Here is a 56,206-nt window from a genome sequence, read left to right as displayed (position 1 = left end):
ACCAATATTGACCTGGACACGCAGCGCTATGTGGCCCATGTCACCCTGGCGGTCGACAAGCGTTACCAGTTCAGCCGCGATACCAGTGCCGAAATCCTGACCTCGGGCCTGCTGGGCGAACAGTACATCGGCCTGACCGAAGGCGGCGATCCGGACAACCTCAAGCCGGGCGAGCGCATCACCATTACCTCGTCGGCCCTGGTGCTGGAACAGCTGATCAGCAAGTTCATGCTCAATTTTGCCGAAAAGGGCGATGCGCACAGTGGCAAGAACGCCAGCGCGGCCCAGTAACAACCACTTTAACTGCCGGAATGAAATAGCACCATGAAAAAACTGCTCTTTACCCTGCTGTCCCTGTTCACGCTGGCTTTGCCGGCCCTGGCCCACGCGGACGTGTCGCCGGTCGACTTCGTGCGCGACAACTCCAAGCAAGTGCTGGATGTCCTGAAGAAGGAAGATGGCCGCAACACGCGCAAGGTTCGTGACCAGATCGAAAGCATGGTCATCCCCAAGTTCGACTTCAAGCGCATGACCGCCTACGCCGTCGGCAAGAACTGGCGTATCGCCACACCGGCCCAGCAGGATGAACTGACCACCCAGTTCCAGACCCTGCTGATCCGCGTTTATGCCTCGACCATGACGCGTTACAAGAACGCCCAGATCGACGTCAAGCCGAATGCCGTGATGAACAACAATGGTGCCGAAGCCGTCGTGCGCACCGAAGTCACCCTGCCTAACAGCAGCGGCAACCAGAAGCCGGTATCGGTCGATTACACCCTGTACAAGACCAGCCAGGGCTGGCGTGTCTACAACGTCACCGTCGAAGGGGCCAGCCTGGTTACCGCCTATCGCAGCCAGTTTGATACCGAGGTACAGAAGTCTGGCGTCGACGGCCTGATCAAGTCGCTCAAAGACAAGAACGCCAAGCTGGCGCAAAACGCAGGTGCCTGATCGATGCAGATCCAGCTTGAAGGCAAGCTCGACATGGACCGCTGTGGCGAGCTGGCAAAAAAACTGGCCGGCCAGCTCAAGGTGGGCGACCACCTGACGCTGGACTTGGCCAACGTACAGACGGCCGACTCGGCTGCGCTGGCACTGATTCTGGAGCTGCAGCGCGCCTGCCGCACGCAAAGCGCCAGCCTGCACCTGCAGGGTCTGCCTGCCGGCCTGCAGGCGCTGGCAGCACTCTATGGCATCGAAAGCCTGATTCAACCGTCAACGGAAAACTCCTGATGAAAGCCGTACAGATCGCCACCCTGTGCGCCACCTTGCTGGCAGCCGGCTGTGCCAGCCACCCGGCCAATCCACAGGACCCCTACGAGCCACTGAACCGCTCGATCTACAGCTTCAATGACAAGCTGGATCGTGCAGTAGCCAAACCGGTTGCCCAAGCCTATCGCAAGGTGACACCGCAACCGGTACGTACCGGTGTCGGCAACTTCTTCGACAACGTGATGGACGCCTACAGCTTCGTCAACGATGTGCTCAGCGCCCAGCCGGTCAAGGCCATGAATGATCTGATGCGGGTGGCGGTCAATACCACCCTCGGGGTCTTCGGCCTGGTCGACTTTGCCACCCCGATGGGCCTGCAAAGCAACAAGACCACCCTGGGCGACACGCTGGCCCGCTGGGGCTGGAAAGACAGCAACTACCTGGTACTGCCATTGCTGGGCCCGTCCACCGTGCGGGACGGCATCGGCACCATGACCACGGTCTATGTCTCGCCGGATCGCCGCATCCTGTACAAGGAACCGGCCACCGCCAACGTCGCCTGGGGCCTGCAACTGGTCGACAAGCGCCAGCGCCTGCTGGAGGCCGGCGAAGCGATCGACGAGGCCGCGCTGGATCCCTACAGCTACACCCGGGATGCCTACCTGCAATACCGTGCCGCGCAGATCAACGGCAATCGGGTGGACGCTTCCGCCCCGGCTGCCGGCAAGCCAAACGACGATATCGATATCGACCAGCTGGTGGCCCCGGACAGCGCGCCCAGCGCGACACCAAGCAGTGCCCCACTGGCCCGCAAGCCGGACGCCTCCGCCGCGCACTGAACGCACGCCCCCCGAATGGGTTGTCGGTATATCATGACCGACAACCCATTCTTTTTTATGCAATTTCCTGTCCACAACTACTGACAGTTATCCATCTTGCGCATATAATTCGCCTCTCTTTGCCGATGATGGACCCCCATGCCTAGTGCAATCACCATTCAGTCGGTCAGCAAGCACTTCGGCGCGCTGACCGCGCTCGATCAAGTCAGCTTTACCGTTGAACCCGGCGAGTTCTTCGCCCTGCTCGGCCCGAACGGCGCCGGCAAGACCACCCTGATCAGCGCCTTGGCCGGCCTGACCCGTCCGGACAGCGGCAGCATCCATGTCATGGGGCACGACGTGCAGCGCGACTTCCGCCAGGCACGCCAGAGTCTGGGCGTCGTCCCGCAGGAACTGGTGTTCGATCCCTTCCTGTCTGTGCGCGAAACCCTGCAGTTCCAGTCCGGCTATTTTGGCCTGACACGCAACGATGCCTGGATCGATGAGCTGTTGTTCAAGCTGGGGCTGGCCGACAAGGCAAACGCCAATATGCGGGCCTTGTCGGGCGGCATGAAGCGTCGCGTCATGGTGGCGCAGGCGCTGGTGCACCGTCCGCCAGTCATCGTGCTGGACGAGCCGACAGCCGGCGTCGACGTCGAGTTGCGGCAAAGCCTGTGGGTATTCGTCCGCGAACTCAACCAGGCCGGACACACCATCGTGCTCACCACCCACTATCTGGAAGAAGCCCAGGAGCTGTGCAGCCGCATCGCCATGCTCAAGAAGGGCAAACTGATCGCGCTGGAAGACAAGAGCCGGCTGCTGGCGCACAGTGCGCGCCGCGAAGTGGCGCTCAAGCTGTCCGCCCCGCTGCCGGCAGCCCTTCAGCCGCTGCAGCGCCCCAGTGATGACGATCGCATCGTTCTGCAGCTGAGCGATATCGCCAAACTCGAATCCGTGATGGCCTGCCTGCGCGAAGCCGGCGTGGAAATCCGCGAACTGTCGGTCATCGAAACCGATCTGGAAGATGTGTTTGTCAAAATGATGCAAGGAGGCAACTGATGCAGGGCTTCCTGACACTGTTGAAGAAAGAACTGGTGCGCTTCTGGAAGGTATCGTTCCAGACCGTGGCCGCGCCGGTCATGACGGCCCTGCTGTATCAGCTGATTTTCTCTCATGCCATGGCAAGGCATATCGAAGCCTACCCGGGAGTCAGCTATACGACCTTCCTGATCCCGGGCCTGGCCATGATGTCGATGGCGCAAAATGCCTTCGCCAACGGCTCGTCCAGCCTGATCCAGTCAAAGATCACCGGCAATATTGTCTTCCTCCTGCTGCCGCCGCTGTCGGCACTGGACTTCTTTGCCGCCTACCTGCTGGCTGCCGTGGTACGCGGTCTGGTGGTCGGTCTGGGAGTCCTGGTCGTGACGGCCTGGTTCGGACTGCCCTGGCCGGCGCATCCGCTCTGGGTGCTGGTCTTTGCCGTACTCGGCTGTGGGGCGCTCGGCGCGCTTGGCGTCGTTGCGGGCATCTGGGCGGAAAAATTCGACCAGCTGGCTGCCTTTCAGAACTTTTTGATCATGCCGCTGACTTTCCTGTCAGGGGTGTTTTACTCGATACACACCTTGCCCCCCTTCTGGAAGGCCGTGTCGCACTTCAACCCGGTCTTCTACATGATCGACGGCTTCCGCTACGGCTTCTTCGCCCAGTCGGATACCAGCCCATGGCTGGCATTCAGCGTCGTCGGGGCAAGCTTCGTCTTCATATCGGCAATGGCCTTGTGGCTGATCCATTCCGGCTACAAGCTGCGCCGCTAGCATTCTTTTTCAGGAACACTCATGGTTACCGCCGAACAGGTCAAGCAATACATTGCCGCCGGACTGGACTGCACCCACCTCGAAGTCGAGGGTGATGGCCATCACTTTTACGCGACCGTTGTCGCCGAGGCCTTTGCCGGAAAGCGGCTGGTCGATCGCCACCGCATGGTGAAGGAAGTCATCAAATCGCGCCTGGACAGTAATGAAATCCATGCCCTGTCCATCGTCAAGGCCAAGACCCCGGACGAATGGCAGCAACAGCAGGGCTGACCGCAGATCATGGAAAAATTGCATATTTGCGGCAACGGCCCGCTCAAGGGCGAAATCCGGGTTTCCGGTGCCAAGAACGCCGCCCTGCCCATCCTGTGCGCCGGTCTGCTGACCGCCGACACCCTCAAGCTGACCAACGTCCCCATGCTGCGCGATATCGCCACCACGCAGAAACTGCTGCAGGAGATGGGCGCGCGGGTCATGACCGACAACGTGCATGAAATCGAGATCACGGCCTCGGCCATCGACAATCTGGTCGCGCCCTACGATCTGGTCAAGACCATGCGCGCTTCCATCCTGGTGCTCGGCCCGACCCTGGCGCGTTTCGGCGAAGCCACCGTCTCCCTGCCCGGCGGCTGCGCCATCGGCAGCCGCCCGGTCGACCTGCACATCAAGGGGCTGGTCGCCATGGGGGCAGAGGTCATCATTGAGCACGGTTACGTCAAGGCGCGCGCCAAACGCCTGCGCGGCACCAATATCGTCATGGATATGGTCAGTGTCGGCGCCACGGAAAACCTGCTGATGGCCGCCGTGCTGGCCGAAGGCACCACCGTGCTGGAAAATGCCGCGCGCGAGCCGGAAATCACCGATCTGGCACTGTGCCTCAACAAGATGGGCGCCGACATCAGCGGCATCGGCACGGATCGACTGGAGATCCATGGGGTCGAACGCCTGCATGGTGCTGAACATGCCATCATGCCGGACCGCATCGAAGCCGGTACCTTCCTGGTTGCCGCCGCCATGACCCGCGGTCATCTGGTGCTGCGCAATGCCGACCCGTCCTCCATGGATGCGGTTCTGGACAAGCTGGCCGAAACCGGCGCGGTCATCGAAGCCGGCAGCGACTGGATCTCGCTCGACATGAAGCACCGTCCCAAGGCGGTCAATGCCCGCACCCTGCCTTATCCGGCCTTCCCGACCGACATGCAGGCGCAGCTGATGACGCTCAACTGCGTGGCCGAAGGGACGGCCGTCGTCACCGAAACCATCTTCGAAAACCGCTTCATGCACGTGCCAGAGCTCAATCGCATGGGGGCGCAGATCGAGGTGGAGGGCAATACTGCCATCATCAAGGGCGTCGAGAAGCTCTCCGGCGCCACGGTGATGGCCACCGACCTGCGCGCCTCCGCCAGCCTGGTGATTGCCGGCCTGGTGGCCGATGGTGATACCTATGTAGATCGCATCTACCATCTGGACCGCGGCTACGAGCACATCGAAAAGAAACTCAGCGCCGTCGGTGCCCAGATCGAGCGCATCGACAGCTGATCCCGACTTCCGGGAAGACCACGCCCCGCCGATCTTTCCGCGGGGCGTGATCTTGATAGCCGACGACCTGGTTCAGTCCGCCTGCAAGCGGCGCAATACCTCATCGGTCGAGAGCGTCCCGGCCAGCGTCAGATCCGAGGCAACAAAGCGTATTTCGTGGTGACACTCGGGTCCGTTCAGCGACAGTCGGCTACCCGCCGGAGAGGACTGCAAGCCGATCGAGGCCACGCAGGCAGGCCATCGCAGGGAATCCACCCCCAGCTCGAAATCCACGATGGTGTCCTGCCCGTCCATCTCTTCCGCCAGCCAGATAAACCGGTCATGTCCATCTCCGCCACTGATCCAGTCATGGCCCGGTCCACCGCGCAGCCGGTCATCACCCTCCCCGCCAAACAGCTGGTCATTGCCGGGCCCGCCTGACAACGTATCCGCCCCCTCTTGTCCGTACAGTTCGTCATCTCCCGCGCCGCCATCCAGTTCATCATCCCCACTCGCGCCCTCGATATAGTCATCGCCCGGTCCACCATACAAATGGTCATTGCCGGCCTCGCCCCCCAGATCATCCATGCCATAGCCGCCCAGCAAGCGATCATTGCCCGGGCCACCATGCATCACATCATCACCGCTCTGCCCCCACAGCAGATCATCCCCCTCCCCACCCTCCAGATAATCATTGCCGGCGCCACCGATCAGGACATCATTGCCCGCTGCGCCATACAGATAATCATCCAGTCCCCGTCCAACCAATATATCGTTGTCGTGTCCCCCTTCGATACGCCCACCTTGCGGCGGAGCCATCTTCACCAAACGACCACCTGACGTCACACGCTCGCTGCCGCTTGCCGCTGTCTGCTGTTGCAACATGATCTCTATTCCTCTGTAGATTCGCACCAGACATCACGCTGGATGCACCTCCGCAGCGTACGACGAAGCCAGTGCGATGTTTGTGGGGGGATTCTGACCGTCGCGGTAAAACACACAGCATCATCCCCAAAACACAGTCAGAACATGAGCCGTCCCTGTCTGAGGTGCAGTTGCCTGAGCTAAGGTAGGTGCCTCGTGCGACAACACTTTCCAACAGGAGACAGACCATGCAGCTGCTTGCAACGCAGTACCAGGCATCACCTTTCGCGTCGGACCACCTCCCATGGATAATCGGCAGCGCCGAATCGGACCGGCTGCAGGGCAGCCCGGGGCCAGACTGGCTGGAAGGCGGCCAACGGGAGGATTTTCTCCACGGACAGGACGGTGATGACCTGATGTTTGGCGGTGAAGACAATGATTATCTCTATGGGGAGACGGGTAATGACTGGCTGTGGGGCGAAGAGGGTGACGATACCTTGCGCGGCGGGCCGGGGCATGACTGTCTGAGCGGGGGCGACGGGGTGGATGATCTCGCAGGTGATGACGGTGACGATCTGCTCTCTGGCGGCGAAGGAGACGATTTTCTGGAGGGATTTGCCGGTCATGATTCACTTTGGGGCAACCACGGCGATGATGAGCTGCATGGACACCAGGGCAAGGACCACCTGTCGGGTGGAGCAGGCAATGATTTGCTGCGAGGCGGCGAGGAGGACGACCTATTGCATGGCGGCCCGGGCCACGACTGGATGTACGGCGGTGCCGGGCGCGACCAGTTTGTCTGGCAGGCAGAAGACCTGGACGGGCAGGACACTGTCGCCGACTTCGAGTTGGGGGTAGATACACTGCACTGGCCTTCCAGCATCGAATCAGCCACCGTGCGACTGGCAGACGGCAATAGCCAACTACTGCTGAGCGCTCGCGGGGTCTGCCATGAGATCACGTTCATCGCGACCGATCTGACACTGGGAGGCAACTTGTCGGCAGACGAGGTTTTGCGTCGATTACAAGCGATCTGACTTGCTGAACCTGTCGCATGCACAAAGCAAAAAGCCCAGACCTGAAGGTCTGGGCTTTGCATGGGGAGTCTGGCAGTGTCCTACTTTCACACGGCGAATGCCGCACTATCATCGGCGCTAAGGCGTTTCACGGTCCTGTTCGGGATGGGAAGGCGTGGGACCACCTCGCTATGGCCGCCAGACATAAACTGTCTACAAACTGCAGAAGCCGTTTGGTTTGAATTCGTATGTATCGGGCACAAAGCCCATCAAATGATAGGATCAAGCCTCACGAGCCATTAGTATCGGTTAGCTTCACGCCTCACAGCGCTTCCACACCCGACCTATCAACGTCCTGGTCTCGAACGACTCTTCAGGAGGGTCTAGCCCTCAGGGAAGTCTCATCTTCAGGCGAGTTTCCCGCTTAGATGCTTTCAGCGGTTATCTCTTCCGAACTTAGCTACCCGGCGATGCCACTGGCGTGACAACCGGTACACCAGAGGTTCGTCCACTCCGGTCCTCTCGTACTAGGAGCAGCCCCCGTCAAACTTCCAACGCCCACTGCAGATAGGGACCAAACTGTCTCACGACGTTTTGAACCCAGCTCGCGTACCACTTTAAATGGCGAACAGCCATACCCTTGGGACCGGCTACAGCCCCAGGATGTGATGAGCCGACATCGAGGTGCCAAACTCCGCCGTCGATGTGAACTCTTGGGCGGAATCAGCCTGTTATCCCCGGAGTACCTTTTATCCGTTGAGCGATGGCCCTTCCATTCAGAACCACCGGATCACTATGTCCTGCTTTCGCACCTGCTCGACTTGTCGGTCTCGCAGTTAAGCCACCTTTTGCCATTGCACTATCAGCACGATTTCCGACCGTACCTAGGTGACCTTCGAACTCCTCCGTTACACTTTGGGAGGAGACCGCCCCAGTCAAACTGCCTACCATGCACTGTCCCCGATCCGGATCACGGACCTAGGTTAGAACCTCAAACACACCAGGGTGGTATTTCAAGGACGGCTCCACGCAAACTAGCGTTCACGCTTCATAGCCTCCCACCTATCCTACACAAGTCTGTTCAAAGTCCCATGCAAAGCTACAGTAAAGGTTCACGGGGTCTTTCCGTCTAGCAGCGGGTAGATTGCATCTTCACAAACATTTCAACTTCGCTGAGTCTCAGGAGGAGACAGTGTGGCCATCGTTACGCCATTCGTGCGGGTCGGAACTTACCCGACAAGGAATTTCGCTACCTTAGGACCGTTATAGTTACGGCCGCCGTTTACCGGGGCTTCGATCAAGAGCTTGCACCCCATCACTTAACCTTCCGGCACCGGGCAGGCGTCACACCGTATACGTCCACTTTCGTGTTGGCACAGTGCTGTGTTTTTGATAAACAGTCGCAGCCACCGATTCTCTGCGACCTCTCAAAGCTTCGGACGCGAAGTCCTACACCCTAAGAGGCATACCTTCTCCCGAAGTTACGGTATCAATTTGCCGAGTTCCTTCTCCTGAGTTCTCTCAAGCACCTTAGAATTTTCTTCCTGCCCACCTGTGTCGGTTTGCGGTACGGTTCTCATACAGCTGAAGCTTAGAGGCTTTTCCTGGAAGCAGGGTATCAGTCACTTCAGGTCCGTAGACCCTCGTTATCACTTCTCGGCGTTAACGAACACGTGGATTTGCCTGCGTGTCCCGCCTACCAGCTTGAACCAACTATTCCAACAGTTGGCTGACCTAACCTTCTCCGTCCCCCCATCGCACTGTATGAAAGTACTGGAATGTTAACCAGTTTCCCATCGACTACGCATTTCTGCCTCGCCTTAGGGGCCGACTCACCCTACGCCGATGAACGTTGCGTAGGAAACCTTGGGCTTTCGGTGAGCGGGCTTTTCACCCGCTTTATCGCTACTCATGTCAGCATTCGCACTTCTGATATCTCCAGCATGCCTTTCGACACACCTTCACAGACCTACAGAACGCTCCCCTACCACTTGCACTCGCGTGCAAATCCGCAGCTTCGGTTATCAGTTTGAGCCCCGTTACATCTTCCGCGCAGGACGACTCGACCAGTGAGCTATTACGCTTTCTTTAAATGATGGCTGCTTCTAAGCCAACATCCTGGCTGTCTGGGCCTTCCCACTTCGTTTACCACTTAACTGATCATTTGGGACCTTAGCTGGCGGTCTGGGTTGTTTCCCTCTTGACGATGGACGTTAGCACCCACCGTCTGTCTCCCATGCTCGCACTTTCCGGTATTCAGAGTTTGCCATGGGTTGGTAAGTCGCAATGACCCCCTAGCCATAACAGTGCTTTACCCCCGGAAGTGATACATGAGGCACTACCTAAATAGTTTTCGGGGAGAACCAGCTATCTCCGAGTTTGTTTAGCCTTTCACCCCTATCCACAGCTCATCCCCTAATTTTGCAACATTAGTGGGTTCGGACCTCCAGTGCGTGTTACCGCACCTTCATCCTGGCCATGGATAGATCACTCGGTTTCGGGTCTACGCCCAGCAACTGAAGCGCCCTATTCGGACTCGCTTTCGCTACGCCTCCCCTATTCGGTTAAGCTCGCTACTGAACGTAAGTCGCTGACCCATTATACAAAAGGTACGCAGTCACCCCTTGCGAGGCTCCCACTGTTTGTATGCATCCGGTTTCAGGTTCTATTTCACTCCCCTCCCGGGGTTCTTTTCGCCTTTCCCTCACGGTACTGGTTCACTATCGGTCGATCATGAGTATTTAGCCTTGGAGGATGGTCCCCCCATCTTCAGACAGGATTTCTCGTGTCCCGCCCTACTTGTCGTACGCTCAGTGCCACCATTCAGTTTTCGTGTACGGGGCTATCACCCACTACGGCGAGCCTTTCCAGACTCTTCCACTAACTCAACGGCTAAAACGTACAGGCTCTTCCATTTTCGCTCACCACTACTCACGGAATCTCGGTTGATTTCTTTTCCTGCGGGTACTTAGATGTTTCAGTTCTCCGCGTTCGCTCTACCCACCCTATGTGTTCAGGTGGGAGTGACCCCTAAGGGCCGGGTTTCCCCATTCGGACATCGCGGGATCAAAGCTCTATTGCCAGCTCCCCCGCGCTTTTCGCAGGCTTACACGTCCTTCATCGCCTATGATCGCCAAGGCATCCACCAGATGCACTTACTCGCTTGACCCTATCATTTCAAGGGCCTTGCGCACTCGCCTTGCCGGTACCTCTACCGGCAAAACGTCGATACATACAATTACCCAAAGTTGAATCCAAACGAGGATGAAACCATCCTGGCTCAGAATCAATTTTGTATTCGGCTTCTTCAGTTTGTTAAAGATCAATGCGCTTGAAACGCTAATCACAAGACCCCTCAGGCCCTCTGATTACCATTCCACTCGCTGAACAACCGATAGGCTGTGAGTACCAGGATCGACTTTCTCTAGAAAGGAGGTGATCCAGCCGCAGGTTCCCCTACGGCTACCTTGTTACGACTTCACCCCAGTCATGAAGCATACCGTGGTAAGCGGCCTCCTTGCGGTTAGCCTACCCACTTCTGGTATCCCCCACTCCCATGGTGTGACGGGCGGTGTGTACAAGACCCGGGAACGTATTCACCGCAGCATGCTGATCTGCGATTACTAGCGATTCCGACTTCACGCACTCGAGTTGCAGAGTGCGATCCGGACTACGATCGGTTTTTTGAGATTGGCTCCACCTCGCGGCTTCGCGACCCTCTGTACCGACCATTGTATGACGTGTGAAGCCCTGCTCATAAGGGCCATGAGGACTTGACGTCATCCCCACCTTCCTCCGGTTTGTCACCGGCAGTCTCATTAGAGTGCCCAACTTAATGATGGCAACTAATGACAAGGGTTGCGCTCGTTGCGGGACTTAACCCAACATCTCACGACACGAGCTGACGACAGCCATGCAGCACCTGTGTTACCGCTCCCTTTCGGGCACACCCAAATCTCTTCGGGCTTCGGTACATGTCAAGAGCAGGTAAGGTTTTTCGCGTTGCATCGAATTAATCCACATCATCCACCGCTTGTGCGGGTCCCCGTCAATTCCTTTGAGTTTTAACCTTGCGGCCGTACTCCCCAGGCGGTCAACTTCTCGCGTTAGCTACGCTACCAAGGATTCAAACCCCCAACAGCTAGTTGACATCGTTTAGGGCGTGGACTACCAGGGTATCTAATCCTGTTTGCTCCCCACGCTTTCGTGCATGAGCGTCAGTGTCATCCCAGGGGGCTGCCTTCGCCATCGGTATTCCTCCACATCTCTACGCATTTCACTGCTACACGTGGAATTCTACCCCCCTCTGACGCACTCTAGCCTTGCAGTCTCCAATGCCGTTCCCAGGTTGAGCCCGGGGCTTTCACATCAGACTTGCAAAACCGCCTGCGCACGCTTTACGCCCAGTAATTCCGATTAACGCTTGCACCCTACGTATTACCGCGGCTGCTGGCACGTAGTTAGCCGGTGCTTATTCTTCAGGTACTCTCATCCCCGCTCATTATTCACAAGCAGGATTTGCTCCCTGACAAAAGTCCTTTACAACCCGAAGGCCTTCTTCAGACACGCGGCATGGCTGGATCAGGGTTGCCCCCATTGTCCAAAATTCCCCACTGCTGCCTCCCGTAGGAGTCTGGGCCGTGTCTCAGTCCCAGTGTGGCGGATCATCCTCTCAGACCCGCTACTGATCGTCGCCTTGGTGGGCCTTTACCCCACCAACTAGCTAATCAGACGTCGGCCGCTCGAATAACGCGAGGCCCAAAGGTCCCCCGCTTTCCTCCTCAGAGCGTATGCGGTATTAGCACAACTTTCGCTGCGTTATCCCCCATTACTCGGCACGTTCCGACGCATTACTCACCCGTTCGCCACTCGCCACCAGGAGCAAGCTCCCGTGCTGCCGTTCGACTTGCATGTGTAAAGCATGCCGCCAGCGTTCAATCTGAGCCAGGATCAAACTCTTCAGTTCAATCTCTATGCTTTTCGTACTATCTGGCACGCAAGGACTTCAAAAGAACCCCGTAAGGTTTTTTTTCTGTCTCTTGCAGTGCAAGTGTCGGTCTTTCCCGGCACTCACACCTATCGGTTGTTCGTTTTGTTAAAGAGCGGTGCTGCGTGTGTTGCTGCAGCTGAGGAGGTGAACTATACGCGGAAGGACCACCCTCGTCAACACTTAATTTCAAAAAAGCAGGCAATTCGGCTAGTTATTTACCCAACATCATGATTTTAAAAAGATTGATCCGATAATGTCATCTATTTACCATTTGAGACCACTGGCCGGATGGCCGTCGATTCTGCCTGCCATCCATTGAAACTCGCCGTCCGGCATGAAAAAAACCGCCACATGGGCGGTTTTTTTAACAAATTGCCCTCCGAAGGCAATTTATAGAACGTAGCGCGCCAGATCTTCCCGTTGTGCCAGTACATCAAGCTTACTGTCCACATACGCGGCATCGATCTCGAAGCGCCCCGCACGGGCATCAAAGGAGATTTCCTCCAGCAGCTTTTCGATCACCGTATATAGACGACGCGCACCAATATTCTCGGTCTTCTCGTTCACCGACCAGGCAATCTCGGCCATGCGTTCGATCCCGGACTCACTGAAGACCAGCTCGACGCCTTCGGTGGCCAGCAGCGCTTCATACTGACGCGTCAGGCAGGCATCGGTATTGGTCAGAATCTGGCGGAAGTCGCCAACCGACAGGGAGGTCAACTCGACGCGGATCGGGAAACGCCCCTGCAGCTCCGGAATCAGATCCGACGGTTTTGCCAGATGGAAAGCACCGGAGGCAATGAACAGGATATGGTCGGTCTTGACCATGCCGTATTTGGTGGTGACGGTGGTGCCTTCGACCAGTGGTAGCAGGTCGCGCTGAACGCCGGCACGCGAGACATCGGCCCCCTGCCCTTCAGAGCGGCTGGCGACCTTGTCGATCTCATCAATAAAGACGATACCGTTCTGCTCGACATTACGCAGCGCTTCCAGCTTCAGATCTTCCTCATTCACCAGCTTGGCTGCTTCCTCGTCGGTCACCAGCTTCAGCGCCTCGGCCACCTTCATCTTGCGCGGCTTGGTACGACCACTGGCCAGACCCTGGAACATGCTTTGCAGCTGACTGGAAAAATCTTCCATGCCGGGTGGCGTCATGATTTCCATCCGCGGCGCTGCGTCGGCCACTTCGATCTCGATTTCCTTGTCGTTCAGACTGCCCTCGCGCAGCATCTTGCGGAACTTCTGCCGGGTGGCGTTTTCTTCCGGCTTTTCACTGGCGGCGGGCTCATCGGCAAAAAAGCCGGTGCTTTGCCGCGGTCGCGGCAGCAGCACATCCAGAATCCGTTCTTCGGCAGCGTCTTCTGCACGGTAGCGGTTGCGCTTGATGGCGCCGTCACGTGCATCCTTGATGGCGATCTCCACCAGGTCGCGGATGATGGTGTCGACATCGCGGCCGACATAGCCGACCTCCGTGAACTTAGTGGCCTCGACCTTGATGAAGGGGGCATTGGCCAGACGCGCCAGTCGGCGGGCGATCTCGGTCTTGCCGACCCCGGTCGGGCCGATCATCAGGATATTCTTCGGGGTGATTTCATTGCGCAGCGCCTCGTCAACCTGCTGGCGACGCCAGCGATTGCGCAGGGCGATGGCGACAGCACGCTTGGCAGCATCCTGTCCGATAATGTGTTTGTTCAATTCATGAACGATTTCTTGCGGGGTCATGTGCGTCATGGACCTCTCCCACGCTGACGACCGGGCAGGCCGGTCAATCGGCGCCCAGCGTTTCGATTAGGTGATTCTGGTTGGTATAGATACAGATGTCGCCGGCAATCTCCAGCGATTTCTTGACGATCACCTGCGGGTCCAGCTCGGTATTCTCGAACAGGGCACGGGCGGCCGACTGGGCAAACGCGCCTCCGGAACCGATGGCGGCAATGCCCTGCTCGGGCTCCAGCACATCGCCATTGCCGGTGATGATCAGTGTATTTTCGGTATCCGCCACAATCAGCATGGCCTCAAGGCGACGCAGCATGCGATCCGTGCGCCAGTCCTTGGCCAGTTCGACCGCCGAACGCACCAGGTGGCCCTGATGCTTTTCCAGCTTGGCCTCAAAGCGCTCGAACAGCGTGAAAGCATCGGCGGTGCCCCCGGCGAAACCTGCCAGCACCTTGTCATGATACAGACGTCGAATTTTGCGAGCGCTCGCCTTGATCACGATGTTGCCCAGGGTCACCTGGCCATCGCCGCCCAGCGCTACATGGCGCCCGCGGCGCACAGACACAATGGTCGTTCCGTCAAACTGCTGCATATCCATTTCCAGTCATGAAAAACCATGGCAAGAAGTCCATGGCCGTGGCTCAGTAAATGTAGGCATGCCAGCGGATTACAAGTCAGAAGCCGAAGCCCTGCCGTTCCGACGCCGTCAGATAACGCCAGCTACCTTCCGCCAGCTCACCCAGGGTCAGCGCCCCCATGGCTTCGCGGTGCAGCGCCGTGACCCGATTGCCGGCGGCGGCCACCATGCGCTTGACCTGGTGGTAACGTCCTTCAGAAATCGTCAGCAGCAAGGTATGGGCATCCAGCGGTTCCACTGCATCGGCTCTGGTCGGCTCAATATCGTCTTTCAATATGACGCCAGCTTTAAGTCGGTCCAGCATTTCATCTGTCAGAGGGTGCTTGAGCGTAACGCGATAGCGTTTGGCCACATGGCGGCGCGGCGAGGTCAGTGCGTGCACGAACTGACCGTCTGTTGTCAGCAACAACAGCCCGGTGGTATCCGCATCCAGCCGCCCCACCGCCGCCAGACCGGCCTGCTGCAGCGACGGTGGCAACAGGGAAAACACGCTCGGATAGTGTTGCGGCTGGTGAGACACCTCGACATCGCCCGGTTTGTTCAACAACACGTACAGGGGAAAGTGCAGGATCTCGCGCACCTCATCATCGATGCACAGCTGGCCGATGGCGTCCGGATCCAGGGCCAGATCCGGATCGGTCACACAGCGGCCATCCAGGCTGACCCGCCCGTCCCGTACCAACTGGCGGCATACCTTGCGGGAACCCAGTCCCTGCTGCTGTAAGAATTTGATCAGTTCCATAGACAAAATGGTAGCTCAGGGCAGTCGGCACCCGCCAGAATGTTGTCGGCAGCATGGTTGTCCTTATTAAGCTATCTGATTGAAATCAAAACTCTTTATTTATATGATGGGGATCATACAAACAAGGAATTTTTGACAACCATCATGCGCTATCACCCTGAAGATAAAAAGAAAACCCGCCAGCGGATCCTGTCGGTTTCCGCCAGAAGATATCGATCGGAAGGACTCAACAGTGTCGGGATTGCCAACCTGATGGCAGATCTTGGCATGACACATGGTGGATTCTACGCCCACTTTGCCGACAAGGAGGCACTGGTCGCCGCCACCTGCGAGCATGCCTTCGCCAGCCAGCTGAAACATTGGCAAGCGTTGCAGCAGTCGCATCCGCAGCAGCCATTCCGTGCTCTGGTAGAGGACTATCTGTCACGCCAGCATGTCGAACATCCGGAAACCGGCTGCCTGGCGGCAGCCCTGGCCGGCGAGATGGCCAGACGCGATACCCGCTCGCGGCAGGCTTTCACGCTGGGTATTGAACAGTTATTGCAACATCTGCAGCACTTGCCGGATTGCCGGCTGGCGCCGCAGGCCGCACTCAGCCTGATGCTGGGTGCGGTGATGCTGGCACGCGCCGTCAGTGACCGCTCGCTGTCCGAGAATATCCTGCAGCAGGCGCGCGAGACACTGACCGGCGTGCACGACAATCAGCCCTGACGCGGCGCCGGCTTGCGCGGCGGCTTGCTGGGGCCGGGCTTGCGCTGCCCCGGATTGGTCCCCGGATTGCCCTTGGCCTGACGCGGCTGGGCATGGCCCTGACCACGTCCCTGCGCCCCGCCCTGACCGCGCGGAGCACGCCCCTGGCGATTCGCGCCTCCCATCAGGATCGGTTCCGGCTTGACCGTGAGATCCGCCTCGAAACCCGGAATGGTGAACTGCTCGATCGGCTGACGAATCAGCTTCTCGATATCCTTGAGGAACTTGAATTCATCCACGCACACCAGCGAGACGGCTTCGCCGGTATTGCCGGCGCGACCGGTACGACCGATGCGGTGTACATAATCCTCCGGGACATTCGGCAGCTCGAAATTCACCACATGCGGCAGCTGATCGATATCCAGACCACGCGCGGCGATATCGGTCGCCACCAGCACCTGCAGGGTATTGCTCTTGAAATCGGCAAGCGCACGGGTGCGCGCACCCTGGCTCTTGTTGCCGTGAATGGCGGCGGCCGGAATGCCGCTCTTCTCCAGCTTTTCTGCCAGACGATTGGCGCCATGCTTGGTGCGGGTAAACACCAGCACCTGGAACCAGTTGCCGTCCTTGATCAGACGGGTCAGCAGCTCGGTCTTCTTGTCGCGGTCGACCAGATGCACCCGCTGTGCCACCTGCTCGCTGGTGGTATTGCGGCGCGCGACCTCCACCAGCCCCGGGTTGTCCAGCAGGCGGTCAGCCAGTGCCTTGATGTCGTCGGAGAAGGTCGCCGAGAACAGCAGGTTCTGCCGCTTGGCCGGCAACAGCGCCAGTACCTTGCGGATATCGTGGATGAAGCCCATGTCCAGCATGCGGTCGGCTTCGTCCAGCACCAGGATTTCAATGTCCGACAGGCTCAGGGTCTTTTGCGACACATGGTCCAGCAGACGGCCCGGGGTGGCCACCAGCACGTCGACCGGCTTGCGCAGCTGGGCGGCCTGGGGATTGAAGCCGACACCGCCGAACATCACCATGGAGCGCAACGGCAGATATTTGCCATAGATGCGTACGGCCTCTTCGACCTGGGCGGCCAGCTCGCGGGTCGGCGTCAGCACCAGTGCGCGCGGATGGCCGGCGCGCTTGCAGGGCTTGTCGGCCAGACGCTGCAGCAGGGGCAGCGTAAAGCCGGCAGTTTTGCCGGTACCGGTCTGGGCCGCTGCCAGCAGGTCGCCGCCCTGCAACACCAGCGGAATGGCTTTCAGCTGGATCGGGGTCGGGCTGGTATAGCCCGTATCGGCAACAGCGCGCAGCAAAGGTTCGGCCAGACCGAGGTCGGCAAATTGATTGTCGGACATAAGTGATGAAACTCCAGCGACGGCCCTTCGCAACCAGTGCGAAACCAATTCAGGCAGACGGGGTGAAATGAGGCAAAAGAGACCACGCACAAAGAATTGGCTCTTTGTGGGGTGCGCAAGTGTAACGGGATTTGTCGGACAAGAAAACCTCCGGCTATCCGAATCCGTACATGCAGATACAGAGATCGGCCGGCAAAACAGCTAAACTGCTCGCTTCTCGACCCACCGAAAGAGCCTCATGGCGTTGAAGTCCACTATCTATAAAGCCGAAATCAGCATCGCTGACATGGATCGCGGCTACTACGCCAGCCATGGCCTGACCCTGGCCCAGCATCCGTCGGAAACCATCGAGCGCATGATGCTGCGCCTGGCGGTCTTTGCCCTGCATGCCAGCGAAACGCTGGGATTCACCAAAGGCATCAGCACCGACGAAGAACCGGATCTGTGGCAGAAGAATTATTCCGACGAAATCGAACTGTGGATCGAGCTGGGCGAACCGGATGAAAAGCGTCTGCGCAAGGCCTGTGGCCGGGCCGATCAGGTACTGGTCTACAGCTATGGTGGCCGTGCTGCCGACATCTGGTGGCAGCAGAACGAAAACAAGTACGGCCGCTTCGACAATCTGCAGGTCCTGAGCGTCTCACCGGCCACCCTGCAGGAACTGGCCACGCTCTGCGAGCGCAGCATGCAGCTGACGGCCACCATCCAGGATGGCGTGCTGTGGCTGTCCGGCCCAGCAGCCAATGTGCAGGTCCCGGTCACCCGGCTGAAATAAGCACAACGCCCGCCGCACGCAAGCGACGGGCCCCCGGCCTCAGGCCTCGTAGCCCAGATTGGATGCCAGGTCACGCTCAACCTGCCCCAGCGGCTGCCCCTTGCGCTCGGCCACACTGGCCACCTGATCGCGATCTACCTTACCGATGCCAAAGTAGCGACTGTCCGGATGACTGAAATAGAAACCGCTCACCGCCGCCGTCGGCAGCATGGCGTGGTTTTCGGTCAGCGACATGCCGATGGCCGGCGCATCCAGCAGGGCAAACAGCGCCGGCTTGACCGAATGATCCGGGCAGGCCGGATAGCCGGGCGCCGGGCGGATGCCACGGTAGGACTCCCGGATCAGTGCCTCGTTGTCCAGTTGCTCATCGGCGGCATAGCCCCAGAACTCGGTACGCACACGCTGGTGCAGACGTTCGGCAAAGGCTTCCGCCAGCCGGTCTGCCAGCGCCTTGAGCATGATCGCCGAGTAGTCATCACCGGCCGCCTCGAAGCGGGCGACATGTTGATCGATCCCGATGCCGGCCGTCACGGCAAAGGCGCCGATATAGTCCTGTACCCCGCTGTCGGCCGGGGCAATGAAATCGGCCAGCGCCCAGTTGGCCCGGGCATCCTCGCTGCGCGCCTTGGGCAACTGCTGGCGCAGACCGACCCAGGTCATGCGTTCATGGCCATCCTGCGGATCGAGAATGCGGATGTCTTCCTGATTCACCGACTGCGCCGGGAACAGACCGATCACCCCGTTGGCCCGCAGCCAGTGCTCGTCGACAATCTGCTGCAGCATGCGCTGCGCGTCATGCCACAGCGAACGCGCCGATTCGCCCACCACCTCGTCATCGAGGATGGCCGGATAACGTCCGGCCAGCTCCCAGCTCTGGAAGAAAGGTGTCCAGTCGATGTACTGCGCCAGCTCGGCCAGTGAATAATCGCGGAACTGCTTCACCCCCAGCCATTGCGGTTTCGGTGGCTGGTAGGCGGACCAGTCGATGCGATGGCGATTGGCACGCGCCTCCTCGAGCGAGGCCAGCTTCACGGCGCCGCGACCGGCGTGAATCTCGCGCGCCAGGCGGTAATCATCCGCCACCTTCAGCTTGAAATCGGCCGCCAGGTCCTCGGACAGCAGATTGGAGCAGACGCCGACGGCACGGCTGGCATCCGGCACATACACCACCGGGCCCTGGTAATGCGGGGCGATCTTCACCGCGGTATGCACACGCGAGGTGGTGGCGCCGCCGATCAGCAGCGGCACGGTAAAGCCCTGGCGCTGCATTTCCTTGGCCACATGGCTCATTTCTTCCAGCGAGGGCGTGATCAGACCGGACAGGCCGATGATGTCGGCCTTGTGTTCGCGGGCCGCATCCAGAATCTTCTGTGCCGGCACCATGACCCCCAGGTCGATCACCTCGTAGTTATTGCAGCGCAGGACCACGCCGACAATATTCTTGCCGATGTCGTGCACATCGCCCTTGACCGTCGCCATGATGATGGTGCCCTTGACGCCGGCATCGGCGGCACCGCTCAGGCGCTTTTCCTCCTCGATGAACGGCTCGAGATAGGCCACGGCCTGCTTCATTACCCGCGCCGATTTGACCACCTGCGGCAGGAACATCTTGCCGGCGCCAAACAGGTCGCCCACCACGTTCATGCCATCCATCAGCGGACCTTCGATCACATTGATCGGCCGCGGGTAGTGCTGGCGCAGCAGCTCCGTGTCTTCCACGATATGGGTGGTAATGCCCTTGATCAGCGCATGTTCGATGCGTTTTTCCACCGGCAGGCTGCGCCAGGCGAGTTCTTCGGTCTTGCCGGCAGCGGCCTCGCCGCGGAAGCTTTCGGCCAGGGCGATCAGGTGCTCTGTTGCATCGCCACCGTCCTGCGGCGGGCGGCACAGAATCACGTCTTCGATACGCTGACGCAGTTGCGGATCGATTTCTTCATACACCTCCAGCGCACCGGCATTGACGATGCCCATGGTCATGCCGCGCTGAATGGCGTGATACAGGAATACGGCGTGGATGGCTTCCCGCACCTTGTTGTTGCCGCGGAAGGAAAACGACACGTTCGACACCCCGCCGGACACCTTGGCATGGGGCAGATGGGCACGGATCCAGGCGGTGGCCTCGATGAAATCCAGACCATAGCGGGCGTGTTCCTCAATCCCGGTCGCCACAGCGAAGATATTTGGATCGAAAATGATGTCCTGCGGCGGGAAGCCGACCTCGTCCACCAGTACGCGATAGCTGCGCTGACAGATATCGATCTTGCGCTGCAGGGTATCGGCCTGGCCCGCCTCATCGAAGGCCATCACCACCACGGCGGCGCCGTAGCGACGCAGCAGGCGGGCGTGGTGCACGAAAGCTTCCTTGCCCTCCTTGAGCGAGATGGAATTGACGATGCCCTTGCCCTGGAAGCACTTCAGACCGGCCTCGATCACGCTCCATTTGGAAGAGTCGATCATCACCGGCACCCGGGCGATATCCGGCTCGGCGGCAATCAGATTGAGAAAGCGCACCATGGCCGCCTCGGCGTCCAGCATGCCCTCGTCCATATTGATGTCGATGATCTGGGCGCCGTTCTCCACCTGCTGGCGGGCCACTTCCAGTGCGGTGTTGTAATCGTCGTTGAGAATCAGCTTGGCGAAGGCGCGCGATCCGGTGACATTGGTCCGTTCTCCGACATTCACAAACAGGTCGCGCTCGCCGATATTCAGCGGCTCCAGACCGGCCAGCCGGCACTTGGGCTCAATCGCCGGCAAGGCGCGCGGCGGCAGGTCGCGCACTGCCGCGGCCATGGCGGCAATATGCTCCGGGGTGGTGCCACAGCAGCCGCCGACAATATTCATCAGCCCTTCTTCGGCCCAGCTGCGGATCGATTCGGCCATCATGGCCGGCGTCAGGTCATACTCGCCGAAGGCATTGGGCAAGCCGGCATTAGGGTGCACCGAGACATAGGAAGTACACAGCCCGGACAACTCTTCCAGGTACTGGCGCAGCATGTCCGGACCGAGCGCACAGTTGAGGCCGAACGACACCGCCCCGGCGTGTTCCAGACTGTTGTAGAAAGCTTCGACCGTCTGGCCGGTCAGGGTACGGCCCGACTGATCGGTGATGGTGCCGGAGATCATTACCGGCAGCGTGATGCCGTGCCGGTCAAAATAGCTTTGCACGGCAAACACTGCCGCCTTGGCGTTCAGGGTATCGAAAATGGTTTCGATCAACAGCAGATCGGCGCCGCCCTTCACCAGACCATCGATCGACTCCAGATACGCCTCGACCAGCTCGTCGAAGTGCACGTTGCGGAAACCCGGATCACTGACCTTGGGGCTGATCGAGCACGTCCGGTTGGTTGGTCCGAGCACGCCGGCCACAAAACGCGGCTTGTCCGGGCTGGCCGCCGTCTGCGCATCGCACAGCTGGCGACACAGGCTGGCGGCAGCATGGTTGATTTCCCACACCAGCGATTCCATCCCGTAGTCAGCCATGGCAATGCGGGTGGCATTGAACGTATTGGTTTCCAGAATGTCGGCGCCGGCATCCAGATAGGCCTGATGCACCCCGGCGATCACATCCGGCCGGGTCAGCACCAACAGGTCGTTATTACCTTTGACATCCAGCGGCCAGTCCGCAAATCGTTCCCCGCGAAAATCCGCTTCGCCCAGGGCATGGCGCTGGATCATGGTGCCCATGCCACCATCCAGAATCAGGATACGGCGGGCCAGCTGGGCATAGATAGGATGCGAGTTTTCATTTGTCATGGAATTCAGCCGCGATTAGTCTACAACGATAAAATACTTAACGAGTCGTCCATCATAGCATGCACATTTGCACGCTCCAGAGACGACCTTAGACGAATGTTTTCCGCCCTTATGAACAAGATGTCTATTGCCTTTGGCCTGCTGGTCGGGCTCCTGCTCTCGCTGCCGCTGAACGCACAGGGAATGCTGCGCATCGGGGTCGCCGACTCTGATGGTCCGCCGGTGGCAGTCATTCAGCAAAACAACCTCAAGTCTGGCCTGGCCATGGAGATCGGCCAGGCACTGGCGCAGTCTCTCGATCGCAAGGCCCACTTTATTGTCATCTCACGCAAGCGGGTGGAGTGGGCGCTGGAAAACGGCAGCGTCGACATCATTTGCAACGCCAATCCGGCCTGGTTTGGCAACGCCGGCCAACTGGGCTGGACACGCGAAATCTACCCTCAGGTCGAGCGCATTATCTCGCCCGTGAACGAAGCACCGATCCGTTCGTTCGAGGACCTCAACGGCAAGCGCATCAGCACCATTCGCGGCTACAGCTACCCGGCACTGGAATCTGCCTGGGCCACCGGCAAGGCCAGCCGCGATGCCGAAGACCGCCTGGAGCTGATGATCAAGGCCGTATTGAGCCATGTCGCCGATGCCGGCATCGTCACCGAGCTGGAATACAGTATCTGGGCGCGCGAACACCGCGACAGCGCCCGCCTGTTGCGCCTGTCTGACTTCCAGTTTTCCTCCACCCCGACCATGTGTGCCGTTTCCCCCAAATCAATCATCGATTTGGCGATACTGAATCGCGCCATCGACCGGTTGCACCAGCAGGGAAAATTCAAGAGTATCTTGCATACCTATCAGTAATAAGCAGCATAGAATGAGAAATCCTCTCTTTCGCTGACCGATGCATCATGACCGACTATCTCTACCTGCACGGCTTCAACTCCGGTCCGCAGTCACTCAAGGCGCGCGAAACCGCCGACTGGCTGGCCCGGCACGAGCCGGCGAGCCGCTTTCACTGCCCGAGCCTGTCGGTTCACCCGGCCCTGGCCCTGCCGCAAGCGGCCAGGGTTGTGGCCAGCCTGCCGGACGACACGCTGCTGATCGGTAGTTCGCTTGGCGGTTTTTACGCCGCCTGGCTGGCACAAACCATGAGCCGGCGGGCGGTGTTGATCAATCCGGCCATCGAACCCCATCTCGATCTGGCCCACCTGCCGCGTGACCAGATCCACCCGGGCACCGGAGAGCACTACTATCTGGATGATGCCGATCAGGCAGCGCTGCGCAACCACCAGATTACCCATCCGGACCGCGATCGTTTCTGGCTGGTGCTGGGCACGGCTGACGAAGTGCTGGACTGGCGACACGCGGCACGGCGCTTTCAGGGCTGTCGTCAAACATTGTTCAATGGCGATGACCATCGCTTGCAGCGCTGGCCGGCGTGCCTGCCGCAACTGGCACAGTTCGCCCACCATGGAGAATCCGAGCAATGACCCAAGCCATTCGCTTTGCACAGACGGGAGGACCCGAGGTCCTGCAACTGGTCAATATCGAGATCGGCGACCCCGCTCCCGGCCAGGTTCGCCTGCGACACACCGCCATCGGCGTCAATTTCATCGATACCTATCAACGGGCCGGACTTTATCCCCAGCCCCTGCCTTCGGCCATGGGGCAAGAAGCAGCCGGCATTGTCGAAGCCGTTGGCCAGGGCATCAGCCATCTGCAGGTCGGCGATCGCGTCGCCTATGCCGGGGGCCCACTGGGCGCCTACAGCGAGCAGCGGCTGATCGATGCCCAGCATCTGGTGCGTCTGCCTGACGGGATCAGCGATGAAGTGGCCGCTTGCATCATGTTGCAGGGCATGACAGTCGAATACCTGATTCGCCGCACCTTTGCCGTGGAAGCCGGCCAGACCGTGCTGTGGCATGCGGCGGCGGGCGGGGTCGGCCAGATTGCCGTGCAATGGCTGAACTCGCTGGGCGTCAATGTGATCGGAACCGTCGGCTCGGCGGAAAAGGCTGAACGGGCTCGTGCGCTGGGCTGCCGGCACGTGATTCAATACCGTGAAGAAGACGTGGTGGCACGCGTCATGGCGCTGACCGACGGCAAGGGTGTGCCGGTCGTGTATGACTCGGTCGGCAAGGATACCTTCGAAGCATCGCTCGCTTGTCTGGCCCGGCGCGGCATGCTGGTCAGCTTCGGCAATGCCTCGGGGCCGGTTGCACCGTTCTCGCCGCTGCTGCTGTCGCAGAAAGGCTCCCTGTTCCTCACCCGCCCCCGTCTGGGAGACTACATCAGTACCCGGGCGGAACTGGAAACCTCGGCCAATGCCTTGTTCGAGCGGATCCTGTCCGGCGCCATCAAGGTCAGCCCGTCACACCGCTACCCACTGGCAGAGGCGGCACGGGCACACCGCGAGCTGGAGAGCCGCCAGACCAGCGGCTCGCTCATCCTGCTGCCCTGAGCAGCTTAAAAGACGCGAAGGATTGTCAGTTCTGTTCGGCGGGGGCAATGCGGCGGCGCTCGTCGCGCCAGAAACGGTCATGATGCTGCGCTGCGGCGTTTCTCGCGCCCGGCGCGCTGCTGCCAGGACCGTGCGGCGGCCTGGGGGGGAAAGGCTTGCCCTGCAGGATTTTCTGCGCTTCCTGCGGTGAGAGATCGCCGTTGTTGACTGCCTCCTGCAAGCGCAAGGCGCGCAAGGCCAGCTCATCGGAGGGAGGCTTGGGCAAGACGCACACCGGCTGGGGATCCTGGGTGGCACATTGACTGCCAGGAGCAGGCGCGCTCGACGCAGCCTGCGCCTGGGTCATCAGCCCCAGCAGCAGTACAGCGCACCAACGTGTCGATTCCTTTGTCATCATGCCGATATTGTACCCTTGTCTTTCGATCTGAAGCAGCTGGCCAGATCCACCCTCTCAATTTAACCGCCGCTCATGTTTCATCCGTTAGCATCCATGGCTATTCCATTAACATTTATGTACCCTTGCCTTACGTTAACACTTGAACATACCGGTTCGTCCCGGTCCGATTAATTCCAGCTATTCTGACCATCATGGAAAAAAGCAAAATTCTGGTCGTCGATGACGACGCCAAACTCAGGGACTTGCTGACGCGCTATCTGGATCAGCAAGGTTACGCCGTGGATACGCTGGCAGATGCCCGGGACATCGACCGCAAACTGGCACGAAACCGGCCAGACCTGCTGGTGCTCGACGTCATGATGCCTGGCGAAGATGGTCTGGCACTGGTGCGCCGCCTGCGCGCCCAGGGCGAGATGATTCCGGTCATCATGCTGACAGCGCGTGGCGAGGACATCGATCGCATTCTCGGCCTGGAAATGGGGGCCGATGACTATCTGCCCAAGCCATTCAACCCGCGTGAACTGACCGCGCGGATTCAGTCGGTACTGCGTCGCCATCTGGCCACGCCGGCGCTGACCGCCAGCCACGACGAGAATGCCCAGATCACCTTCGGTGAGTTTTCCCTCAACCTGGGACAACGGGAACTGCGGCAAAACGATCGTCCGGTCTCGCTCACCAGCGCCGAATTTGCCGTCCTGTCCGTCCTGGCCACCCATCCGCGCCGCCCGCTGACCCGCGAGCAACTGATGGAGATGGCGCTGGGCAAAGGCAATGGCGAGTCGCTGGATCGCAGCATTGATGTGCACATCTCGCGCCTGCGCAAGGCACTCGACAGCGAGACTGCCGGCCCGCGCTATATCCAGACGGTCTGGGGCTACGGCTACGTCTTTGTTCCGGACGGTCAGTCGAGAGAATGATGCTGCGCAGAATCGGCGGCTCCCTGTTCCTGCGTCTGGCCCTGCTGGTCATTCTGACCGTCGTGGCAACCCAGCTGATCACCTGGTGGATCGTGGTCACTGAGCGGCGAGAATTGATCGCCAAGCAATTCTACAGTCAGGTCGTCGATACCCTGGCCGATCTGGAAGGTCGGCTGGATACCGTGCCACCAGCCAAACGCGCAGCCTATCTGGCGGAATACAATCGCCCCTGGCTGACACAGCTGCAACCTCCCGATGCCGACAAGGGACTGGTCTTCACCACCCGCCTCAATGATTTCGAAATCATCCTGGCGGAACGTTTGGGCAAGGAGGTCGGCTATCCGCTGACGGTAAAACTGCGCAAGCTGCAGGATCGCCGGCAACTGTGGATCTCGGTGCATGTGCTTGGTCAGCCCTATTGGCTGGTGGTGCCGATGGGTCGCTTCCGCGACAACGTCATTGGCTCCATGTCCCTGGCAGCCCTGCTGGCCTCGCTGTGTGCCATTCTGGTGGCCTCAGCCATTGCCTGGCGAACCACCATGCCAATCAGTCAGGCGGTCAAAGCCTCGCGTGAACTGGCGCGTGGGCGCATTCCCGAGCCCCTGAACGAAAACATCGGCTCCAGCGAGATCCAGGCGCTGAGTCAGGGCTTCAATGGCATGGCGCGTTCCCTGGAAGCGGCCGCTTCTGAGCGCCGCCTGATGCTGGCCGGCCTGTCCCATGATCTGCGCACGCCACTCACCCGGCTCAAGCTGATGGTCGAATTGCAGGGGGACTCGGCTGACGCCAGCGGCATGCTGAGCGATATCGATGAAATGTCCGGCATCGTGCGCCAGTTCATCGACTTTGCCCGAAGCGAAGAAAATCTGCGCAGCGAACCGGTCGCGCTGGCCGAACTGGCCAGCAGTGTTGTCGCACGATTCCGTCGCGAGCAACTGGCCCTTCACCTGTCCGTCTCCGCCGAGCCGGAGATCATTGCTGACCCGCTGGCGCTGGAACGCCTGCTCAGTAATCTGATCGACAATGCCCGCCGTTACGGTAAAACACCCATCGAGGTGCGGGTCGAACGTGACCTCAGTCATGCCATGCTGAGCGTGATTGATCAGGGAGAAGGCATTCCGGTCGAACTGCAGCAGGCGGCACTGGCTCCCTTCGAGCGTCTGGCCGCCCATCGCGGCACCGATGGCGGCAGCGGACTGGGCCTGGCCATTGTGTCGCGGATCGTCAAACAACATCACGGCGAACTGCTGTTCTCCCATTTGCCGCAAGGGGGGTTCCGCGTGACCGTCAAACTGCCGTTACCGGTTTCCCGGTGACGTTCCACGTGAAACCATCACGGCCATAAAAAAAGCGTCCATCTTCGCAGATGGACGCTTTTTCTGCGTCAGGCCGGTCAGCCCTGCATCACGGCTTCCACTTCCGCCACCGTCTTCGGAATCGGCTCACCCAGCACACGGCTGCCGGTCTCGGTCACCAGCACGTTGTCTTCAATGCGGATACCGCCGAAATCGCGGAACTCATTGAATTTATCGTAGTTGATCAGATCGGCAAACTTGCCTTCGCGCTGCCAGGCATCGATCAGCGCCGGGATGAAATAGATACCCGGCTCCACGGTAATCACCATGCCGGCACGCAGCGCCTTGCCCATGCGCAGATAGCCCAGACCAAACAACTCGCTGCGTTGCTGGCCTGCATCGTAGCCGACCAGGGTCTCACCCAGATTTTCCATATCATGCACGTCCATGCCGATCTGGTGGCCCAGACCGTGCGGGAAAGCGATGGCATAGGCACCGGAATCCACCACCTTCTCGGCCGGCCCGTTGAAGAAGCCCATCTGCTTCATGCGCTCGACCATGGTCCGCGCGGCCAGCTTGTGTACGTCGAAGTATTTGACGCCCGGACGCATGGCCGCAATCGCATCCAGTTGCATGGCCAGCACGGTTTCATACAGCGCGCGCTGACGCTCACTGAATTTGCCGCCCACCGGAATGGTACGGGTGATGTCGCTGGCGTAGCCGGAATCGGCACTGGCGCCGGTGTCATTGACCACCAGGTCACCGGCTTCCAGTACCTGATCATGACGATGGTTGTGCAGCACTTCGCCACGACGCGAGAAAATCACCGGATAAGCCAGCTGCCAGTCACGGCTGCGCATAATGCCCTCCATGGCGCCGACCACCTGATATTCCACCACCCCCGGACGCGCGGCCTTCATGGCGGTAATGTGCATTTCACGGGTCACCGTCAGTGCACGCTCGATTTCGGCGATTTCTTCCGGGCCCTTCACCTCGCGCAGCGCGACGATGCTCAGAGCCAGCTCCGCCGAGGCGCCACGCTTGACGGCATCGGCGGTGCGACCGAGCAGACGGGCCAGCTCCAGAATGGTCTCGCCACGATAGGGGGTCAGGTAATGCACGGTCACACCGTTAAGGAGGGCATCACGCAGCACCTGCTCCAGCTCGGCATACGGACGCGAGGCACTGATGCCGACCGTGGCGGCACGCTGCGCCAGGGTCGGCAATTCACCCGTCCAGACAATGTCATCCACATCGACATCATTGCCGAACAGCGTACAGCTGCCGTCACGGCTGTCGATGACCCCGGCCAGGCCGGCATCGTTCAGGCCGAACAGGTAACGGAAAGTGCTGTCCTGCACAAAGGGATAAGGATTGTGCAGATAATTCATCGGCGCATCCACGTTACCGATAAACAGCATCAGACCCGGTTTGGCATCGGCAAGCAGGCGACTGCGGCGTTGTTGGTAGACCTCGGCGGCAAACATTGTTTCGAACCTTTTTATCGTGGTTTCACGGAATGGGGACGATGCACAATGTACACCCCGGGGGGCCGGTACGCCAGCCGCATTCCGGTCGGCAGCTCAAGTCCCGGGACGCAGCGACAGCCACAGCTGGCGCCAGTGCAGATGCTTCACCACATGGGCCAGCACGCCGGCCACAATCCCCCAGAATGCCGCCCCCATGCCAAGGAAATGCATGCCGGAGGCAGTCAGCAGAAAGGTCATCAGCGCAGCCTCGCGCTGAGACTCGTCGCGCATGGCCGTGGTCAGCCCGTTGCCGATGGCACCCAGCAAGGCCATGCCCGACAAGGCTGCGACCCAGGTTTTGGGCACGGCGGCAAACAGCAGGATCAGCGAGCCGGCCGCGAGACCGGCCAGCAGATACAACAACCCGCAGACCACCCCGGCAATATAGCGCCGCTGCGGCTGCGGATGCGCCTCCGGCCCGGTGCAGATGGCGGCGGTGATGGCCGCCGGATTGATGCCATGTGCGCCGAACGGCGCAATCAGCAAGGACACCAGGGCATTGGCGGCGACCATCGGACGGCTTGGCAGGGCATAGCCATCGGCGCGCAGTACCGCCATCCCGGGCAGATACTGACCACTGAGTGCCACCAGCGCCAGGGGCAAGCCGAGGTTGAGTACCGCCTGCCACGACCATGTTGGCGTCACCCAGACCGGCTGGGTCCACCCGCCGCTCAGATCCGGCCAGTGCATCCGTCCCTGGGCCAACAACAGCAACAGTCCGCCCAGCAACACCGCCAGTACGGCATAACGCGGACGCCAGCGGCGCATCAGCAGGTAGATAGCCAGCATGCTCAGTACCAGCAGCGGATCCAGTGCAATCGAGGTAAACAACTCGGCGCCAAAGCGAAACAGAATGCCGGCCAGCATGGCCGAAGCGATAGAGGCCGGCAAACGCCGCATCAGCACATCGAACACCCCGCTCCAGCCGATCAGGCCGATCAGTAGTGCGGCCGCCAGATAGGCGGCAACCGCCTCGCCCGGGGTATGGCCGGGCAACATGGTCACCAGCAAGGCCGCGCCCGGGGTAGACCAGGCAATGACAACCGGCATGCGATAACGCAGACTGAGTACCAGTCCGACCAGTCCGCTGCCGATCGAGGCGGCCCCCAGCCAGGACGAAGTCAGGGCCGCACTGAAATGCGCGGCATGTGCGGCCTGATACATTAAGACAGACGGGCCGGCAAACGACACGATCACCGCAATCACTCCAGCCTGAATGGCCGACAGGGAACTGTCGGCTGCCCACTGCTTTAACCACCCCATAGCTTGTTCTCCCCTGTTCGGCCATCAAACACACTGCACAGATTAACCGGCATCCCGGGGAGTGACCTGATACAGCCTTGGCAGTCGGGCTGTAACAGTTTAGGCTAAAACAATCTGTTCTATATAACAGGACTGATCATGACGCTACCGCGCTACCGCGCCATCGCCGAACAGTTGCTGCAGGACATGTCGCGTGGCGACTACCCTCCCGGCAGTCGCCTGCCCTCGGTCCGCGCGCTAGCACAACGCTTTGCCGTCAACAATCTGACGGCGTTGCAGGCCTATCGCTGGCTGGAACAGCAGCAACGCGTTGAAGCACGCGAACGCAGCGGCTTCTACGCCGTCCAGCCTGGCCAGCACCTCTCCATGTCTGTCCCGGCCCCCGCCACCCCGATGCCGGGCACCTGGGTCAACGTCGACAATCATGTGGCGAATCTTCTCTCGCTGTCCGGTTCTGCCGTGCAACATCAACTGCACATGGCCGAAGCCCACGAGAGCCTGTATCCGGCCGAGGAGCTGGCACGGCGCCTGCAACACAAATTGTCGCGCCAACCAGCGCTGCTGGGAGCGCATCTGCCGGCCAGTGACCGTCATGCCCTGTTGACCGGCCTGCAGCGGCTGGCTGACCAATGGCAGATGAGCCTGCCGGCTGACGCATTGCTGATGACCAACGGCTGTACCGAAGCCATTCAGCTGGCCTTGCGCGGGCTGACCCGTCCGGGAGATGTGGTGGCGGTGGAAACGCCCGTTTATTTTGGCCTGCTGCAAACCATCGAAAGTCTTGGCCTGCGCGTACTGGAGATTCCCTGCACGCCCGGTCAGGGGCTGTCGCTGGAGGCGCTGGAATTTGCCCTGCGCCAGGGTTCGCCGATCCGCTGTCTGGTGGTGGTTGCCAACTTCCAGAATCCGACGGGGGCGCTGATGCCTGACGACCATAAGCGGCGGCTGGTGGAGATGATGCATCGGCGTGACATCCCCATCATCGAAGACGACGTCTTCGGCGACCTGTATTACGGCAGCGAACGCCCCAGACCGCTGAAAGCCTGGGATCGGCACGGCGGTGTGATCTACTGCAGCTCGTTTACCAAAACCTTCGCCCCGGCGCTGCGACTGGGCTGGCTGTCAGGCGGCCGCTACCATGCCAGGCTGGAGCGCCTGAAGGTCAGTAACAGCTACGTGACCTCTTCGTTGCTGCAGGCAACCATGGCCGACTGTCTCAACAGTGGCCTGTATGCCAGACAGGCGGCGCGCTTGCGGCAACAATTGAAAGAGCAGTCGCGCCAGATGCAGGCCGCCGTTTTACAGGCCTTCCCGCTGGGCACCCAGATCCTGTCGCCTTCTGGCGGCATGCTGCTGTGGGTGGCCTGCCCCGAACCGGTGGATACCCTGCCCTTGTTGCAGCAGGCGCTGGCCCATTCGGTCAGCTTTGCGCCGGGGCTGGTTTTCTCCGCCGAGCCCCGCTTCCGCCAGCACCTGCGCCTGAGTATCGGCCACCCCTGGGATGCAAAGCTGGCCGAGGCAATTCAAACACTGGGCACCCTGGCAAAAGGCTTGCAGCGCCATTAATTGTTCCAGGCAACAAAAAACCGCCCGAAGGCGGTTTTTTGTTGGCGACCGTCCGACTTACAGCGCCTTGATCTTTTCCAGCTCGGCCGGGGTGTACTTCTTCTCGGTCGACTTGGTCATATCGGTCATCAGCGACTGGAACACATCATGGGCAGACTGCACGGCCCACAGCACGTTGCCATTGCTCCACTGGTTGGCAAAACGCAGCGCAGCTTCCGGGCTTTGGTCATACAGGCGCTTGAGCATGTGATCAACCGCAGCCTGCTGTCCCTGGAAGGTGCCTTCGATATTGCTCTGCCACTTGGCCAGCACCGGAGCGTACTTGGACGGATTGGTCTGCGCCAGCGTGGCATTGGCACGGAAGGCCCAGTAGGCCGACTGACCCTCATACACCTCGGTACCGCTGCGCAACGCTGCAGGCACTTCCTTCATGGCGTTCTCGTACATCGGCATGAAGACCGCGGCGCTCGGGCTGCCAAAGGCCTGCCAGGTCAGCACCTGCAACTCCTTCGGCATGTCGCTGCGCAGTTCGTAGACGTGCGTCTCGATGGTGCGATCCACGCCCATCGGACGTTCGGCATCCTTGATCTTCTCCAGCTCGGTACCCTTGAAGTTCGCACGCAGCACCTTGCCAATGTCAGCCACCGTGATCTTGTGGTCCGGCTTGAGGAACATCGGATACTGTTCCTGACGGACTTTCTGGCTCAGCGACGGCGTCAGCAAGTGCTGCCCCATCCATTCGCGGTCGATGTTGTAACGATCGCCAACCGAACCAAAGGCCTTGGCAAAGTTGAAATGCCGCACATCCACCTTGTCCAGCAGCTTGTTCTTGCTGACAAACTCAGCCAGGTCGTCACTGCCCATGACGTTTTCGCGATCATTCAGATCGACATCATGAATACGCATGCCATTAGCAACGATCATGTACTTGTCTTGCGGCACCTTGACGGCAATCCAGTGGTGACCACTGCCAATTTCCATGTACCAGACTTCCTTGGGGTCTGCCAGCAGGATGCCATTGGCTTCGCCAGCGCCCTGCTCCTTGACGGTCTTGCCCAACAGCGCCACGGCCTCGCGCGCCGTCTTGGCGATCGGCAGCACGAAGGACGGGATGTCCGCCTCGATCACACCGGTATCGACCAGCGGATCGGCCTTCTTGGCCGCGTCGTTGGCATCCATGCTATTGGTGGCGGAAACCGCCAGATTGAACTCATTGACCCCGCGCTCTTCATACGGACCATCGGCCGCCGTGGTGTCGCCATTCCAGTCGGTCAGGCCGGTGTAGCGCAGCATGGTTTGTGGCGCCGGCACTTTCAGACCGTTCTTGAAGCTGATCATTTCCCCCTTGTCGCTGTCGCGGCGCGGATGGATCACCAGCTTCTTGTTCCAGTTGTTGATGTAATAGTCTTCGTTGCGCGAAATGATGATGGCGCCATCGGCCGAGGCGCCTTTACCAACGATGACACTGGAGCAGGCCTGCGAGTAATCGGTCGCAAATGCCGCCAGAAGCGCAGCGCCCAGCACGGAAAGAGTACGTTTGCCTTGCATGTTTCAGTCTCCACAACCCGGAATGGGTAACAGGGAAATGCTAATCCGATATGGCGCACTCCCTGCTGGCAACCTCATGCTGGCTTGATGAATATCAACATTTGATTATGTAGTATATCATTGCTGCAACATCAGCCATAACGACCGTATATGCCCTATTACCAGCGTATATTGAATCGATGTGTCAAGCCCGCCACGGTCCAGGCCGGGCCGATCAACAAAAACCGCAGATCGTCCAGAAAGGAGGGTTTGCGTCCTTCGATACGATGCCCGATGAACTGCCCGATCCAGGCCAGCACAAAGATCACCCCGCTGAGGCGCAGCAGATCCACGCCCGCCCGCTGCAAACCATACAGCAGCAACATCATCGTACCGCACAGCAACAACATGGCCAGCGCCATGCGCCAGGAGAGCCGTAGGTAGAACAACAAACCGCCAGCGATCAGCAGCCAGGCCGGACTGACCGATGAAGGCAAAGCCGTCAAAACGCCGAAAATTGAGAAGATAATCAGCGGGATACAAAGCTTGTGTATAGCAACATTCTGTCGGTGCTGATGGCTGGCACCATAGGCTTGCAGCCACTGTTGCAGGGTCATGGCGTGTCCTCTTCCGGTCGACGTTGGCGCGCAGGTATGGCAGCGCAGAAAATACCAGATAAATATCTGATTTGCATATCATTTATTTGTATAGATGGCAGCTTGATCTAACACAAATCAATGCTTGTCTGAAGTGTTGGCCATGATGGCAAATCGCTAAGATGCTCGGATGGAAGATTCGATCACAATGGCGAGCCGCCAGACCCGACAGCCGCGCTACCAGCGTATCAAGGACTATATCCTCGAAGGCATTGCCCAGAGGACCTTTCAGCCGGGTTGTAAAATTCCGCCGGAAATCGAACTGGCACAGCATTTCGGCGTGTCACGCATGACCGTCAACAAGGCCATCCGTGATCTGGCCGAGGCCGGCATCCTGCTGCGTTTTGCCGGCGATGGCACCTATGTCGCCGAGCGCAAGGCCGAGTCTCCCCTGCTGGACGTCAACAATATCGCCCAGGAGATTGAGGCACGCAGCCATATGCACAGCACCAGCCTGATCACCCTGCGCGCCGAACCGGCCAGTGAGCTGGTGGCCCTGCAACTGGGCGTCCATGTCGGTGCGACCATCTTCCATTCGCTGCTGGTGCATCGTGAAGACGATATTCCGGTACAACTGGAAGATCGCTACGTCAACCCAGGCTGGGCACCGGAATATCTGGCACAGGACTTTTCCCGCATCACCCCGAACCATTATCTGATGCAACATGCGCCGCTGACCGACATCGAGCACACGGTCGAGGCCATCATGCCGCAGCGGGAGGAACAAGCACTGCTGGAGATCTCCGCCAGCGAGCCCTGTCTGCTGGTCTTCCGCCGCACCTGGTCGCATCGAAACCTGGTCAGTTTTGCCCGTCTGGTCCACCCCGGCACCCGCTACAAGCTGCGTTCGCAAACCCAGCTGGACTAGCCGGCCGGCAAGGCCGCCAACCGATGCATCATGTCCCTGTCCGCAAACGCGGATAAACTAAGGGATCTGACAGAAAGAGGCGCCATCATGCACACCCCATCCCCCGTTCCGGGCGCGACCCTGCGCACCCATGCCCAGGGCAGCACGCAGCTGCTGCTCAGCCATGACGGATTTCAGGCCGAGATTTCGCTGGATGGCGGTCAACTGACGGCCTGGCATGCTGCCGGTCAACCGCCGCTGATATATTGCTCGCCACAGGCCATGCACCAACCGGGCAAGGCCATCCGTGGAGGTGTACCGGTTTGCTGGCCCTGGTTCGGCCCGCATCCACAGGATGCGACCCAGCCGCAGCACGGTGTTGCACGCACGGCACGCTGGACCCTCTCGGACATCAGCCGCAGCGCGGAGGGCTTCAGTATCGAACTCAGCGGCCCGGAGCATGACGGCCTGAAAGTGGAGAGCTGCCTGACCCTGAGCGCCGATCGAGTCGACATCACGCTCACCACCCTGAACCAGAGTTCGAGCGCCCGGCGCTATTCGGCGGCCCTGCACACCTATCTGGCGATTGCCGATGCCGAACACGCCTGGGTCGAGGGATTGGCGCACAGCCGCTATGTCGACAAGGTTTGCCAGCAAGACGGGATTCACCATCAGGATAGTCTGGCATGTCGTGGCGAACTGGATCGTATCGTGTATGGCCTGTGTGGCCTCACGCTGCGCGATGACGTCTGGCGACGTCGCATCGTGGTGGAGAATGCCGGCTCCGACAGTCTCGTGCTGTGGAACCCCGGGGCAGACAAATCGATCGCGCTCAAGGATCTGCCGGATGATGGCTGGCGCAGCTTTTTTTGCATCGAAGCGGCCAATGCCGGTGACGATGCCCGCGTCATCGAACCGGGTGAAAGTCATACATTGGGCACACGCCTGATGACGATGCCGCTATAATCGCAGAGAGCCTGTTCTGGCAGCTTGCCCGACAGGCCAACTTCCGATTTACCCGCAGTGGATCCGTCGTACATGGCCAGACCAGACAAAATTTCCCGTTTCCTGCCAATCAGCTTTGCCAACGGCACCAAGGTGCGCCGTTTTGCCAAGCATTGCCCGCGCTGCAACACCATGGTGACTGCCGACACCATGCAGGGCATCGCCGCCCTGCTGGAAAACCGGATTTTCGTCGCCGCCAAGGCGCATTGCCCGGTATGCCAAAAACGCTTTTCCGTGGCCTGCGTCATCACCGACAACCGCCATGTCCACCGCGTGCTGGCTCCCGACTGGCTGTTTTCCCTCTGGCTGCGCATGGCCGTGCGCAACCTGCCGCAGCCGGTCAATCATCATGAGTGGGCACTGCCGGAAGAAGAGGCCCCGGCCCAGCATGGCCTGGTACTCAAGGACAGCGAAGACATCGTGCACTCCGAGGAAATCCTCGGCAAATTCGACGGCATCACCATCTCGAGCTGGATCGAATACCAGGGGCAGCGCTACCACTTCGAGCGGGCCGCCCCTCCGGGCGGGATCAAGCTGGGGGTGGATGAAATCCTGTTCGACGGCAAGCTGATCTATCAGCTCAAGGCGTAATCCCCCCAGACCGTCTGCATCGCCGAAACGGCCGCGAGAGCGGCCGTTTCCGTTCGCAGGATGCGCGGCCCGAGTCGAAGCGGCGTCCAGCCAGCGGCAAGCGCGGCTCCCTCTTCCTCCGGGGTATAACCGCCCTCCGGCCCGGCCATCAGCCAGGCAGAAGCCGGCCGTTGGGCAATGTCCTGCAGGCTGCGTGTACCCAGCGGGGACAGCAGCAACTGCACCGAAGCCGCCTGACGAATAGCCAGCCATTCGCTGACCGTGAGGATCGGCAACACCCGGGGAATCACCGTGCGGCCGCTTTGCTCGCAGGCGGCAATCACGATCTCCTGCCAACGCTGCAGACGCTTGTCGGCACGCTCACCGGCCAGTTTGACCACCGAACGCTGTGCGGCCAGCGGCTGAAACACGCTGACCCCCATTTCCACCCCCTTCTGCAGGGTAAAATCCATGCGATCACCGCTGGAAATGGCCTGCGCCAGGCCGAGCCAGATCGGTGATTCACGTGAAACAGGATCATGCCGGCTCACCGTGCATTCAGCGTGACGCTTGTCGAGCTGTGTCAAGGTGGCGACATATTCGCCCCCCTGTCCGTTGAACAGCGTCAATGCCTCGCCCTCTCGCAGCCGCAACACCTGGACGTGGCGCACCACGGTTTCGGGCAGTACCACGACACTGTCTTCCGACAGTGGCATATCGACAAAAAACCTTGCCATAACAGCAACAATCCTGTGTTTTGGTTACAATCAGATCATCTTGTGCATTGCGGCAATCCAACACGCCGGGTCGGCCAATTATAAAGGAATCCAGCATGCAGGTTATTGAACAGCTAGGCGATTTGCTGCGCGACATTGCCGCGCAGGAAATCCTGCCGCGTTTCCTCTGCGTCGGCCACACGCGCAAGGATGACGGCAGCCTGCTGACCGATGCGGATCTGGCCTGTCAGGCAGCACTGGAAGCCAGCCTGCCCAGGTTGCTGCCTTACCCGGTGCTGGGCGAGGAAATGACCCGCCAGGAGCAGGATCTGCTCTGGCTGCGCCAGATGGAGGGGCTTTGGGTCGTCGACCCCATTGACGGCACCACCAACTTCATCAACGGCCTGCCGCATTTCGCCATCTCCGTCGCGCTGATGCAAAACGGCCGCAGCACCCTCGGCGCCATCTACAACCCGATGACCCAGGAGCTGTTCTGCGCCGAGCGCGGCGCCGGCGCCACACTCAACGGCATCCCGCTGCCGTTGAAGCAGAAGGCCAATCCGATGTGTGAAGCCATTGCCGGCGTGGATGTCAAATACCTGTGTTCGGCCAGACTGGCCTCCCGCCTCAACAGCGTGGCCCCCTTCGGCAGCCAGCGCAGCATGGGCTCCAGTACGCTGGACTGGTGTTATCTGGCCGCCGGACGCTTCGATGTCTATCTGCACGGCGGCCAGCGTCTGTGGGATTACGCCGCGGGCGCCCTGATCCTGGAAGAAGCGGGCGGCTGTGTTGCCTCGCTGCAGCAGGATGACTTCTGGGCCGACAAACCCTGGAAACGCTCGGTGATCGCGGCGCGCGACGCCGATATGTTCGCCCAGTGGCACCGCTGGGTACGCAACAATCAGTGAACAAACAAAAAACCGCCCGATGGGCGGTTTTTTGTTCACCAGACCGGCCTCAGGCGCGTACGGCGATGGCTTCCACTTCTACCAGCACATTTTTCGGCAGGGTTTTCACGGCCACGCAGGAACGAGCCGGGGACTGTTCGCCGAAGTACTCCGCATAGATGGCATTGAAGGCCGCAAAGTCGGCCATGTCAGCCAGGAAGCAGGTGGTCTTCAGTACATTGGCCGGCGTTGTGCCGCCAGCCTTGAGTACGGCGACCAGGTTTTCCAGCGCGCGGCGGCTCTGTTCACTGATGCCGCCGGCAACGATCTCGCCGGTTTTCGGATCCAGCGGGATCTGGCCGGAGGTGAACACCAGCTGACCAAAGGCCGTCCCCTGGGAGTACGGGCCAATTGCCGCCGGGGCGGCATCGGTATGCAAAATCTCTTTCATTGCCATCGTCCTTGTTGAATGAGTTAAAGACCGGCCCCGGAAGGGCCGGACGGTTGAAATCAGGCTGCGCGGTGCTTGTGCATCATGATATGCAAAATCTGCTCGTCGGTCTGTTGCATGCCCTGGCAAGCCAGTTTGCCGAGATTGCTGATCGAGGCATCGACATCCTCGGCCACAATGCCCTCATTGCCGGTCACGCGGGTGCCGTCCAGCGCCATCAGCACCGCCTTCCAGGCGGCAGATACCGAGGTAGACACCTTCATGGCACAGCTATTGGAAGCGCCATCGCAGATCATCCCCGCCAGATCGCCAATCATGCTGGAAATGGCCATGTTCACCGCACGCTCGCCGCCTTCCAGCAGGAAAGCCATGCCGGCAGCGGCCCCCATCGAAGCCGTGGTGACCGCACACAGGGCGGACAACTTGGGCAGTCGGCTGTGGATATACACCGCCATCAGATGCGACAGCGTCAGGGCGCGCAGCAGCTGTTCATGGCTGGCACCAACGTGCTCGGCCACGACCACCACCGGCATGGTGGCGGCGATCCCCTGGTTGCCGGAACCCGAGTTGCTCATCGCCGGCAGGGTGGCGCCCCCCATGCGGGCATCCGACGCGGCCGTGGTTCGGGTCAGGATCTCGGTCATCAGCCCTTCCGGCATCAGGCCGGATTGGCTCTGACGCTTGAGCGTGGCACCGATATGCAGGCCGTAATCACCGCTCATACCCTCATTGGACAGGGCATCGTTCAGCTGGGCCGCTTCGGCCAGAAAATCGATCTGATCCAGCGGGACCGCCATGGCAAACTCGTAGACATCACGTGCCGTCGCGCCTGTCAGGTCATAGGCAGCCGCAGCATCCCCAGACTGTTCATCGGCAGCGAACAGCACCTGTCCGTTGCGCTCGATGCGTACCACATTGGTATGGGCATCGGCGATGCAGACGCGAACGCGGTCCTCACCGGCCATGACCAGCGCTTCCGAGTAGAGAATATTCGGCACATCAGCAACGCCGATACTGACCTTGTGCTCGGCAATCATGGTCTTGGCGGCGGCAACCTGTGCCTCGGTCAATCCCTTGAGCACCTGCAGGCGTCCATCCGGATTGCCGCCGATCGAGCCGACCGCGGCGGCGATCAGCAGGCCAACCGTGCCGGTGCCCGGTACGGTGACCCCCATGCCGTTTTTCATCAGATTGGCGGAGACTCGCGCTTCAATCCGCTCGGCCGGGCGTCCCAGTTCACGGGTGGCAATGGCTGCCGCCAGCGCCAGCGAAACCGGTTCGGTACAACCCAGTGCCGGCACGACTTCCTGATGCAGCGCCTTCAGATATTCCGTCCACAGTTTGTTGGTCGGTTGGAGAGACGTGCTTGCTTGCATTGTCATGTTCATTCCCTGCTCAGCTTCAGATAGCGGTACAAGGTCGGCTCGGAAATATCCAGCGCCTGTGCCGCGCGGGCGACAAACCCGCGGATGGAAAACAGCCCGCGCCGGTCAAACTCCAGCACGACCCGTGATTTTTCTTCCGGAGACAGCCGCTGTGGCTCCACCTCGAACTGATCCAGCACCTCGTTCATGATGTCGACGCCGACATCGTCTACCGAGGCCGACAGATTCTCCTGGTGCCGCTCCTGCGACAAGTCTGCCGGCAACAAGGCCTGCACGGCTTCCAGCGCCCGCTGGTAGCGACTGTCATCGGCATTGACGCAAAACATCGACCGCACCCGCCCCTGCTCGTCCTTGAACACCAGGGTCGATGAGCGCAGCGAGGTGCCGCCAGCCGTCTTGCTGCGGTAATTAATGCGGTAATCACCACCGTCCGGACCGCTGCACTCCTGTGCCATGCGCAATGCCAGATCGGTGGCCGGTGCCCCGACATCGCGGCCGGAGATGCGGCCATGGCGGATGATGCGCAGGGACGCTGCCGGGTCGGACAGGTCATGAATGGCAATTTCGCAATCCGGCCCCAGCAGGGCGGACACGAAATCGGCCAGTACTTCGGCGTCGACGGTCAGTTTCATGTCAGCGTAAAAGAAAAATCCTCGTGATGAGATTATATTTATCATCACGAGGATTTTTCAGTCAATTGCAGCTTGCATGATCCTGCGCAAGCTTATGACAAGCGGGCGGTCAGCGTTGACGCAACAGGCTGCGCAGGCTGGCCAGTGAGTACAGCAGCAGGGCCGTCCAGATCAGGGCAAAACCGATGGCGCGCGTCTGATCGAACGCTTCGTGATACATCACCACCCCCAGCAAGAGTTGCAGGGTCGGGCTGATGTACTGGATGACCCCCAGGGTGGCCAGCTTCAGCCGTCGAGCCCCGTTGGCAAACAAAAGCAGCGGTACCGCCGTGACAATACCGGCACCGGCCAGCATCAGGTTCTGCCAGGCAGGCAGATGACCAAAATCCCCCTGTCCGTGGCTCTCCAGCCAGAGCAGCCAGGCCAGGGCCAGCGGTGCCAGCAGGAAAGTCTCCAGTGCCAGTCCTTCCAGCGAAGGCAGGGGGGCCCGCTTGCGCATCAGCCCATACAGACCGAAGGTGGTGGCCAGCCCCAGCGCCACCCAGGGTACGGTCCCCAGTTGCAGGGTCAGCCACAATACCCCCGCGCCGGCCAGTGCAACGGCCAGCTGCTGCAGGCGGCCCAGTCGCTCGCCCAGCACCAGTCGGCCCAGCAATACGTTGACCAGCGGATTGATGAAGTAGCCCAGACTGGATTCGACGATATGGCCCGAGTTGACGGCCCAGATATACAGCAGCCAGTTGCCGGACAACATCAGCGAAGACAACACAAATACCCCGAGCTTTTGCGGTGCCTGCCGGAAGGGCTGCAGCCACTCCCATTGACGACGCACCCCGAGCAGGATCAGCACAAACAGCGCCGACCAGACCAGTCGGTGACAGAGAATTTGCAGCGGGTCGATGTGGTGCAGCGGTTTCCAGTAAAGCGGGAACAGGCCCCAGCACAGGTAGGCACCAATGGCATACAGCACGCCCTGGCTGTGCCCGGCAGATTTGGCAGACATCTGAACTTTCACTTGCTAGAGAATCCACACAGCTTACCCGCAAGCCCATGCCTCGCCCACCCTTTTTCTGTCACCTGCTGGTCAGCAGCGCAATCACCGACTATTTTACTTTTCTATGTTTTGACGTTTACGTGAACGTAAACTATATTCTGCCAACACCGTCATGCCGAACTACAAATAAATTATCGCTGCTCACAAGGCATCTCCCGGCACCAGGATCTACCGATCTGTCCGTGTCGGGCACAGGCGAATATATGGAGGAGAAACCATGTCGATCCGGCATCGTGCGCTAGAAGAAAAATACACCGCACCCACCGGTCAGGTTCTGATGAGCGGCATCCAGGCGCTGGTGCGCCTGCCCATGCTGCAGCAGGATCGGGACCGGGCACAGGGACTGAATACCGCCGGCTATGTCACCGGCTATCGTGGTTCGCCGCTGGGGGGCGTCGACCAGAGCATGCAGAAGGCCGAGGCGCACCTGAAAGCCCACAATGTGGTGTTTCATCCGGGGCTGAACGAGGATCTGGCCGCAACGGCGGTCTGGGGCACACAGCAGGTCAACCTGTTCCCCGGCGCCAAGTACGATGGCGTCTATGCCATGTGGTACGGCAAGGGACCGGGCGTAGACCGTTCAGGCGACGTCCTCAAGCATGGCAATGCCGCCGGCACCAGCAAGCATGGTGGTGTGCTGATCATTGCCGGCGATGATCATGCCGCCAAGTCGTCCACCTTCCCGCATCAGTCGGATCACGCCCTGGCTGCCTCGATGATCCCGGTACTCAGCCCGTCCGGCGTGCAGGAAGTGATCGACTTTGGCCTGCATGGCTGGGCGATGAGTCGCTACAGCGGTTGCTGGGTGGCGATCAAGGCCATCAGCGACACCATCGAGAGTTCCGCCGTGGTGGACATCTCACCGGAACGGATCCAGATCCAGTACCCGCAGGATGTCGACATGCCGGAGGACGGACTGAACATCCGCTGGCCCGACCCGCCGCTGGTGCAGGAAAAACGTCTGTTGCACCACCGGCTGTATGCCGCCCTGGCCTATGCGCGCGCCAATCATCTCAATCGTGTGGTACTGGATGCGCCTGAGGCACGTCTGGGCATTATCACCACCGGCAAATCCTACCTCGACGTCATGCAGGCACTGGATGATCTGGGCATTGATGAATCGCTGGCAGCCGAAATCGGTCTGCGCATCTTCAAGGTCGGCATGGTCTGGCCGCTGGAACCGGAAGGCGTGCGCCATTTTGCCGAAGGGCTGGAAGAAATCCTGGTGGTGGAAGAAAAACGCCAGGTGATCGAATACCAGTTGAAGGAGCAGCTGTACAACTGGCGCGAGGATGTGCGTCCGCGCGTTGTCGGCAAGTTTGCCGAAAAGGGGGAATGGGCGCTGCCACATGGCGACTGGCTGCTGCCGGCCGCCGGCGAACTGACACCGGCCATCATCGCCCGTGCCATTGCCAACCGGCTGGCCACGGTATTCGACAGCCCGGTGATGCACGAGCGGCTGAAATTCTATGAAGAGAAGGAAACCCAGCTGGGACAGAAGCGCGACAGCCTGCCACGGGTGCCACACTACTGCTCCGGCTGTCCGCACAATATCTCCACCAAGGTGCCGGAAGGCAGTCGCGCCCTCGCCGGGATTGGCTGCCATTACATGTCGTTGTGGATTGAGCCGCATACCCAGACCTTCTCGCAGATGGGCGGCGAAGGGGTGCCCTGGATCGGTCAGGCACCGTTTACCGAAACCCCGCATGTCTTTGCCAACCTGGGTGACGGCACCTACTTCCACTCCGGTCTGCTGGCCATCCGCGCAGCCGTGTCAGCGAAGGTCAACATCACCTACAAGCTGCTTTACAACGACGCCGTGGCCATGACCGGTGGCCAGCATGTCGACGGTCCGCTGGATGTGGCGACCATCACGCGCCAGCTGCATGCCGAGGGCGTGGCGCGCATCGTCATCAGTAGCGATGCCCCGGAAAAATACCGCGGCATGGCCGGGCTGGCGCCCGGGGTCGAGGTGTACCACCGGCGCGAACTGCAGCGCTTGCAGACCGAGCTGCGTACGGTCAGCGGTACCACCATCCTGATTCACGAACAGACCTGTGCTGCCGAGAAACGCCGGCGGCGCAAGCGCGGCGAGCTGGTGGATCCACAACGTCGTGCCTATATCAATGCCCGCGTCTGCGAAGGCTGCGGCGACTGCTCCAACAAGTCAGGCTGTCTGTCCATCCTGCCGCTGGAGACCCCGCTGGGCCGCAAACGCAAGATCGACCAGTCAAGCTGCAACAAGGACTTCTCCTGTCAGGAGGGATTCTGTCCCAGCTTCGTCACGGTGGAAGGCGGCAAGCTGCGCACGGCGGCACGCGAGCTGAAGGGAGAACTGGCGCAGATGCCCGCGCTGCCCTCGCCTGCCCTGCCAGCGCTCGATCAGCCCTACTCCATCATGGTGACCGGCATTGGCGGTACCGGGGTGGTCACCATTGGTCAGGTCCTTGGCATGGCTGCCCACCTGGACGATATGGGCGTCACAGTGCTGGACATGGCCGGTCTGGCACAGAAAGGGGGGTCGGTCTGGTCGCATGTACGCATTGCGCGTAATCAGCAGTCCCTGCACGCCGTACGCATCGCGGCAGGAGATGCCAACCTGGTTCTTGGCTGTGATCTGGTGGTCACCGCGTCGGAAGAAGCGCTGGCCAAGATGCGCGAAGGCTTCTCGCATGTCGTGGTCAACAATTACGAGGCACCCACCAGCGCCTTCCTGACCCAGCCCGATCTGCGCTTCCCGGCCCAGGCGATGAAACAGACCATCCAGCAATCAGTGGGCACCGCGCGCTATGCCGAAGTGAATGCCACCCGGCTGGCCACGGCGCTGCTCAACGATGCGCTGGCAAGCAATATGTTCATGCTGGGCTTTGCCTGGCAGCGCGGCCTGGTACCGGTCAGTGAAGAAGCCATCCTGGAAGCTATCCGTCTCAATGGTGCGGCGGTTGAGTTCAACCGCCAGGCCTTCCTGTGGGGACGACACACCGCGCATGATCCGGCGCGCGTCGAGTCGCTGCTGACCAATAACAGCATCATCCAGTTTGTTCCACGTGAAACCGTCGAAGGCATTGTGCATCAGCGCAGCCAGATGCTGCTGGCCTATCAGAATGGCAAGCTGGCTGCACGATACCGCAAGCTGGTGGAACGGGTACGTGAAGCCGAGTCGCGGCTGACCCCCAACCGCTCGCCGCTGACCCTGGCCGTGGCCAAGACTTACGCACAGCTGCTTGCCTACAAGGACGAGTTCGAGGTGGCGCGGCTTTACTCCGACGGTGAGTTCCTCAGTGAAATCCGCAGCGCCTTCGAAGGGGATGTCCGGCTGCACTTTCACCTTGGTCCGAGCTGGATGACGCATGGCAAGGCGACCAAGAAGACGCTCGGGCCCTGGGCACTCAAAGCCATGCGTTTGCTGGCCGCCATGCGATTCCTGCGCGGCACGGCGCTGGATCCGTTTGCCTGGCAGACCGATCGCAAGCTGGAACGACAATGGATTGGCGAGTTCGAGCAGATGGTGGAACAGCTGATTCATGGCTTGACGGCAGATAATCTGCCGCAGGCGATCGAGCTGGTGACACTGTGGCAGGGCGTGCGCGGCTTTGGCCACATCAAGGCCGGTAATTATCAGCACGCCCGCCAGGCGATCGATCCGCTACTGGCACAATTCCTGGCCATTCGCCAAAAGCGCCAGGTAGCCTGATGGCTGCCTGATCCTGGTGCGGATTCCCGGTTTTGGGGAATCCGCACCATCTCAAGGCTTGCCGATGCTGAGGATACGCGCGGATTCCAGCGCATCATCCGCTTCGGTCGATTCGTTCTGCCACACCCAGACATCATTGGCGGCATCATAGGCTTCCACCAGCCACAACGCCCCGCCAATCAATCGGGCACGGGTCGGATGGCGAAAGTTGAACATCACCAGATCACTGGTTTTTACGGGCTCCACCGGCTTGGACTTGGTTCTCATGGCATCGCTCCTGTCAAGTTGCGGTCACTTGTGTACAGCAAGCGCCGTGCCAGCCAGGTCCTTTTTGACAAGCCCGGGTCAGACCCCTAGCATCCACGGTATGCCATCTGCCGAGAACACCATGTTGATCCGCCCTGCCACCGAAGACGATCTGCCAGCCATCCTGACCATTTTCAACGAAGTCATCCGCCATTCCACGGCCATCTACCTCGATCATCCGGTCGAACTGGCCGAACGGCGCGACTGGTTCAGTGCTCGCCGGCAAGCCGGTTATCCGGTGCTGGTCGCCGAGCAGGATCACGAGATTGTCGGTTACGCCAGTTTCGGCGATTTTCGCAGCTATCCCGGTTACCGCTTTACCGTCGAGCACAGTGTGCATCTTGCACCGGCAGCACGGGGACAGGGTATCGGTCGCCAGTTGGTGGAGGCCTTGATCCCGCTGGCTCAGTCACTGGGCAAGCATGTGATGGTCGGTGCGATCGACGCGGCCAATGAGGGGTCGATCCGCTTTCACCAGCGGCTGGGGTTTGCCGAAGTCGCGCGCATGCCGGAAGTCGGCTTCAAGTTCGGCCGCTGGCTGGATCTGGTGCTGATGCAAAAAACGCTTTAGCGCCGCGCAGAAATGCGAAAAGCGCCACGGAATCCGTGGCGCTTTTCATTTTTTTTGCTGTCGAGGCAGCTTTTTTCTTGCAGTTTCTATTTCACCCTTTGTACGACTTAGCGCACTTCTACAACAATATCCTTACTAAATACCTTTTCGCAATACTTGCATTTCATTTTTGTGTCATGACCATGGGCTTTTACATAGAAAAAGCTCTCGACCGGCTCATTATGTGAGATGCAATTGGAGTTGGGGCAGGCAAAAATGCCCTGAATCGTCTCCGGAAGCTCAAGTTGATGCTTTTTGACGACCTCGAAATTTTCAATGACATTCACGGTCGCCTTGGGAGCAAACAGTGCCAGTTCATTGGCCTGGTCTTCAGTCAGCGCAATGTTTTCCACCTTGATCAGGTCTTTGCTGCCCATGTGACGCGATGACAGGTTCAGGCCGACCGTTACGCGCTCGCCGGTTTCCGCCAGGCGGAACAGTCGCAAAATCTTCAAGCCCTGACCAGCCGGGATGTGGTCGATGACGGTGCCTTCTTTCAGGGCTTCTACAGTACGGGTGTATTGCATGATCAATCCTTGTTCGTTGTTCGTTGCAGCCGCTCAGACGGTTTCATTCAACACCAGCGCCAGCAGTGCCTGACGGGCATAGACACCATTTTCTGCCTGTTCGAAGTAATAGGCATACGGCGTGGCATCGACATCGACGTCAATTTCGTCGACGCGCGGCAAGGGATGCAGGATTTTCAGGTTCTCGCGCGCATGGCGCAGCATGTCGGCGTGCAGGATGAACTTGCCCTGGATTTTCTTGAACTCGGCTTCGTCAAAGCGCTCGCGCTGTACACGGGTCATGTACAGGATGTCGCTTTGCGGAATGACCTCTTCCAGGCTGGAAGCCAGGGTATAGGAGATGCCCTTCTCGTCCAGTTCTTCGCAGATATAGTCCGGCATGGCCAGGGCTTCCGGGGCCACGAAGTAGAAGCGGCAGTTGAACAGCGACAGCGCCTGGGTCAGCGAATGAACGGTACGGCCATACTTCAGGTCCCCGACGAAGGTGACCGTCAGATCGTGCAGTTTCCCCTGGGTCTCGTTGATCGAGAACAGGTCGAGCAGGGTCTGCGTCGGATGCTGGTTGGAGCCGTCCCCGCCGTTGATGATCGGCACAGCGGAGAATTCGCTGGCCAGGCGGGCGGCACCTTCGCGCGGATGGCGCATCACCACGGCATCACTGTACGAGGCAATGATCTTCATCGAATCGGCCAGGGTCTCGCCCTTGCGCGCCGAGGTATTGCCACCATCGGCAAAACCGATGATGCGTCCACCCAACCGCTGGACCGCCGTTTCGAACGACAGACGGGTTCGCGTAGAGGGTTCGAAGAAACAGCTGGCAATCAGCTTGTCCTTGAGCAGATCGTTACGCGGTGTCGCCTTGAGGCGTGCAGCAGTCTCCACGACAAGTTCCAGCTCTTCACGGCTAAAGTCAGGAATGGAAATGATGTTTTTCCGGTAAAGCGGGTTGGCCATGGTCGTGTCCTTGTATTTATTTGTAATTTCTTCAGATAAAAAAAAAGCCCCTGAGAACAGGAGCTTTTTCAAAAACGGGTTATCGGAAAGGGACGTCGGGCCATGGCACCAGAAGACTGGCGGCCGCGGCGTCGATTGGCCTTGCTACGGGCAAAAAACATCATTCACATCCCTTCCGAACAAACTTTCAGATTATAACCCGATTTTTTGCCATACGGGAAGAAGGTGGCAAAAAAAAAGCGCAGCGAATTCGCTGCGCTTTTTCTGAACGGTGATGCTCAAAGCTTGAAGTTGCTCACCAGACGTTCGAGGTTGGCCGACAACTCGCGCAGGCGCAGTACCGAAGACGACACTTCATGCACCACCTGGCTGTTGGACTGGGCCATATTGCTGATGCGTTCGACGTTTTGCGCGATTTCACTGCTGGCATTGGACTGTTCGCGTGTCGAGGCGGCAATGTCGGCGATACTGGTGGCCAGGTCCTGGCTGCACTGCAGCACGCTGCGCATGGCTTCATTGGCCTCTTCCGCCACCTTGACACTCATATCGACCCGGCCACGCGTGCCGGAAACATCATTGACGGCATCGCGGGTCTCGCTGCCGATGGTGGTCACAATGCGGGAGATCTCGACCGTTGCTTCCGCCGAACGCCCGGCCAGCTTGCGCACCTCGTCGGCCACCACGGCAAAACCGCGGCCCATCTCGCCGGCACGAGCCGCTTCGATAGCAGCATTCAAGGCCAGCAAATTGGTCTGATCGGCAATGTCCTTGATCACGTTGATGATCGAGGACACTTCTTCGGAACGTGCCCCCAGGCTATTGATACGTTCGGCCAGACCATGCATGTTCTGGTTCATTTTCTGGATTTCGCTGGTCACCTGCGCCACGGTTGAGACGCTGTGCTCGGTCAGTTCGCCCGTCTGACGCGCCAGGTTTTCAGCTTCTTTGGCAGTGTCGGCAATGTGATGCACGCTGACCGTCACCTGCTCAACCCCGGCTGCGGTCGCGCTGGCAGCGTCCGACTGGACCGACGAGGCCTGTTCCACCTGCTCGGCAGAATCCGCCAGATGGGTAGCGGCCTGACTCACAGCCAGACTCTGGTTGCGGATCTCGCCGAACATTTCCGACAACGACTGCATGAACTGGTTGAAGGCTGCGGCAGACCGGCCGATTTCATCGTTATTGCTGATATTGATACGTACCGTCAGGTCCCCCTTGCCGGAAGCCAGCTGTTCCATATTGGCTGCCATGCGATCCAGCGGACGCGTCAGGGTGCGGGTCAGGCCGGCCAGCAACAGGATGATGGCCAGCAGGGCGATTACACCGATGCCGGCGGCAAGCAGGCTCTGGTGCAATGCCGGCGCGGTAATGGCCGAGGTCGGCACACTGACGCCCAGCGCCCAGAACTGCCCGGTATCTGCGACCTTCACCGGCTGGAAGAAGTGGGTATAGCCATCCGACTCATAAACAAACGGCTGACCACCCTTGATCTTGTCGAGATAGCCTGCCAGCGGATCCTCCTTCTCGACCGCTTTGCCCAGCACTTCTGCCTTCGGGTTGACCACATACAGCCCCCCCTCGGAGATCATGCGCACAAAACCGGTGTCGTAGGGATGAATCTGACTGAAGCGCTGTTGCAGATCACTCAGGGCGACGTCGGTGGCCGAAACGCCGAGGAATTTGCCGCTGGCATCCTTGATGGCCACGGCCAAAGAGCTTTCCAGTATCTTCTTGCCCTGCACTTCGTAGGGATAGGGTTCGGTGATGGTGTCGCGATTGCGCGTCTTCGGCACCATGTAAAAATCCCCCCAGCCCGATTTTTCATACGGCGGGGAATAGCTGTCCGGCGTATCTTTCAGCTTGTCCAGTTCCTTGAGGTAATCGCCGGACAACATGGTGTCGATCTGGGCCTTGCCCTGCGCATTGCGGGTGAAGTACGGGGTATAGCGGCCGGTCAGGTCTTCATAGGGCTTGTTGAAACGGAAGGCCTTGTCATTGCCATCCATGGCATTGGGTTCCCACAGCATCCACAGACCCACCGACTGTGGCGCATTGTCGAGCAACTCCAGATGCATGTTATCCACCATCTTGCGCTCGGGCATACCGCCGCGCTTGATACCCAAAACCGCCTGAGCCAGATGTTTCGGCAATGCATAGCCGACACGGAAATCCGCTTCTGTCGAATCCGCCAGGTTACGCGCCTGGCTTTGCGCCAGCTGATAACCCATATCGACTGCATTGCGATAGCTGAGCCACGAGATCAAACCAATCATGATGATGAAGGCTGCCGCAACGGCCAGACCTGTCACGACGGTGATTCGGGTGCTGAGGTGACCCCATTTTTTATCTGACATTATTCCCCCCGTGCTTCTCTTTATCACTTCGTTATTAGAAAAATATGTGTTGGCAGCGATGATTGCCAAACTATTTTGTTGTTCTTTTTAGATACATCATTCTCACAAGCTACTCGCCCTGTTTAAACCAGGCAATGCATGCCCGCAACCTCAGCGAGTGTAATTTTCCAGTTGTGTCAGCCACTGGATGGCCTCTTCACGATTTTGGCCGCACATTTCCCGACTTGGCTGCAAACTGGCACAAACGGCCGGTCTGAGCGGTGAGTCGAAAATCTTGCAGCCATAGTCATGATCCAGCTGAATACAGGGTATGCCGGCCGGCTTGCCCTCCGGCATACCCGGGATTGCCGAACTGATGGAGGGCGCAATACAGCAGGCACCACAGGCTGGTCGGCAGTTCACTTCTTCTAATTTATTCATATGTCTTATGACAATTTCCAGCAGACTTCACAAACGGGTCAGATAGACACTAAGATGAGACAAATACCCGTCTGATGGCCTGGCCACGATGATCAAATGTATCAATATTTCTGACCTCAAGGTCGGAATGTTCATTCACGATCTCAACTGCGACTGGATGTCTCATCCTTTCCTGAGAAATCGCTTTGTTGTCGCGCACGAAAGTGAAATCCGCAAAATCGCTGAATCCGGCATTCACGAAGTGTATATCGACACGTCAAAAGGCTTGGATGTCGTGCATGCCCCCACGCTGCAAGAGGTCAAAGCGCAGCTGGAAAGCGAAATGCGGGAAATTGGCGTGGAAGCGGCGCCGGCCAGCGAAAAACGCGCAACCGCCACGGAAGAATTCGGTCGGGCCAGGATGGTCCATGAAGAGGCACACCAGATCATCCATGGCATCCTGCACGATGTCCGTCTGGGCAAACAGGTCGATCTGGAACTGGTCACCCCCTCGGTGGAAAAAATGACCAGCTCGATTTTGCGCAATGACGGTGCCTTGCTGGCGCTGTGCCGCATCAAGGACAAGGATAACTATACCTTTCAGCATTCAGTCAGCGTGGGGGCGCTGATGGTCACTTTCTGCAATGCGATGAATATGGGCAAGGAAGTGATTCACCAGGCCGGCATTGGCGGCATGTTGCACGATATCGGCAAGATGAAGATCCCCGATGCCATCCTCAACAAGCCGGACAGGCTGACCGAGCGCGAATTCGCCGTGATGAAATGCCACGTCGTCGAAAGCAAGGCCATTCTCTCCCAGGCACGTGGCATCACCCAGACCTCCATTACCGTCGCGGCACAGCACCACGAGCGTCACGATGGCAGCGGCTACCCGGAAGGCCTGAAAGGCCATGAAATTTCTCAATTAGGTCAGATGGCCGCCATTGTCGATGTCTATGATGCACTGACATCCGATCGCTGCTATCACAAGGGCATGCCACCGACCGATGCCCTGCGCAAAATCTATGAATGGTCCAAATTTCACTTCAATCCGGATCTGGTACAAGCCTTCATGCGCACCATCGGTATCTATCCGGTCGGTACGCTGGTCAGACTGGAAAGCGGGCGACTGGGGGTCGTCGTTGAACAGAACGAAAAGAATCTGGTCTCGCCCAAGGTCAAGGTCTTTTTCAGTCTGAAGAGCAATGCCCACATCCCGCCGGAAATTGTCGACCTGTCGCGCAGCATGGGACATGGTGGCGCCGACAAAATCGTGCGGCATGAATCACCGGAGAAACTGCGTCTTGATCCGCTGAAATTCATTTGAGTGCCAGCGACGTCCCGGGCACCGGATACTTCAGGGCATTTTTCTCCATCTTGTTGCGTACTGCCTGATCCAGATCGATTTTCATGACCCCTGCCAGGCGGACCAGATACAACAACACATCCGCCACTTCTTCCTGCAGATGCTGATAGCGCGCCGGGTCATCGACCGGCATGTTCAGCACCTGTTCATCCGTTTGCCACTGGAAAATCTCCGCCAGCTCACCGACTTCTCCCGTCAGGGCCAGCATCAGATTGCGGGCAGTATGAAAGCGTTGCCAATCACGTTGATCGGCAAAATGCTGCAGGGCCTCCAGCAAGGCAGAGACCTCAATCAGAGGGGTTTGATTCATAGCGGTTTCACGTGAAACGCCCGGTCAGCCAGATACGGCTCACCGGGCGCGGAGTGGATCAACTCAGACCTTCATCCAGCAAGACTTTTTGCACCATCGGCCGTTGGGCAATACGTTGCTGGTAAGCCTGCAGCACCGGCCAGCGATCCAGCGGCAGCTTGACGTAATGGCACCAGCGCAGGCAGGTGAACAGATAACCGTCCGCCACACTGAAAGCAGGCAGCAAGGTTTCCTGACGTGACAGATGTTCGGCAACAAAATCCAGCCGCTTGCCCAGTCGCTCCAGGGCCATCTGCCGCACCGGCTCAGGCGTATCCGGCGAAAAGAGCGGACCAAAAGACTTGTGTACTTCGCTGCCGATGTAATTCAGCCACTCCTGCAAGCGGTAGCGCGCCATGGTGCCATTGGCCGGTGCCAGTTGCTTTTCCGGTACCTGGTCGGCGATGTACTGCACGATGGCGGCCCCTTCAGTCAGCAGTTCACCATTGTCGAGCAACAGTGCCGGCACACTGCCCTTCGGATTGATGGCCTGAAAGGGCTGTCCACTGGCGGTGACATGCGGCTGGGCACGAATGTCGACTTTCTCGATCTGGTACACCAAACCCGATTCTGCCAGTGCAATGTGCACAGACAGAGAACATGCACCGGGTGCGTAATACAGTTTCATGGGTTTCCTCCTGTTGGCGGACAAGCTCAGACTTTGTCGTACAGTTTACTCCCGGAAGCGACAAACTCGATGGCTTTGCTTTGCATGCCCTGCTGCAGCGCCGATTCGGCAGCAATACCCTGGCGATCCGCATAGGCGCGCACATCCTGGGTAATCTTCATCGAGCAGAACTGTGGTCCGCACATTGAGCAGAAATGGGCCACTTTGGCACTCTCCTTGGGCAGGGTCTGATCATGGAATGATCTGGCGCGATCGGGATCGAGCCCCAGATTGAATTGATCTTCCCAGCGGAATTCAAAGCGGGCTTTCGACAGCGCATTATCACGGATCTGTGCGCCGGGATGTCCCTTGGCCAGATCCGCCGCATGTGCTGCCAGCTTGTAGGTGATGATGCCCTCCTTGACGTCATGGCGATCCGGCAGGCCGAGGTGCTCCTTGGGCGTGACGTAGCACAGCATCGCCGTCCCATACCAGCCGATCTGCGCCGCACCAATGGCCGAGGTGATGTGGTCATAGCCCGGTGCAATGTCGGTGGTCAGCGGCCCCAGGGTGTAGAACGGTGCCTCGTGACACCAGTCCAGTTCCTTGTCCATGTTTTCCTTGATCAGTTGCATCGGCACATGGCCGGGCCCTTCGATCATCACCTGAACATCATGACGCCAGGCAATCTGCGTCAATTCACCCAGCGTCTTCAACTCAGCGAGCTGTGCTTCATCATTGGCATCGAAAATCGACCCCGGACGCAAGCCGTCGCCCAGAGAAATCGCCACATCATACTGGGCGAGAAGCTGGCACAGCTCGTCGAAATGCGTGTAAATGAAATTTTCCTGATGATGAGCCAGACACCATTTCGCCATGATCGATCCGCCCCGCGAGACGATGCCGGTCAGGCGATTGGCTGTCAGCGGTACATAGCGCAGCAGCACCCCGGCGTGCAGCGTGAAATAGTCCACCCCCTGCTCGGCCTGTTCGATCAGAGTATCGCGCAGAATTTCCCAGCTCAGATCCTCTGCCTTGCCATTCACCTTCTCCAGTGCCTGATAAATCGGCACGGTACCGACCGGCACCGGGCTGTTGCGCAGAATCCATTCCCGGGTTTCATGAATGTTCTTGCCGGTCGACAGATCCATGATGGTGTCCGCCCCCCAGCGAATCCCCCAGGTCATTTTGTCCACTTCGTCGTGAATGGAAGACGACAATGCACTGTTGCCGATATTGCCATTGATCTTCACCAGAAAATGGCGACCAATGATCATCGGCTCACTTTCCGGGTGATTGATGTTGGCCGGAATAATGGCCCGGCCGGCCGCGATTTCCGCGCGGACAAATTCAGGCGTGATGCTTTCCGGCAAACGGGCGCCAAAGCCCTGCCCCGGATGCTGACGCGACAACAGCTTCAGCATGCGCTCCTGTCCTGCCGCCTGCAGGCTCTGCAGATAGTGTTCACGATTGAGGTTTTCCCGAATCGCGACGAACTCCATTTCCGGGGTAATGATGCCGCGTCGGGCGTAATGCATTTGAGTCACCCTGGCCCCCTGTCTGGCCCGCAATGGGGTACGTTTCAGATTGAAGCGCAGCGCATCCAGTGACGCATCGGCAGCACGTTGCCGGCTATAAATGCTTCCCAGTTCTTCGACCACTTCGCAATCCTGCCGCTCGGCGATCCATTGTGCCCGCACCGGTGTGAGCCCGTCTTCCAGACTGATTTTCACAGACGGATCGGTATAGGGTCCGCTGGCGTCGTAGACATAGATCGGCGGGTTGGCTTCGCCGCCCAGCTGAGTCGGTGTATCGGCTTGTGAGATTTCCCGCATCGGGACACGCAAATCCGGCCTGCTGCCGCTGACATAGATCTTGCGCGAATTGGGTAAGGGCTGAATGGTGGCCTGGTCGAGTGTAATACGAGATTCAGAATGAGATGGCGCGTTCATCATGCCCTCCATGGCGATGAAACGGCGTGGGGCATGAAATGCTACAGAGCAGCACCGCTTCCCTACGCCGGAGTTAACCGGATCAGGTTCGAAGGGTATTTCTCACCCGTCAGTGTTGTCGGAATACGAAAACCACTGGCAGGACCCCTAGCGATGCTGTGAAGGTAAGGCAAATATGGGATAATCGCAAGTTATTGTCATAATGCTGCGGAGTGTGCTGAATGGATTTCGAACAAGCGCGATTCAACATGGTCGAGCAACAAATCCGCCCCTGGGAAGTACTGGATCCGACCATCCTCGATTTGCTGTTTCACGTGAAACGCGAAGATTTTGTCGCCGATGATCAGCGCGCACTGGCGTTTACCGATGTCGAACTGCCCTTGCCCAATGGCAGCCGCATGCTGCAACCAAAGCAAGAAGCCCGCATGATCCAGGATCTTGCCCTGCAGGCGGGCGACAAGGTGCTGGAAATCGGTACCGGCAGCGGTTATGTCACCGCCTTGCTGTCCAGACTGGTCGAACAGGTCTACAGCATCGACTGTGATGGCAGCATGCAAGCCATCGCAGCCGATCATCTGCATCAGGCAGGCTGTCAAAACGTGCAGCTGATCCATGCCAACGGTCTGGAAGGTCTGGCTCAACATGCGCCTTTCGATGCCATCTTCGTCGGTGGTTCGCTGCCAGTGGTACCGGAAGTACTCAAGCAACAGCTGGCAGTGGGTGGTCGCATGATGGTGACGGTCGGTCAGTTGCCAGTCATGTCTGTGGTTCTGGTGCGCCGTGAAAGCGACAACGTGTTTGCCGAGACCAAGCTGTACGAAACGGTCCTGCCCAGACTGCAAGGCAGTGAAGCCCTGCAACCCGAGCAGTTCGTCTTCTGATGGCGATGGAAATCACCTGCGAAGCGCTGGCGGCAAGGCTGAATTCGTCGGAGCCGGCGCCGCTGCTGCTGGATGTCCGCGAAGACTGGGAGTGGCAGATGGCGCATATCGAGGGATCGGTGCATCTGCCGATGAATCTGATTCCGTTGCGCCATAACGAACTGCCGGACGATCGTTTGATCGTCACGGTCTGTCATCATGGCATGCGCAGCCTTCAGGTCTGTCACTTTCTGCGTCAGGTCGGTTTTGATCAGGTACTCAGCCTACACGGCGGTATTGATGCCTGGTCAGCCACCATCGATGATTCAGTACCGAGATACTGATCCCCCGCCCCGGCGGGGTTTTTCTTTTCATTGCCAAGATTGATTCATGTCTGATTACTCCTTCCTGTCGCCAGCCATTGAGCGTGTCGAACCCGCCTGGCGTGCCATTCTGGATCGGCCAGCTGTCCGCACGGCTCTTCACTCCCTGGATCAACAGTTAAGCGCACGCCAGCAGGCAGGCCACCTTATCTATCCGGCACGAGACAACATCTTTCGCGCACTGTCATTCTCTGGCCCTGAATCGGTTCGGGTGGTGATTCTCGGTCAGGATCCCTATCACGGTGCCGGCGAAGCCATGGGCTTGTCCTTCTCCGTGTCGCCGGGGGTGAAGATTCCCCCGTCTCTGCGCAATATTTACAAGGAACTGGCACGGGATACAGACAGACCGCTGCGCAAGCAGGGGGATTTGACCGACTGGGCGCGTCAGGGCGTCCTGCTGCTCAACAGCGTACTGACGGTGGAAGCCGATCAGGCAGGCAGCCATGGCAAACTGGGCTGGCAGACCGTCACCACGGCCTTGCTGGATGCGGTCAATACCCTGAATCCAGGCTGTGTCTTCCTGCTCTGGGGTAACTGGGCACGCAGTCAGGCAGAACGCATTGATCAACAGCGACATCTGGTCCTGCAGGCCGCGCATCCTTCACCACTGTCTGCCAGCCGCGGCTTCATGCAGTGCGGACACTTCTCGCAGGCGAATCAGTGGCTGCAGGCACAGGGACAAGCAGCAATCGACTGGCAGCGTGCCGAGATTCAACCTTCATTGATCTGAATGCAGGGTGATATTTTCATCCGGAATAATCTACAGCTTCCCTCGACCACGCCCTTGCCCTATCCTAAG

The 56,206-nt window shown here is 59.4% G+C and carries 51 protein-coding genes, 3 rRNA genes and 1 riboswitch (1 of these 55 running past the window's edge); of the genes, 27 read left to right on the top strand and 27 right to left on the bottom strand.

Annotation, left to right across the window (positions count from 1 at the left end; genetic code table 11):
* The 8 genes from mlaD to murA form a co-directional block, all read left to right on the top strand.
* Nucleotides 1-291 carry the 3' portion of an outer membrane lipid asymmetry maintenance protein MlaD gene (gene mlaD, locus AACH39_RS11875; RefSeq protein ID WP_215779381.1) on the top strand. 204 nt of this gene lie to the left of the window's left edge, so the window shows 291 of its 495 coding nt (coding positions 205-495); its start codon lies beyond the left edge, outside the window; it ends in the stop codon at nt 289-291.
* Nucleotides 292-324: 33 nt separating this feature from the next.
* On the top strand, nt 325-951 hold the full coding sequence (locus AACH39_RS11870; RefSeq protein ID WP_215779383.1) for an ABC transporter substrate-binding protein: 627 nt from the start codon (nt 325-327) through the stop codon (nt 949-951).
* Between the two features lie 3 nt (nt 952-954).
* Complete coding sequence (locus AACH39_RS11865) at nt 955-1,233, top strand: STAS domain-containing protein (RefSeq protein ID WP_215779386.1); 279 nt, start codon at nt 955-957, stop codon at nt 1,231-1,233.
* Nucleotides 1,233-2,051, top strand: coding sequence for a VacJ family lipoprotein (locus AACH39_RS11860; protein WP_215779388.1), 819 nt, complete (start codon nt 1,233-1,235; stop codon nt 2,049-2,051). The genes AACH39_RS11865 and AACH39_RS11860 overlap by 1 nt, the downstream gene beginning before the upstream one ends.
* A 138-nt stretch (nt 2,052-2,189) precedes the next feature.
* Nucleotides 2,190-3,089, top strand: coding sequence for an ABC transporter ATP-binding protein (locus AACH39_RS11855; protein ID WP_215779391.1), 900 nt, complete (start codon nt 2,190-2,192; stop codon nt 3,087-3,089).
* A complete protein-coding gene (locus tag AACH39_RS11850) occupies nt 3,089-3,844 on the top strand; it encodes an ABC transporter permease (protein WP_215779394.1) in 756 nt (251 codons plus the stop codon). Before AACH39_RS11855 ends, AACH39_RS11850 begins: the two co-directional genes overlap by 1 nt.
* Before the next feature lie 21 nt (nt 3,845-3,865).
* Nucleotides 3,866-4,114, top strand: coding sequence for a BolA/IbaG family iron-sulfur metabolism protein (locus AACH39_RS11845; protein ID WP_215779396.1), 249 nt, complete (start codon nt 3,866-3,868; stop codon nt 4,112-4,114).
* 9 nt (nt 4,115-4,123) lie between these two features.
* Complete coding sequence (gene murA, locus AACH39_RS11840) at nt 4,124-5,380, top strand: UDP-N-acetylglucosamine 1-carboxyvinyltransferase (RefSeq protein ID WP_338620090.1); 1,257 nt, start codon at nt 4,124-4,126, stop codon at nt 5,378-5,380.
* Between the two features lie 72 nt (nt 5,381-5,452).
* Here the strand turns inward: murA and AACH39_RS11835 are convergent, their stop codons facing one another.
* Nucleotides 5,453-6,244, bottom strand: coding sequence for a calcium-binding protein (locus AACH39_RS11835; protein WP_215779401.1), 792 nt, complete (start codon nt 6,242-6,244; stop codon nt 5,453-5,455).
* A 227-nt stretch (nt 6,245-6,471) separates the two neighbouring features.
* On the opposite strand from AACH39_RS11835, the gene AACH39_RS11830 reads away from it, so the two are divergent.
* The gene (locus AACH39_RS11830) at nt 6,472-7,260 is read left to right on the top strand and encodes a calcium-binding protein (protein WP_338620088.1); all 789 of its coding nucleotides are present in this window, start codon (nt 6,472-6,474) and stop codon (nt 7,258-7,260) included.
* A gap of 67 nt (nt 7,261-7,327) precedes the next feature.
* Here the strand turns inward: AACH39_RS11830 and rrf are convergent.
* From rrf to AACH39_RS11800, 6 genes are all read right to left on the bottom strand, one after another.
* Nucleotides 7,328-7,442, bottom strand: a 5S ribosomal RNA gene (gene rrf / locus AACH39_RS11825).
* 75 nt (nt 7,443-7,517) lie between these two features.
* Nucleotides 7,518-10,408: ribosomal RNA gene (locus AACH39_RS11820) — 23S ribosomal RNA — on the bottom strand.
* A gap of 259 nt (nt 10,409-10,667) precedes the next feature.
* Nucleotides 10,668-12,205, bottom strand: a 16S ribosomal RNA gene (locus tag AACH39_RS11815).
* The 16S, 23S and 5S rRNA genes sit together here, the layout of an rRNA operon.
* A gap of 414 nt (nt 12,206-12,619) precedes the next feature.
* Complete coding sequence (hslU, locus tag AACH39_RS11810; protein ID WP_215779405.1) at nt 12,620-13,960, bottom strand: ATP-dependent protease ATPase subunit HslU; 1,341 nt, start codon at nt 13,958-13,960, stop codon at nt 12,620-12,622.
* A 34-nt stretch (nt 13,961-13,994) separates the two neighbouring features.
* Nucleotides 13,995-14,537, bottom strand: coding sequence for an ATP-dependent protease subunit HslV (hslV, locus tag AACH39_RS11805; RefSeq protein ID WP_215779407.1), 543 nt, complete (start codon nt 14,535-14,537; stop codon nt 13,995-13,997).
* An 82-nt stretch (nt 14,538-14,619) separates the two neighbouring features.
* Nucleotides 14,620-15,324 carry a 16S rRNA pseudouridine(516) synthase gene (locus tag AACH39_RS11800; RefSeq protein WP_215779409.1) on the bottom strand — a complete coding sequence of 235 codons (705 nt, stop codon included), beginning with the start codon at nt 15,322-15,324 and terminating at the stop codon, nt 14,620-14,622.
* Between the two features lie 144 nt (nt 15,325-15,468).
* Between AACH39_RS11800 and AACH39_RS11795 the strand changes: the two genes are divergently transcribed.
* Complete coding sequence (locus AACH39_RS11795) at nt 15,469-16,035, top strand: TetR/AcrR family transcriptional regulator (RefSeq protein WP_338620083.1); 567 nt, start codon at nt 15,469-15,471, stop codon at nt 16,033-16,035.
* Here the strand turns inward: AACH39_RS11795 and AACH39_RS11790 are convergent.
* Nucleotides 16,026-17,366 carry a DEAD/DEAH box helicase gene (locus AACH39_RS11790; protein WP_215779414.1) on the bottom strand — a complete coding sequence of 447 codons (1,341 nt, stop codon included), beginning with the start codon at nt 17,364-17,366 and terminating at the stop codon, nt 16,026-16,028. The genes AACH39_RS11795 and AACH39_RS11790 overlap by 10 nt on opposite strands.
* Before the next feature lie 238 nt (nt 17,367-17,604).
* Between AACH39_RS11790 and AACH39_RS11785 the strand changes: the two genes are divergently transcribed.
* Complete coding sequence (locus AACH39_RS11785; RefSeq protein ID WP_215779416.1) at nt 17,605-18,141, top strand: YaeQ family protein; 537 nt, start codon at nt 17,605-17,607, stop codon at nt 18,139-18,141.
* 39 nt (nt 18,142-18,180) lie between these two features.
* Here AACH39_RS11785 and metH read toward each other — a convergent pair whose 3' ends face one another.
* Entirely contained in the window at nt 18,181-21,894 is a 3,714-nt protein-coding gene (gene metH / locus AACH39_RS11780) for a methionine synthase (RefSeq protein ID WP_338620079.1), read from the bottom strand.
* Between the two features lie 120 nt (nt 21,895-22,014).
* On the opposite strand from metH, the gene AACH39_RS11775 reads away from it, so the two are divergent.
* From AACH39_RS11775 to AACH39_RS11765, 3 genes are read left to right on the top strand one after another with little or no spacing between them, the layout of a single operon-like run.
* A complete protein-coding gene (locus tag AACH39_RS11775) occupies nt 22,015-22,749 on the top strand; it encodes a transporter substrate-binding domain-containing protein (RefSeq protein WP_252346123.1) in 735 nt (244 codons plus the stop codon).
* Nucleotides 22,750-22,796: 47 nt separating this feature from the next.
* On the top strand, nt 22,797-23,378 hold the full coding sequence (locus tag AACH39_RS11770) for a YqiA/YcfP family alpha/beta fold hydrolase (protein ID WP_215779423.1): 582 nt from the start codon (nt 22,797-22,799) through the stop codon (nt 23,376-23,378).
* Nucleotides 23,375-24,349, top strand: a complete 975-nt coding sequence (locus tag AACH39_RS11765) for a quinone oxidoreductase (RefSeq protein WP_215779426.1) — start codon at nt 23,375-23,377, stop codon at nt 24,347-24,349. The genes AACH39_RS11770 and AACH39_RS11765 overlap by 4 nt, the downstream gene beginning before the upstream one ends.
* Nucleotides 24,350-24,374: 25 nt before the next feature.
* Here the strand turns inward: AACH39_RS11765 and AACH39_RS11760 are convergent, their stop codons facing one another.
* Nucleotides 24,375-24,746 carry a hypothetical protein gene (locus AACH39_RS11760; RefSeq protein WP_215779428.1) on the bottom strand — a complete coding sequence of 124 codons (372 nt, stop codon included), beginning with the start codon at nt 24,744-24,746 and terminating at the stop codon, nt 24,375-24,377.
* Between the two features lie 191 nt (nt 24,747-24,937).
* Here AACH39_RS11760 and ompR point away from each other — a divergent pair, with 191 nt between their 5' ends.
* Both ompR and AACH39_RS11750 read left to right on the top strand, forming a co-directional pair.
* Nucleotides 24,938-25,663 carry a two-component system response regulator OmpR gene (ompR, locus tag AACH39_RS11755; RefSeq protein ID WP_215779441.1) on the top strand — a complete coding sequence of 242 codons (726 nt, stop codon included), beginning with the start codon at nt 24,938-24,940 and terminating at the stop codon, nt 25,661-25,663.
* Nucleotides 25,660-26,979: an ATP-binding protein gene (locus AACH39_RS11750; protein ID WP_252346124.1), complete on the top strand. Its 1,320-nt coding sequence runs from the start codon at nt 25,660-25,662 to the stop codon at nt 26,977-26,979. Before ompR ends, AACH39_RS11750 begins: the two co-directional genes overlap by 4 nt.
* A 77-nt stretch (nt 26,980-27,056) precedes the next feature.
* Here the strand turns inward: AACH39_RS11750 and AACH39_RS11745 are convergent, their stop codons facing one another.
* Both AACH39_RS11745 and AACH39_RS11740 read right to left on the bottom strand, forming a co-directional pair.
* The gene (locus AACH39_RS11745; protein ID WP_215779443.1) at nt 27,057-28,445 is read right to left on the bottom strand and encodes an aminopeptidase P family protein; all 1,389 of its coding nucleotides are present in this window, start codon (nt 28,443-28,445) and stop codon (nt 27,057-27,059) included.
* Between the two features lie 96 nt (nt 28,446-28,541).
* Nucleotides 28,542-29,750: a benzoate/H(+) symporter BenE family transporter gene (locus AACH39_RS11740; protein ID WP_215779446.1), complete on the bottom strand. Its 1,209-nt coding sequence runs from the start codon at nt 29,748-29,750 to the stop codon at nt 28,542-28,544.
* Between the two features lie 138 nt (nt 29,751-29,888).
* Here AACH39_RS11740 and AACH39_RS11735 point away from each other — a divergent pair, with 138 nt between their 5' ends.
* Nucleotides 29,889-31,316, top strand: coding sequence for a PLP-dependent aminotransferase family protein (locus AACH39_RS11735; protein WP_338620073.1), 1,428 nt, complete (start codon nt 29,889-29,891; stop codon nt 31,314-31,316).
* A 57-nt stretch (nt 31,317-31,373) separates the two neighbouring features.
* On the opposite strand, the gene AACH39_RS11730 is transcribed toward AACH39_RS11735, so the two are convergent.
* Nucleotides 31,374-32,864 carry a C69 family dipeptidase gene (locus AACH39_RS11730; RefSeq protein ID WP_215779448.1) on the bottom strand — a complete coding sequence of 497 codons (1,491 nt, stop codon included), beginning with the start codon at nt 32,862-32,864 and terminating at the stop codon, nt 31,374-31,376.
* Between the two features lie 158 nt (nt 32,865-33,022).
* The gene (locus AACH39_RS11725) at nt 33,023-33,460 is read right to left on the bottom strand and encodes an Mpo1-like protein (RefSeq protein ID WP_215779450.1); all 438 of its coding nucleotides are present in this window, start codon (nt 33,458-33,460) and stop codon (nt 33,023-33,025) included.
* Nucleotides 33,461-33,629: 169 nt separating this feature from the next.
* Between AACH39_RS11725 and hutC the strand changes: the two genes are divergently transcribed.
* The 3 genes from hutC (at nt 33,630) to AACH39_RS11710 (ending at nt 35,942) form a co-directional block, all read left to right on the top strand.
* A complete protein-coding gene (gene hutC / locus AACH39_RS11720) occupies nt 33,630-34,367 on the top strand; it encodes a histidine utilization repressor (RefSeq protein ID WP_215779452.1) in 738 nt (245 codons plus the stop codon).
* A gap of 87 nt (nt 34,368-34,454) precedes the next feature.
* Nucleotides 34,455-35,312 carry a D-hexose-6-phosphate mutarotase gene (locus tag AACH39_RS11715; RefSeq protein WP_338620072.1) on the top strand — a complete coding sequence of 286 codons (858 nt, stop codon included), beginning with the start codon at nt 34,455-34,457 and terminating at the stop codon, nt 35,310-35,312.
* A gap of 72 nt (nt 35,313-35,384) precedes the next feature.
* Nucleotides 35,385-35,942, top strand: coding sequence for a hypothetical protein (locus AACH39_RS11710; RefSeq protein ID WP_215779458.1), 558 nt, complete (start codon nt 35,385-35,387; stop codon nt 35,940-35,942).
* Here the strand turns inward: AACH39_RS11710 and AACH39_RS11705 are convergent.
* Nucleotides 35,927-36,658, bottom strand: a complete 732-nt coding sequence (locus AACH39_RS11705) for a 16S rRNA (uracil(1498)-N(3))-methyltransferase (RefSeq protein ID WP_338620071.1) — start codon at nt 36,656-36,658, stop codon at nt 35,927-35,929. The two genes, AACH39_RS11710 and AACH39_RS11705, sit on opposite strands and share 16 nt — an antisense overlap.
* A 95-nt stretch (nt 36,659-36,753) precedes the next feature.
* Here AACH39_RS11705 and AACH39_RS11700 point away from each other — a divergent pair, with 95 nt between their 5' ends.
* On the top strand, nt 36,754-37,545 hold the full coding sequence (locus AACH39_RS11700) for an inositol monophosphatase family protein (RefSeq protein WP_338620069.1): 792 nt from the start codon (nt 36,754-36,756) through the stop codon (nt 37,543-37,545).
* Nucleotides 37,546-37,594: 49 nt separating this feature from the next.
* On the opposite strand, the gene AACH39_RS11695 is transcribed toward AACH39_RS11700, so the two are convergent.
* The 4 genes from AACH39_RS11695 to rarD all read right to left on the bottom strand — a co-directional run bounded on the left by AACH39_RS11695 (nt 37,595) and on the right by rarD (nt 40,995).
* Nucleotides 37,595-37,975 (bottom strand): RidA family protein, encoded by a 381-nt coding sequence (locus tag AACH39_RS11695; protein WP_215779465.1) that lies wholly within the window; start codon nt 37,973-37,975, stop codon nt 37,595-37,597.
* A gap of 59 nt (nt 37,976-38,034) precedes the next feature.
* Entirely contained in the window at nt 38,035-39,357 is a 1,323-nt protein-coding gene (locus tag AACH39_RS11690; RefSeq protein ID WP_305798422.1) for an L-serine ammonia-lyase, iron-sulfur-dependent, subunit alpha, read from the bottom strand.
* A 2-nt stretch (nt 39,358-39,359) separates the two neighbouring features.
* A complete protein-coding gene (locus AACH39_RS11685) occupies nt 39,360-39,992 on the bottom strand; it encodes a helix-turn-helix transcriptional regulator (RefSeq protein ID WP_215779468.1) in 633 nt (210 codons plus the stop codon).
* Between the two features lie 109 nt (nt 39,993-40,101).
* Nucleotides 40,102-40,995 (bottom strand): EamA family transporter RarD, encoded by an 894-nt coding sequence (gene rarD / locus AACH39_RS11680; protein WP_215779470.1) that lies wholly within the window; start codon nt 40,993-40,995, stop codon nt 40,102-40,104.
* 268 nt (nt 40,996-41,263) lie between these two features.
* Here rarD and AACH39_RS11675 point away from each other — a divergent pair, with 268 nt between their 5' ends.
* Nucleotides 41,264-44,740 (top strand): indolepyruvate ferredoxin oxidoreductase family protein, encoded by a 3,477-nt coding sequence (locus AACH39_RS11675; protein WP_215779473.1) that lies wholly within the window; start codon nt 41,264-41,266, stop codon nt 44,738-44,740.
* 51 nt (nt 44,741-44,791) lie between these two features.
* Here the strand turns inward: AACH39_RS11675 and AACH39_RS11670 are convergent, their stop codons facing one another.
* A complete protein-coding gene (locus AACH39_RS11670) occupies nt 44,792-45,007 on the bottom strand; it encodes a hypothetical protein (RefSeq protein WP_338620063.1) in 216 nt (71 codons plus the stop codon).
* Between the two features lie 121 nt (nt 45,008-45,128).
* Here AACH39_RS11670 and AACH39_RS11665 point away from each other — a divergent pair, with 121 nt between their 5' ends.
* Nucleotides 45,129-45,617 carry a GNAT family N-acetyltransferase gene (locus AACH39_RS11665; RefSeq protein ID WP_215779478.1) on the top strand — a complete coding sequence of 163 codons (489 nt, stop codon included), beginning with the start codon at nt 45,129-45,131 and terminating at the stop codon, nt 45,615-45,617.
* A 107-nt stretch (nt 45,618-45,724) separates the two neighbouring features.
* Here the strand turns inward: AACH39_RS11665 and pyrI are convergent, their stop codons facing one another.
* The 4 genes from pyrI to AACH39_RS11645 all read right to left on the bottom strand — a co-directional run bounded on the left by pyrI (nt 45,725) and on the right by AACH39_RS11645 (nt 49,911).
* Nucleotides 45,725-46,183 (bottom strand): aspartate carbamoyltransferase regulatory subunit, encoded by a 459-nt coding sequence (gene pyrI / locus AACH39_RS11660; protein ID WP_215779480.1) that lies wholly within the window; start codon nt 46,181-46,183, stop codon nt 45,725-45,727.
* Between the two features lie 33 nt (nt 46,184-46,216).
* Nucleotides 46,217-47,137 (bottom strand): aspartate carbamoyltransferase, encoded by a 921-nt coding sequence (gene pyrB / locus AACH39_RS11655; RefSeq protein ID WP_215779483.1) that lies wholly within the window; start codon nt 47,135-47,137, stop codon nt 46,217-46,219.
* A 278-nt stretch (nt 47,138-47,415) separates the two neighbouring features.
* Entirely contained in the window at nt 47,416-49,491 is a 2,076-nt protein-coding gene (locus AACH39_RS11650) for a methyl-accepting chemotaxis protein (protein ID WP_338620061.1), read from the bottom strand.
* A 150-nt stretch (nt 49,492-49,641) separates the two neighbouring features.
* Complete coding sequence (locus AACH39_RS11645; RefSeq protein ID WP_338620060.1) at nt 49,642-49,911, bottom strand: YkgJ family cysteine cluster protein; 270 nt, start codon at nt 49,909-49,911, stop codon at nt 49,642-49,644.
* 88 nt (nt 49,912-49,999) lie between these two features.
* On the opposite strand from AACH39_RS11645, the gene AACH39_RS11640 reads away from it, so the two are divergent.
* A complete protein-coding gene (locus AACH39_RS11640) occupies nt 50,000-51,217 on the top strand; it encodes an HD-GYP domain-containing protein (RefSeq protein WP_215779485.1) in 1,218 nt (405 codons plus the stop codon).
* On the opposite strand, the gene AACH39_RS11635 is transcribed toward AACH39_RS11640, so the two are convergent.
* Genes AACH39_RS11635 through thiC form a run of 3 tightly spaced genes read right to left on the bottom strand, consistent with a single transcriptional unit; the run spans nt 51,210 to nt 54,164 of the window.
* Nucleotides 51,210-51,566, bottom strand: coding sequence for a nucleotide pyrophosphohydrolase (locus tag AACH39_RS11635; protein ID WP_215779487.1), 357 nt, complete (start codon nt 51,564-51,566; stop codon nt 51,210-51,212). The genes AACH39_RS11640 and AACH39_RS11635 overlap by 8 nt on opposite strands.
* A gap of 58 nt (nt 51,567-51,624) precedes the next feature.
* The gene (gstA, locus tag AACH39_RS11630) at nt 51,625-52,233 is read right to left on the bottom strand and encodes a glutathione transferase GstA (protein ID WP_215779489.1); all 609 of its coding nucleotides are present in this window, start codon (nt 52,231-52,233) and stop codon (nt 51,625-51,627) included.
* Nucleotides 52,234-52,259: 26 nt separating this feature from the next.
* The gene (gene thiC, locus AACH39_RS11625; protein WP_215779492.1) at nt 52,260-54,164 is read right to left on the bottom strand and encodes a phosphomethylpyrimidine synthase ThiC; all 1,905 of its coding nucleotides are present in this window, start codon (nt 54,162-54,164) and stop codon (nt 52,260-52,262) included.
* A 42-nt stretch (nt 54,165-54,206) separates the two neighbouring features.
* Nucleotides 54,207-54,323: riboswitch (TPP riboswitch) on the bottom strand.
* 62 nt (nt 54,324-54,385) lie between these two features.
* On the opposite strand from thiC, the gene AACH39_RS11620 reads away from it, so the two are divergent.
* From AACH39_RS11620 to ung, 3 genes are read left to right on the top strand one after another with little or no spacing between them, the layout of a single operon-like run.
* The gene (locus tag AACH39_RS11620) at nt 54,386-55,045 is read left to right on the top strand and encodes a protein-L-isoaspartate O-methyltransferase (protein WP_215779494.1); all 660 of its coding nucleotides are present in this window, start codon (nt 54,386-54,388) and stop codon (nt 55,043-55,045) included.
* Nucleotides 55,045-55,368, top strand: coding sequence for a rhodanese-like domain-containing protein (locus AACH39_RS11615; protein WP_215779496.1), 324 nt, complete (start codon nt 55,045-55,047; stop codon nt 55,366-55,368). Before AACH39_RS11620 ends, AACH39_RS11615 begins: the two co-directional genes overlap by 1 nt.
* A gap of 46 nt (nt 55,369-55,414) precedes the next feature.
* A complete protein-coding gene (gene ung, locus AACH39_RS11610; RefSeq protein WP_338620059.1) occupies nt 55,415-56,137 on the top strand; it encodes a uracil-DNA glycosylase in 723 nt (240 codons plus the stop codon).
* The last annotated feature ends 69 nt before the right edge of the window (nt 56,138-56,206 follow it).

The organism is Paludibacterium flexuosum (assembly GCF_037076605.1).
Classification (GTDB): domain Bacteria; phylum Pseudomonadota; class Gammaproteobacteria; order Burkholderiales; family Chromobacteriaceae; genus Paludibacterium.
Note: the sequence above shows the minus strand (reverse complement) of the source record. Positions and strands in the feature narration are given on the sequence as shown.

Excerpts from the sequence above, each read along its gene's own strand:
- AACH39_RS11750 (WP_252346124.1), top strand. The coding sequence starts at position 25,660 with ATGATGCTGCGCAGAATCGGCGGCTCCCTGTTCCTGCGTCTGGCCCTG.
- AACH39_RS11760 (WP_215779428.1), bottom strand. The coding sequence starts at position 24,746 with ATGATGACAAAGGAATCGACACGTTGGTGCGCTGTACTGCTGCTGGGG.
- AACH39_RS11620 (WP_215779494.1), top strand. The coding sequence starts at position 54,386 with ATGGATTTCGAACAAGCGCGATTCAACATGGTCGAGCAACAAATCCGC.
- ompR (WP_215779441.1), top strand. The coding sequence starts at position 24,938 with ATGGAAAAAAGCAAAATTCTGGTCGTCGATGACGACGCCAAACTCAGG.
- AACH39_RS11850 (WP_215779394.1), top strand. The coding sequence starts at position 3,089 with ATGCAGGGCTTCCTGACACTGTTGAAGAAAGAACTGGTGCGCTTCTGG.
- AACH39_RS11770 (WP_215779423.1), top strand. The coding sequence starts at position 22,797 with ATGACCGACTATCTCTACCTGCACGGCTTCAACTCCGGTCCGCAGTCA.
- metH (WP_338620079.1), bottom strand. The coding sequence starts at position 21,894 with ATGACAAATGAAAACTCGCATCCTATCTATGCCCAGCTGGCCCGCCGT.
- AACH39_RS11710 (WP_215779458.1), top strand. The coding sequence starts at position 35,385 with ATGGCCAGACCAGACAAAATTTCCCGTTTCCTGCCAATCAGCTTTGCC.
- pyrB (WP_215779483.1), bottom strand. The coding sequence starts at position 47,137 with ATGGCCAACCCGCTTTACCGGAAAAACATCATTTCCATTCCTGACTTT.
- AACH39_RS11775 (WP_252346123.1), top strand. The coding sequence starts at position 22,015 with ATGTCTATTGCCTTTGGCCTGCTGGTCGGGCTCCTGCTCTCGCTGCCG.
- AACH39_RS11690 (WP_305798422.1), bottom strand. The coding sequence starts at position 39,357 with ATGACAATGCAAGCAAGCACGTCTCTCCAACCGACCAACAAACTGTGG.
- AACH39_RS11615 (WP_215779496.1), top strand. The coding sequence starts at position 55,045 with ATGGCGATGGAAATCACCTGCGAAGCGCTGGCGGCAAGGCTGAATTCG.
- AACH39_RS11845 (WP_215779396.1), top strand. The coding sequence starts at position 3,866 with ATGGTTACCGCCGAACAGGTCAAGCAATACATTGCCGCCGGACTGGAC.
- AACH39_RS11865 (WP_215779386.1), top strand. The coding sequence starts at position 955 with ATGCAGATCCAGCTTGAAGGCAAGCTCGACATGGACCGCTGTGGCGAG.
- thiC (WP_215779492.1), bottom strand. The coding sequence starts at position 54,164 with ATGAACGCGCCATCTCATTCTGAATCTCGTATTACACTCGACCAGGCC.
- AACH39_RS11735 (WP_338620073.1), top strand. The coding sequence starts at position 29,889 with ATGACGCTACCGCGCTACCGCGCCATCGCCGAACAGTTGCTGCAGGAC.
- AACH39_RS11695 (WP_215779465.1), bottom strand. The coding sequence starts at position 37,975 with ATGAAAGAGATTTTGCATACCGATGCCGCCCCGGCGGCAATTGGCCCG.
- AACH39_RS11830 (WP_338620088.1), top strand. The coding sequence starts at position 6,472 with ATGCAGCTGCTTGCAACGCAGTACCAGGCATCACCTTTCGCGTCGGAC.
- murA (WP_338620090.1), top strand. The coding sequence starts at position 4,124 with ATGGAAAAATTGCATATTTGCGGCAACGGCCCGCTCAAGGGCGAAATC.
- gstA (WP_215779489.1), bottom strand. The coding sequence starts at position 52,233 with ATGAAACTGTATTACGCACCCGGTGCATGTTCTCTGTCTGTGCACATT.
- AACH39_RS11715 (WP_338620072.1), top strand. The coding sequence starts at position 34,455 with ATGCACACCCCATCCCCCGTTCCGGGCGCGACCCTGCGCACCCATGCC.
- AACH39_RS11725 (WP_215779450.1), bottom strand. The coding sequence starts at position 33,460 with ATGACCCTGCAACAGTGGCTGCAAGCCTATGGTGCCAGCCATCAGCAC.
- AACH39_RS11855 (WP_215779391.1), top strand. The coding sequence starts at position 2,190 with ATGCCTAGTGCAATCACCATTCAGTCGGTCAGCAAGCACTTCGGCGCG.
- AACH39_RS11700 (WP_338620069.1), top strand. The coding sequence starts at position 36,754 with ATGCAGGTTATTGAACAGCTAGGCGATTTGCTGCGCGACATTGCCGCG.
- AACH39_RS11870 (WP_215779383.1), top strand. The coding sequence starts at position 325 with ATGAAAAAACTGCTCTTTACCCTGCTGTCCCTGTTCACGCTGGCTTTG.
- AACH39_RS11790 (WP_215779414.1), bottom strand. The coding sequence starts at position 17,366 with ATGTCCGACAATCAATTTGCCGACCTCGGTCTGGCCGAACCTTTGCTG.
- AACH39_RS11645 (WP_338620060.1), bottom strand. The coding sequence starts at position 49,911 with ATGAATAAATTAGAAGAAGTGAACTGCCGACCAGCCTGTGGTGCCTGC.
- pyrI (WP_215779480.1), bottom strand. The coding sequence starts at position 46,183 with ATGCAATACACCCGTACTGTAGAAGCCCTGAAAGAAGGCACCGTCATC.
- AACH39_RS11650 (WP_338620061.1), bottom strand. The coding sequence starts at position 49,491 with ATGTCAGATAAAAAATGGGGTCACCTCAGCACCCGAATCACCGTCGTG.
- AACH39_RS11640 (WP_215779485.1), top strand. The coding sequence starts at position 50,000 with ATGATCAAATGTATCAATATTTCTGACCTCAAGGTCGGAATGTTCATT.
- AACH39_RS11745 (WP_215779443.1), bottom strand. The coding sequence starts at position 28,445 with ATGTTTGCCGCCGAGGTCTACCAACAACGCCGCAGTCGCCTGCTTGCC.
- AACH39_RS11705 (WP_338620071.1), bottom strand. The coding sequence starts at position 36,658 with ATGGCAAGGTTTTTTGTCGATATGCCACTGTCGGAAGACAGTGTCGTG.
- AACH39_RS11800 (WP_215779409.1), bottom strand. The coding sequence starts at position 15,324 with ATGGAACTGATCAAATTCTTACAGCAGCAGGGACTGGGTTCCCGCAAG.
- AACH39_RS11740 (WP_215779446.1), bottom strand. The coding sequence starts at position 29,750 with ATGGGGTGGTTAAAGCAGTGGGCAGCCGACAGTTCCCTGTCGGCCATT.
- AACH39_RS11785 (WP_215779416.1), top strand. The coding sequence starts at position 17,605 with ATGGCGTTGAAGTCCACTATCTATAAAGCCGAAATCAGCATCGCTGAC.
- AACH39_RS11675 (WP_215779473.1), top strand. The coding sequence starts at position 41,264 with ATGTCGATCCGGCATCGTGCGCTAGAAGAAAAATACACCGCACCCACC.
- hslU (WP_215779405.1), bottom strand. The coding sequence starts at position 13,960 with ATGACGCACATGACCCCGCAAGAAATCGTTCATGAATTGAACAAACAC.
- AACH39_RS11765 (WP_215779426.1), top strand. The coding sequence starts at position 23,375 with ATGACCCAAGCCATTCGCTTTGCACAGACGGGAGGACCCGAGGTCCTG.
- rarD (WP_215779470.1), bottom strand. The coding sequence starts at position 40,995 with ATGTCTGCCAAATCTGCCGGGCACAGCCAGGGCGTGCTGTATGCCATT.
- ung (WP_338620059.1), top strand. The coding sequence starts at position 55,415 with ATGTCTGATTACTCCTTCCTGTCGCCAGCCATTGAGCGTGTCGAACCC.
- AACH39_RS11685 (WP_215779468.1), bottom strand. The coding sequence starts at position 39,992 with ATGAAACTGACCGTCGACGCCGAAGTACTGGCCGATTTCGTGTCCGCC.
- AACH39_RS11670 (WP_338620063.1), bottom strand. The coding sequence starts at position 45,007 with ATGAGAACCAAGTCCAAGCCGGTGGAGCCCGTAAAAACCAGTGATCTG.
- AACH39_RS11860 (WP_215779388.1), top strand. The coding sequence starts at position 1,233 with ATGAAAGCCGTACAGATCGCCACCCTGTGCGCCACCTTGCTGGCAGCC.
- AACH39_RS11835 (WP_215779401.1), bottom strand. The coding sequence starts at position 6,244 with ATGTTGCAACAGCAGACAGCGGCAAGCGGCAGCGAGCGTGTGACGTCA.
- hslV (WP_215779407.1), bottom strand. The coding sequence starts at position 14,537 with ATGCAGCAGTTTGACGGAACGACCATTGTGTCTGTGCGCCGCGGGCGC.
- AACH39_RS11665 (WP_215779478.1), top strand. The coding sequence starts at position 45,129 with ATGTTGATCCGCCCTGCCACCGAAGACGATCTGCCAGCCATCCTGACC.
- AACH39_RS11635 (WP_215779487.1), bottom strand. The coding sequence starts at position 51,566 with ATGAATCAAACCCCTCTGATTGAGGTCTCTGCCTTGCTGGAGGCCCTG.
- hutC (WP_215779452.1), top strand. The coding sequence starts at position 33,630 with ATGGAAGATTCGATCACAATGGCGAGCCGCCAGACCCGACAGCCGCGC.
- AACH39_RS11795 (WP_338620083.1), top strand. The coding sequence starts at position 15,469 with ATGCGCTATCACCCTGAAGATAAAAAGAAAACCCGCCAGCGGATCCTG.
- AACH39_RS11730 (WP_215779448.1), bottom strand. The coding sequence starts at position 32,864 with ATGCAAGGCAAACGTACTCTTTCCGTGCTGGGCGCTGCGCTTCTGGCG.